Raw genomic sequence first — 56,145 nt, 5'->3', positions numbered from 1 at the left:
CGCTCCGGCCAGCGCTCCATCTCCGCCGCCATCGCCGCGACGCAGGCCGGCTTCACCTCCTACAACGTCCTGGAGGGGTTCGAAGGCGACCCGGACCGCTACGGCGAACGGACCGTCAATGGCTGGAAGAACCGCGGCCTGCCGACCAACCTGGGAAAGAACTAAGTGACCTTCAATAATGACGCCGCCGGCTGGAGCCCCGACACCCAGGCCGTCCGCGGCGGGCTGGACCGCACCAACTTCCAGGAAACGTCCGAAGCGGTGTTCCTGAACTCGGGTTTCGTCTACGAATCCGCCGCTGCTGCGGAACGCGCCTTCACCGGCGAGGATGAGCGCTTCGTCTACTCCCGGTACGGCAACCCCTCCGTGGCGACCTTCCAGGAGCGGCTCCGGCTGCTCGAAGGAACGGAGGCGTGCTTTGCCACCGCGTCCGGCATGTCCGCCGTGTTCACCGCCCTGGGCGCCCTGCTCGCTGCCGGGGACCGCGTGGTGGCCGCCCGTTCGCTCTTTGGTTCCTGCTTCGTCATCCTCAACGAAATCCTGCCGCGGTGGGGCGTGGAGACCGTCTTTGTGGACGGTCCGGACCTGGAGCAGTGGCGCGCCGCCCTGTCCCAGCCCACAACCGCCGTCTTCTTCGAGTCTCCGTCCAACCCGATGCAGGAGATCGTGGACATCGCCGCGGTCAGCGAACTTGCGCACGCTGCCGGGGCCACCGTCGTCGTCGACAACGTCTTTGCCACTCCCCTGCTCCAACGCTGCGGCCAGCTGGGCGCGGACGTCATCGTCTACTCCGGCACCAAGCACATTGACGGCCAGGGCCGGGTGATGGGCGGTGCCATCCTGGGCACCAAGGAGTACATCGAGGGTCCGGTCAAGCAGCTGATGCGCCACACCGGCCCGTCGCTTTCGCCGTTCAACGCGTGGGTGTTGACCAAAGGCCTGGAGACCATGGCGCTGCGTGTCAACCACTCCTCCACAACAGCCCTCCGGCTCGCCGAATGGCTGGAGCAGCAGCCTGCCGTGAGCTGGGTGAAGTACCCGCTGCTGAAGTCGCACCCGCAGTACGAACTTGCTGCCAGGCAGATGCGCGCCGGCGGCACGGTGCTCACCCTGGAGCTCGCTCCGTCCGGCGGCCGCTCGGGCAAGGAAGCCGCTTTCGCCCTGCTGGACGGGCTGCGGATCATCGATATCTCCAACAACCTGGGCGATTCGAAATCCCTGATTACGCACCCAGCCACCACCACGCACCGTGCGATGGGGCCGGAGGGACGGGCTGCCATCGGCCTCAGCGACGGCGTGGTGCGCCTGTCCGTTGGGCTCGAGGACGCCGACGACCTGATCCGCGACCTCGAACAGGCGCTGAAGCAGATCTAGCTTTCTCCCGGCGAAGCATTGTCCGGCTGGAGCTCCAGCCGGACGTCCACGCTATCGCCCGCCTTGATGCGCGCCTTTTCCCGTACAGCTTTCTTGACGGGAAGCAGGTACGACCCCATTTTGTTGTCCGGAAAGATGGACGTCAGCCAGCGGTGGCCGCTAATTTCCACCGCGACCTTGACCGAGCCGAAGGCCTTGTTGCCGGCCTCGCTTTGCTCTGCAATGTCGTCCGCCACGTCCGGCGGCAGGGTGAGGAAGTGCCAGCCCGCTTCGCCGGGATAGAGCCAAAGCTCGGCATGAAAAGAGTACGACGGCGCCACGCGCCGAGTATGGCACGTGGCCTTCCCTAACGCCACGGTTACCAACTGGCTAGGCCTGCCGCACCCGCAGCAGGTCGGGAACGGCGTCGACTTCCGAGAGGTCCAAGTCGCCGCGCATGGTGACGTTCACGGCATGCCGCACGACGGCGCCGAAGCCCATGTCCTTGGTCGATGGCCCCGACAGCAACCGGTCACGGACCCGGCGCTGCTCGGCTGCCCCTGTGCCGCGGGCGATGATCGCTTCCACGCCTTGCCGCGCCAGGTCGAGCTCACCCTGTTCCTCCAGCACCGGCGCGAGGTACTCCACCAGGGAACGCACAACCTCGGGCGCGGGGGCTGGCCGGAAGCTTCCAAAGTCCAGCAGCTCCCCTCCGAGGCCCCCGCTGCTGGCCTGCCAGGAAGCCATCCTCAGCAGGACAGTCGGTACCGGTACAGGTTCCACGCCTTCCCGCCACTCCCGGCTGGCGGTCTCCACGAGGGCACGGACCAGGACCGCGAGGAGGGCCGCATCCTCGGCCCGCAGGCAGACGTCGGCCACCCGCACCTCCACGGTGGGATGGTTGCGGGACAGCCGGGCGTCGAAATAGATCATCCCTTCGTCCAGCATCACGCCCGTGTCCAGCAGCCTGGTGACCAGCCGACGGTAGGCCGCGTAGGTGCCGTAGATGCCCGCCGGCCCCGCCGTCGGCCATCGGTTCCACGCCTGGGTCCGGTAGCTTTCAAAACCGGTCTCCAGCCCGTTCCAGAACGGCGAGTTGGCGCTGAGCGCCGTCAGCACGGCCAGTTTGTCGCGGATGCGGTCGAGCACCGCCACGCCTTCTTCGGGTGATTCCACAAAGGTGTGGACATGGAAGCCGCACGTCAGCTGCTCCTGGGCGGTCAGCCCGAAGCGTTCCAGCATCCTGGCGTAGCGCGGATCAGGAGTGGTGTGGCTGTTCAGGCCCAGCGGCGAGGTGGCCAGCGCGGCGACGCGGGCGTTGTGTTTCTTCGCGGCCTGGTCTGCGAGCAACCGTCCGGCCCTGATCTGGTCCAACAGGCTGCCGGATTCAAGGCAGGGCCGGGTCTGGGTCTCAATCTGCTCAAGCTTCAGTTCGGCACTCAGGCCCGTCTCGTCGTCGTCATAGACCGTTTTGTCCTCGGTCACAAGCGCATGCGGATCCTGGGCGGAATCGTCGGCAGCCACCCGGCGGCCGGACAGCAGCGCGTCGGCCAGCGCCAGCGGCTCCCCGGTCTCCGGATCAACAATCAGGAGCTCTTCCTCCACGCCGAATGTACGCATATTGACATTCTGCGGCAGCGGGAACGTATTTGAAGCGGCCCTGCCGTTCATGACGAAGCGTTAATGCTCAGTCCTGGAAGTACTCCACCTTGGCGCCGATGGTGTTCAGCCGCTCCGCCAGGTCCTCATACCCGCGCTCGATGACGTAGATGTTCCGCAGTTCGGACACCCCGCGGGCCGCGAGCATGGCCAGCAGCAGGCACGCTGCCGGCCGCAGTGCCGGCGGGCACCCGACTTCGGCCGCGCGCCACTTGGTGGGCCCGTTGACATAGATGCGGTGCGGATCCAACAGCTGCACCTGGGCCCCCAGCCGGTTCAGCTCCGTCAGGTAGATGGCACGGTTTTCGTAGACCCAGTCGTGGATCATGGTCTGGCCTGTGGCATTGGCTGCTATCACGGCGAAGAACGGCAGATTGTCGATGTTGAGGCCGGGGAACGGCATGGGGTGGATTTTGTCTTCGGGTGCGTGCAGCTCCGACGGCTTGGTGGTGACGTCCACCAGGCGGGTCCGGCCGTTGCGCGCCATGTACTCGCCGGAAATTTCCAGCTGCTGCCCCATCTGGCCCAGCGTGGCAAGCTCAATCTCCATGAACTCGATGGGCACGCGGCGGACGGTGACCTCGGAATTTGTGACGATCCCGGCGGTGATGAGGCTCATGGCCTCAATGGGGTCCTCCGACGGGAAGTACTCGATGTCCGCATTGATAACGGGCTTGCCCGTGATGCTGAGGGTAGTGGTTCCCACGCCGTCGATGGTCACGCCAAGCATCTGCAGGTAGAAGCAGAGGTCCTGGACCATGTAGTTGGGGCTGGCGTTGCGGATGACCGTGGTTCCCTCGCGGTGCGCGGCGGCCATGATTGCATTTTCGGTGACGGTATCGCCGCGCTCGGTGAGGACGAAGGAACGGTCCCGGGCATCCGGCGGCGGTGCCTGGATGGCGTAGAAGCCCGCCGTGGCCTCCACCGAAAGCCCGAACTGGCGCAGGGCCTGCATGTGCGGCTCAACCGTGCGGGTCCCCAGATCGCAACCCCCGGCATACGGAAGCCGGTATTCCTCCGTCTCATCCAGCAGCGGACCCAGCAGCATGATCACACTGCGGGTCCGGCGCGCGGCATCCACGTCCATTGCCTCAAGGTCCAGGACGGCCGGCCGGCGGAGCCGCAGGTCGGTATCGTTCAGCCACGTGCACTCCACACCGATGCTGGTTAGGACCTCCACGATCCGGTTGACTTCCTCAATCCTGGCCAGGCGGCGGAGCACGGTGGTGCCGCGGTTGATCAGGCTGGCGCAGAGCAGGGCGACGCCGGCGTTCTTGCTGCTGTTCACGTCGACGGCGCCGGAGAGGGTCCGCCCGCCCTCCACGCGCAGGTGCGTCATCTGCGGCTTGCCCACGTTGACGATGCTCCGGTCGAAGATGCTTTCCAGGCGCTGGATCATCTTCAGGCTCAGGTTTTGCTTTCCCTGCTCCATCCGGGCCACTGCGCTCTGGCTGGTTCCCAGCTCGGCAGCCAACTGGCCCTGGGTCCAGCCCTTCTCGGTCCGGGCATCCCTCAGCATGGCGGCAACGTGCTCAGTGGTTTCCTGCGTCATGCCAGAAATATATCATAAATGAGTTATTCGGCGTCATCACGGCCGCATAACGGCCCTCCCAGACGACCCATACCCGCTTTATGCGATAGAGACCTTGCTGGAACACCCTCCGTTCTTGAGCATCAGCTGCTTGTTCCGCCGGCACCCCGGCGGGAGACTGGAAGTGCACGTCCCTTCCCCGACACCAAGGAAAGGCGCAATGCTCCGGCACCATGCCCGCCCGTTCCCGTTCAGGCTTGCCTGGCTGCTGGCGGCAGCCGTACTGCTGGCCGTAGCGGGTCCTGCTTCCGCGGCGCCCTCCCCGGGCGAGGGCGGCCAGTCCCTGCTCGGCAACGACGTGTCATGGCCGCAGTGCAACAAGGAGCTGCCGAGGGGGCAGGCTTTCGGGATCGTCGGCGTCAACAACGGACTGGCGAACACCACCAACCCCTGCCTGGACGAACAACTTGAGTGGGCAGCCGCTTCCCCCGGCCTGCCCGGCCAGCCGGCGGTTTCGCTGTACGTCAATACCGCGAATCCGGGAAGCTCCGGCTCCTGGTGGCCCGCCAACAACGAGTACCCCATCGGGCGGCAGGTCCACAACCCCTACGGCCCCTGCAGGGAGGGGGACTACGGCAAAGCCTGCGCCTACATGTACGGCTGGGCGAAGGCCTACGACGACGCCTACGTCCGGGGAATCACTAATCCCGCCGGCTATGTCTGGTGGCTCGACGTGGAGACCGAAAACAGCTGGTCCGGCGACAAGGACGCCAACCGCGCCGTCCTGGAGGGCATGACGGACTTCTTCCACAGCATCAACGTCAAGGGAGTGGGTATCTACTCCACGTCCCTGCAGTGGGGCCGGATCGTTGGCAACGTCAGCAGCACCAGCAACCTGTACCGATTGCCGAGCTGGCTGGCCGGCGCCCGCAACGCATACCGGGCGGCCGGCGCGTGCCTAAACGCACCGCTCACGGGCGGGGGCACCGTGGTCCTGACCCAGTTCGTGGCGCGGGGCTTCGACTACAACCATGCGTGCACGCAGGAACCCTAGCTTCCCAGCCACACCATGTTCCAGGTACCGGCAGACACGGCCGCCACCACTGCGAGTCCCGCCATGAGCAGGCCGCCCGCCAGCACCCACGCATCCAGCGCACTGTAGGTTGAGGCGCGGGCCCAGGTTCGGGTCCCGCCGCCAAATCCACGCGCTTCCATGGTGACTGCCAGCCTCGACGCCCGCCGGATGGCCTGAACCAGGAGGCCGAAGCTTTGCCCCAGGGTGGCTTTCGCCCGCTGCAGCACGTTGCCGCGCGACCCCACACCGCGCGCGCGCCGTGCCATGCCAATGGTTTGCCACTCCTCCGCCAGCAGGCCCACCAGGCGCATGGCGGCCAGGGTGCCCAGCACGAACCGGTGCGGCAGGCGGGCCTTCTGGGCCAGCGCGTCCGCGAGATCGGTGGGATCGGTGCAGCTCATCAGCAGCACCGCCGGCAGCGCAATCGCGAGCCCGCGGAGCATGAACCCGAGCCCCGTCTCCAGGGACCCTTCGCTCATGGTCCAGATGCCGACGTCGATCAGCGTCCTTCCGCTGTCCGGCGCGAGGATTGAGGTGCTCCAACCGCCCACGGCGGCGGCGAGGATCAGCGGCCATCCACGCTGCCAGAGCAGCGTGAACGTGAGCCCGGCAAGCGGGAACAGCAGGACCTCGAAGGCCAGCGCCACCGAAGCGGACACCCAGTCGATGGAAAGCGCCAGGACCACGGTGATCAGGAGGACGGCGGCCAGCTTGCTGAGCGGATTGGCGCGGGTCAGCAGGGCGTTGTTGCCGCGCAGGTGCAGTTCCTGCCTCACAGGGCCACCTTTTCCGCCGCGGCCAACTTCAGCTCGGTTCCGCCCAGGGCGGCGGTGAACTCGGCGTCGTGGGTCACGGACACCACGGCGGTGCCGGAGTCCAGGAGCTCGGAGAGGAAGGACGCCAGCTCAGCCCAGGTGTTGGCGTCCTGGCCGAATGTGGGCTCATCCAGTACCAGGACCTGCGGGCTGGCCGCCAGGACGGTTGCCACCGAGAGCCGCCGCTTCTCCCCGCCCGAGAGGGTGTAGGGATTGGCATCCACCAGCGGGGTGAGCCTCAGCCGCTCCAGCAGCTCGTCAACGCGGTCCTCGCCGTGGCCCAGATGGCGCGGGCCAAACAGCAGCTCATCACTCACCCTGCCGGTGACAAACTGGTGTTCCGGCTCCTGGAACACCGTGCCTATCCGCTCAATCAGTTGCTCTGCCTTCCACCTGAAGGGGTCGATTCCCGCGCCCCGGCTCAGGCGGGTTGTTGCGGAGATCTTGCCCGCAACGGGCTCCAGCAGCCCCGCGAGGGTCAGTGCAAAGGTGGACTTACCGGCACCGTTGGGCCCGGTGATGGCAAGCGCCTGCCCGGCCCGTACCCGCGCGGTGATGTCCTCCTGCACCGGAAGCGGCTGGATTTTCCGGAATCCGCTGCGGCGCGGGCGTTCCCGGGACACAGCCACTTTCTCGGCGGCCAGCATCAGGTCTCCCGCGCCTGGGCCGGTGCCGGCTGCGCGGGGACGGGTGGCCGGCACGTAGCCGGGCACCCACACCCCGGCGGCGGCCAGCATGGTGCGGGCCTCGTCCAGGACCCGGTCCGGCGGACCGTCCAGGAGGACGCCAGGATCGGCGGCCGAGCCCGGCTGCAGGACCACGATCCGGTCCACCAGGTCCTTCCACACCGACACCCGGTGCTCCACCACCACCAGCGTGGCACCGGTTTTATCCAGGCAGCGCGCCACGGCGTCACGGACCTCCAGCACACCGGCCGGATCAAGGTTGGCGGTGGGCTCGTCCAGCAGGATCAGCCCGGGCTGCATCGCCAGGATGCCTGCCAGCGCAAGCCGCTGTTTCTGCCCGCCGGACAGCGCCGACGTCGGATGGTCCAGCGGCAGGTGGGACAGCCCGACGTCGGCGAGCGCCTCGTGCACTCGGGTCCAGATGGCGTCGCGGGGGACGGCGAGGTTCTCGGCGCCGAACGCGACGTCGTCCCCGACCCTGGAGAGGACCACCTGGGTTTCGGGGTCCTGCTGCATCAGTCCAGCACGTCCGCGCTGCCCCCGGGGGGACCCGCCGTCGACGAGCAGTGAACCTGACTCGTCGGAGTCGCCGGCCTCGCCGTCGTCGTTCACATCGCCCAGGACCCCGGCGAGGGCGTGCAGCAGCGTGGACTTGCCGGCGCCCGAGGCCCCGAGCAGCAGGACGCGCTCCCCCGGTGAGATGTCCAGGTCAAGGGCGTGGACGGCGGGCCTGGCGCGCCCGGCATGCCGCCAGCCCCAGCCACGCGCCGTGACTGCGGCCGGCCGCACCGCCCCGGCCGTGCCGTGGTGGGTAGGTGCCTGCATCAGGAGAAGACGGGCTCCGTTGCCGCCTTGCGGGAAGCGAAGGAGCTCAGGACCCCGGTCCTGGCCAGGCCGCGGGTGGCGATCCAGGACAGGGCACCGGCGATGACCGCGCCGGAAATCGCGGTGAAGATGATGTAGGCAAGCTTGTCACCGCCGGAGTACGCGATGTTCCAGCCCCACGGCGCGAAGGAATCGTTCAGGCCGCAGAACAGGCCCGCGGCAGCACCGGCCAGCAGCGACACCGGCAGGTTGAACTTCTTGTAAACGAAGATCGCGAAGATAATTTCGGCGCCCAGGCCCTGGACCAAGCCTGAGAACAGCACGGAGGCGCCGTACTGCGAGCCCATCAGGAGCTCACCGGTGGCTGCCACGGTCTCGCAGAACAGCGCCGCGCCGGGCTTGCGGATGATCAGCATGCCCAGCACTGCCGGGATCATCCAGCCGCCGGCGATCAGGCCGGTCAGGGGCGGGTAGACCGCGTTCATGGGCGCGGAGACCGCGGCCGCGCCCTGGGACCAGGCCCAGAAAATCACGCCGCCGGCGATGGCGATCAGGGCCGCCACCACGATGTCCACGACGCGCCAGGACTTGCTGGTGGTCTTCTTGATTGCTGCAGTGCTCATGAAAAAAATCCTCCTGGGAAACAGGAGGGGAAAGCACGGCACGCGGCTACTGCCGTTGCCGGACTTCGAGAACTCGACTCCCTTGCGCCGGTACTAACCGGATCAGGTTCGAGGGTCTGCGGCTGTCCGCACTCTCAGCGCCCACCTGCGGTCCCCGGCCATGCGGGCCCGACGGCGGCGCTCCCCTGTCGTTAAGTGTTGCTTGCTTGAATAATGCATTGGATTGCCCTGTTGGGCGTGGTCCAGTTTACACCGGGAGAGGGGTAGATTGTGGGCCATGACTGCCAATCCGCCGCATATGACTGAGTTCGATCCGGACTCCGATTCCGCCCAGCCGGAGGGATCCCTGCAGGTCCTCATCGGCCGCGTCGAGGGTGAGATCCATGAACTCCAGTTTCCGGGCTTCTCCATGGATGATGCGCTCAACCTTGGCCTCCTCCTGGTGGAGCTGGGCAAGGAGCGCGGCCTGCCCATCGCTATCGACATCACCAAGGGCGAACAGGTCCTCTTCCATGTGGCATTGCCGGGCGCCACGCCGGACAACGAACACTGGATCCGCGCGAAGCAACGGACAGCTGCACGGTACGAAGTGCCTTCCCTGCTGGTGGGGCTGCGCGGGCGGCTGCGCGGAGGCAGGATCGAGGACGAGGGCTGGTTCGACCAGACCCGCTACGCGGCACATGGCGGGTCTTTCCCTGTCTATGTGACGGGCGTGGGTGCGGTGGCCACCGTCACCGTGTCCGGGCTGCCGCAGGTGCAGGATCACGACCTGGTGGTGGAGGCCATGCGTGAGGTGTTGCGGTCCACCGGGGCTGACGGGGCACCATGACCGGCACTCCCGCTGACAATCCCGTCCGGGCGGCGGTGGACAAGGCCGAAGACGAGATGATCTTCATCGGCCCGGACCATCCCTACTATCCCCTGCTGGCCGAGCTGGTGTCCGCCGTCGGCAAGGCCTGGCAGCAGGGGTATGAGCAGGGCCGCAGCGGCGGGCACTACCCGAACCCCTACACTTGGACCGGGCTGGCCTGACGGGTTTCCAGCTGCCGGCGGGGAAACAAAGCCTGCTTAGCTTTTATTAGTAATCATGCTTACTATGTTGTTTCCACCGCGTACGAGGAGTCCAGGACATGGCAGTCAGCACCCGCCCACCGGGCGTCCGAACCGCGCTGCAGTGGTCCACGCTGGCTGTTGCCGGCATTTTCCTGTTCGCCGGCATCCTTGGATTCGTTCCGGGCATCACCAGCAACTACGGCTCCCTGGACTTCGCCGGCCCCGGTTCAAAGGCCCTGTTGCTGGGTACGTTCCAAGTGTCCGTCCTCCACAATTTTGTCCACCTCCTCTTCGGCGCCGCCGGAGTGTTCATGGCACGCACCCACCGGCAGGCCCGGAACTTCCTCATATACGGCGGCGTCATCTACTTGGTCCTCTGGCTGTACGGACTGCTCATCGGGGACGACACCCCCGCGAACTTCATCCCGGAAAACTATGCGGACAACTGGCTGCACCTCATTTTGGGGCTGGCCATGATCACGCTTGCGGTCCTCCTCTCCCCGCGGGCCACGCCGGCGGACAGCCGGAAATCCTGACCACACCCACCGGCCGCCAGCGCAGACGGCACGGTCACAACCCGAGACCTAGGAGCAACCCATGCGAATCCCGGAACCCCGAGGCCCCATCAGCAGCACGCTGTTCAACGTCCTTGCAGGCGCGCCTGGAGGCTCCGCCGAATCACTGGCCGGGCTGCGGGAGCTCGCCTCGAACCGGCTGGCCGAAACCGTGGACATCATTGGCGACGACGATGCCCAGCTTGCCCTTTTCTGCCTGTACGAGCTGCACTACTCCGGGCTGGACGGCGTCACGGACCACTGGGAATGGGATGCCGGGCTGATCCAGGTCCGGCAGATCCTGGAAAAGCCTTTCGAAGCGGCCCTTCGGGCGGCGGCCGGCGAGGCTGCCGGAGAGCTGGAACTTCCGGGGGAGCTCACCAGCGACGCGGTGGCGGATGTGCTGTTCGGCCTGGCCGGCAGGGACACCGGCCCCAGCGTCTCCCGCTATGTGGCCAAGAAGGCCAGCCTGGACCAGCTCAAGGAGTTCCTGATCCACAAGTCCGTGTACCAGCTGAAGGAGGCGGATCCGCACACCTGGGCGATCCCCCGCCTCAGCGGCCGGGCGAAGGCTGCCTTGGTGGAAATCCAGGCCGACGAGTACGGCGGCGGCCGCCCGGACCGAATGCACAGTGCCCTGTTCGCCCGCACCATGCGGGGCCTGGGGATGGACGACTCCTACGGCGCGTACGTTGACGCCGTCCCGGCGGTTTCCCTGGCGGCCGTCAACCTGATGTCCCTGTGCGGGCTGAACCGGCGGCTCCGCGGCGCCATCACCGGACACCTGGCCATCTACGAGATGACGTCTTCGCAGCCCAACCGCTTTTACGGCAACGGCTTCCGCCGGCACGGCTTCGACGCCAGCGTCACCCACTACTTCGACGAACATGTGGAAGCCGATGCTGTCCACGAGCAGATCGCGGGCCGCGACCTTGCCGGCGGGCTGGTGGAAGCCGAGCCGGAGCTGCTGGACGACGTCCTGTTTGGGGCAACGGCAGCCATGGCCATCGACAGCAGGCTGTCCGCCCACCTTCTTGACTCCTGGGAAGGCGGCCGCTCCTCGCTCAGGGCGGCAGTACCGGCGGCAGCGTGACCTCCCCGGCCAGCGGAGAATCCGCCGCACGGCTCCCCGCGGAGTACATCCTTCCCCTGCGCTGGACAGACGACACCGGACTCGCCGACCTGGTGGACTACCTGCAGCGCCTGGTGGCCTGGATCCCGGTCACGGTGGTGGATGGCTCCGGCCAGGACCTGTTTGCGCACCACCGGGAGCAGTTTCCGCCGCAGGTGCGCCACATCCGCCCTGCGGGCTGGACGGAGTCGGGCAGCGGCACGCCGCAGGGTAACGGGAAGGTCGCGGGCGTCGTCACGGGCGTGCGCGCCGCCAGCGCAGAACTGCTGGTAGTAGCCGACGACGACGTCCGCTACACGCGCGGGTCCCTCGCCGCCGTCGTTGACCACCTCGGGTCGGCGGACGTGGTGCGACCGCAGAACTACTTTGACCCGCTGCCCTGGCATGCCTTGTGGGATACTTCCCGGTCACTCATTAACCGGGCATGGGCCGCGGACTTTCCCGGAACACTCGGGCTGCGCCGCAGTGCCCTCCTGGCCACGGACGGCTATGAGCCCGTCCTGTTCGAAAACCTGGAGCTGATCCGCACCGTCGAGGCCGCCGGCGGACGAGAGCGGATCGTTCCGGGCCTTTACATCGCCCGCAGGCCGCCCAAAGCCAGGCACTTCCTCAAGCAGCGCCTCCGCCAGGCCTACGACGATTTTGCCCAGCCCCGGCGCCTGGCCGCGGAACTCGCCCTGCTTCCGGCCATCATCGGGGCAGCCACCCTCCCCCGGCGGGCACGCACCGCGGTGTTTGCGGGACTGGCGGCCGCGGCGGTGGCCACAGCCGAGACCGGACGCCGGCGCCACGGCGGTACGGCCGTGTTTCCCTTGCCCGCGGTGTGCTTCGCGCCGCTGTGGGCGACGGAGCGGGCCGTTAGCATCTGGGGCGCCCTCGCGCTCCGGCTCATGGGAGGCGTCCCCTATGCCGGTGCCAGGATCCGCACGGCCGCCCATTCGAAAGCCGATCTCCAGCGCCGGCATCACGGGAAGCTGCAGGCCTTCCGGCAACAAGCGACGGCACCAACCCTGAAGGAGCAGCAATGAACCAGGACCAGCCCGATAGCTCCATCGTGGTATGCCCGGACGGGCCACTCATCGTCCGGGGGGATTTCGAGATCGTCACGCCCTCAGGCGAGCCGGTCCCGCGCGAACGGAAAACGGTGGCCCTGTGCCGGTGCGGGGCTTCGGCCATCAAGCCGTACTGCGACGGCACCCACAAGATGATCAAGTTCCGGACCGAGCCACGTGATTGACTCCTAGGCTGCGCAACACAAGGATGGGTTGTTGGAAAGCTGCCCGCGCTGCGCTGGTACGCCTCCGTACTGGAGCCCGCCCGGCAGACGGCGAAGGCCCAGGGGTTCGACGGCGTCCGCTGGCCCAAGCAGGTGGGGCCGGACGGGCGCGAGAGCCCCAGCCCCATCGGCACCTTCCTCATTTGGCAGCAGCCGCATCCCATCCACCTCGCGGAACTGGCCTACCGGGCAGAGCCATCGCGGGACCTGCTGGAGGAGTTCGCGGAAATTGTGTTCGACAGCGCCGAGTTCATGGCCGGCTTCGCGCATCCTACCGCCCGTGGCTACGGGCTGGGCCCGCCACTGGTTCCTGCCCAGGAGAGCTACGAATCCACCAGGACCACTGCCAGCAACCCCACGTTCGAGCTCGCCTACTGGCAGTGGGCCCTGCGCATAGCCAACATGTGGCGGAAGCGGCTGGGGCTGCCGCCCCGGGAGAAGTGGGCGGCCGTGGCGGACGGGATGGCCAGCCCCACAGTGGTGGACGGTGTGTACGCGGCCATCGGCGTGGAGCCGTACACCATCCGTACCGACCACCCCTCCATGCTCTGCGCGCTGGGTGTGCTGCCGCAGACGGACATCATCGATCCCGCCATCATGCGCAAAACCCTGGCCAGTGTCCTGGCCGACTGGGACTGGGACAGCACCTGGGGCTGGGACTATCCGGTGATGGCCATGACCGCCGCCAGGCTGGAGGACCCGGAGACCGCCGTCGACGCCCTCCTGCTGGACGCTGCGAAGAACGTGGTGCTGCCCAACGGCCACAACCGGCAGACGGAGTCGCTGCCGCTGTACCTGCCGGGCAACGGCGGGTTGCTGTCGGCCGTTGCGTTGATGGCTGCGGGCTGGGACGGGGGCCCGGCCCGGGATGCGCCCGGTTTTCCGCCGCACTGGACCGTCAGCTGGGAAGGCCTGGTCCGGGCGCCCTGACGTTAGGCTGCTGCCCGGACGTTAGGCTAGGGGAAGTCCTGATTTCACGACGCTAGGAGGCACCGAATGAACTTCTTCATCAAGCTGCTGGGCACGGGCATCAGCCTGCTGGCCGGATTCGCCGGAACCAAGGCAGTGGACGTGATCTGGGAAAAGGCCACCGGCCGGAAACCGCCCAAGGGCGAGAAGGACGATGTCCCCACCACCCTCCGCACCGCGCTCACATTCGCCCTCGTGTCCGCATCGGTGAGTGCCGTGATCCAGGTGCTGACCAACCGCGGCACGCAGCGGGCCATCACCCGGTTCGCGAAGAGCCAGGACGTCGTCTAGCTTCCGGGGCTAGCGCTCAGGGCCGTCGCCGGAGCCGTCGTCGCGGGCGGCCTTGGCGGCGGCTTTTTGCACCACGGCCTCCAGCTCGTCGGAGGTGAGCAGCTCGCGGTGCAGGTGCTTGGTCCGGTAGCCTGCGCGGCCCACCATGTGCGCCGAGACGGGCACCGTGAGGAGTTGGAAGATCCAGGCCACCAGCAGCACCGGCCACACCCACCAGGTCCGCAGCTGCAGCCCGATGGCCGCCAGCAGCAGGAAGAGTCCCAGCACCTGCGGCTTGGTGGCGGCGTGCATGCGGCTCAGCAGGTCCGGAAAGCGCAGCAGTCCAATGGCTGCGCCGAGGGACATCACGGCGCCCACCACCATGAAGACGGCGGACAGCAAGTTGATCCAGCCGTCACCGCTTGCAAGGTCGAAGTTCCACGTATCAGGGCTCATTCGGTTGCTCCCTCCGGTCGGCCACGAACCGGGCCACCGTCACGGACCCGATGAAGCCAATGACGGAGGTGGCCACCACCAGCATCAGGTTGTTCAGGTGCCGGTTCACTGCCATATCAACGCACAACGCCCCAGCCAGGATGGCAAGCAGCACGTCGGCGGCGAGGACGCGGTCCAGCAGCGAAGGTCCGCGCGCTATACGGATGATGGCCCCGGCGGCGGCGAGGGAGAAGATGACGGCCGTGACGGCCAGGACTGCCTGCATCATGCGGCCGCCTCCATCCGGACAGCTTCCAGTTCTTCGCGCGTGCCCATGATCCGGATCAGTCCGGCCTCAATGGACCTCACTTCTTGGCGCAGGTTTTCCAGGTCCTCCGGGGTGCTGATATTGATGGCGTGCAGGTAGAGGGTGGACGTGGACCGGTCCACCTCCACCACCAGGGAACCGGGAATCAGGGATATGACGTGTCCGGTGGCGGTGACCATCAGGTCCTGGTGGCTGCGCAGCGTCACCGCGACGACGGCGTTGGTCACCTTGGGTCCCCGCACAACGGCCAGGTGCAGGATCTGGGCACTCGCCACCACAACCTTGGCCAGGAACATCAGGGCGAACGGGACGGCGTAGAGGATGTTGAAGCGGCCGCTGAGCTCCACCGGCGGAAGGTAGAACAGCCGGGCGACGGCGACTGCCAGCAGCGCCCCGAACAGTAGGTTGCCGGGGCTGAAGTCCTGCCACAGGGCACCCCAGACGATCACCAGCCACACCAGGAGCGGCAGTTCCTGGCGCAGTGAGATGCGTTGGCGGCTCATTGTCCTCCTCCCGCGGTAGTGATGGGCGGCACCACGGTGTCCCCGCCCATGACGGCCTGGATGTACGGGGTCCGGTCCAGCATGTCCTCGGCGGCCCGGTCGGACAGTCCAAAGAGCGGCCCGGCGAAAATAGTGAGGGCCACGCCCAGCGCCACCAGCCCCAGCGTGGAACCCACCATGGTCCGCGGCAGCAGCGTGGCGGAGCGGGCGGCACTGGTGCGGGAGGTAAGCAGCATGCCGGTCCGGCGGGCACCGCCGTCCTCGTGTGCTTCCCCCTGGACCTGCCCATCCGCTTGGGCGTCTTCGTCCGGCTCGGCCAGCAGAACCGGGTCCGGATGCTCGGCGTCGGAAGGCCGGCGCCAGAAGGCGCGGTTCCAGACCCTGGCCACCGCCAGCAGCGTCAGCAGGCTGGTGAGGACGCCGCCGATCACAAGCGCGTAGGCGAGGGGCGTTCCCAGTTCGATGCCGGCCTGCAGAAGCCCCACCTTGCCCAGGAACCCGGAGAACGGCGGGATGCCGGCAAGGTTCATGCCGGGGATGAAGAACAGCAGCGCCAGGAGCGGCGACAGCTTGGCCAGTCCGCCCAGGCGGTCCACGGATGAGCTCCCGCCGCGGCGTTCGATAAGTCCGGTCACCAGGAACAGGCTGGTCTGGATGGTGATGTGGTGGGCAACGTAGAAGACCGCCGCACCAAGTCCCGCTACCGAGGACATTGCCAGCCCGAACACCATGTAGCCGATGTGGCTGACCAGGGTGAAGGAGAGGAGACGCTTGATGTCGCTCTGCGCCAGGGCACCCAGGATGCCCACCACCATGGTCAGCAGCGCCGCCACCATCAGGGGCGTGTTCAGCGAGTCCCCGGGGAACAACAAAGTCTCCGTCCGGACCATCGCGTAGACGCCCACTTTGGTCAGCAGGCCGGCGAACACCGCGGTGACGGGGGCCGGGGCCGTGGGGTAGGAGTCGGGCAGCCAGAAGGACAGCGGGAAAACGGCCGCCTTGATGCCGAATGCCACCAGCAGCATCACGTGCAGGAGGGTCCTGGTGCCCTGGTCCAGTTCACCGAGCTTGAGCGCGAGGTCCGCCATGGTCACGGTTCCGGTGGCCCCGTACACCATGGCGATGGAGATCAGGAACAGCACCGAGGACACCACTGACACCACCACGTAGGTGACGCCTGCCCGGATTCGGGGGCCCGTGCCGCCGAGCGTCATCAGCACGTAACTCGCGGTCAGCAGGATCTCGAAGCCGACGTACAGGTTGAAGAGGTCGCCGGAGAGGAAGGCGTTGGACACTCCGGCCACCAGGATCAGGTAGGTGGGGTGGAAGATCGAGACCGGCGCGTCATGGTCGCCGTCGGCCATGCCCTGGCCGGTGGCGTACACCAGCACCGCCAGGCTCACCGCGGACGAGACCACCAGCATCAGCGACGAGAACTGGTCCACCACCATCACAATGCCCCAGGGCGGCAGCCAGCCTCCGATGGTCACCGCAACCGTCCCGCTGTCCCAGACGTGGGCCAGCAGGAGGCATTCGAGCAGCAGGGTCAGGGACAGCAGGCCGATGCTGACGGCCTGCTGAGCCCGGGAATGCCGGATCAGCATGAAGGTCAGGGCAGCGCCCAAAATGGGAAGTACGACGGCGAGCGGGGCGAAGCTTGCGATGTTCACTTTCCGCCTCCTTCCGGGCCGGGGCTGAAGTTCGGGGAGCCGGGTTTTTCTTCCGCGGCGGCGTGCTCGGCGAGCATTTCACGGCCGCCCGCCAGGAGGGTTGCCACCGGAAACTCGGAGGTTTCCGCCGGGATTTCGGCGTCGTCCTCGGCATCGAAGCTGGGGGTTTCGGCGACGCGGAGGTCTTCCACGTCATCCTGGATCTCATCCCGCCGGGCAAGCACCCAGGTCCGGTAGATGATGCCGAGCATGAAGGCGGTCACCGCGAAGGAGATGACGATGGAGGTCAGGATCAGCGCCTGGGGCAGGGGGTCGTTGTAGTCTTCGGCCGCGATGTCCTTGGAGTACAGCGGAGCCAGTCCTGCGTATCCGCCGGTGGCGAGGAGGAGCAGGTTGGTGGCATTGGCCAGCAGCATCAGCCCCAGCAGCACGCGGGTGAGGCTGCGTTCGAGGATGAGGTAGATTCCGCAGGCGTACAGGGCGCCCATGATGATCAGCAGGGTCAGGTTGACGTTCATGCCTTGCCCTTCGCTGTGGTTTCCGCCGGGATGCCGTCCGGCTCCTGGTCCTCGGCGGGAGCGGCGGCACGCTCCTCGAAGTGCTCGTCGATTTCGGCGCCGAGGCTGCGCAGGACGTCAAGCACCAGCCCCACCACCACGATGTAGACGCCGATATCGAAGATGGTGGAGGTGACGAACTTGATGTCACCGAACACGGGCAGCCAGAACTGGATGATGGCAGTCTGGAATACCTGGCCGCCCAGCAGGAGCGGCACCGCGCCCGAGGCCGCGGCAACGGCCAGCCCGATGCCCAGCAGCGCCCCTGCACTGACGGGGGTTGCCTCCCGCAGTTCGAACCGGCCGCCTGCAAGGTAGCGGATGGTGAGGGCCAGTCCGGCCGTCAGGCCGCCCGCGAATCCGCCGCCAGGAAGGTTATGGCCTGCCAGCAGCAGGTACAGCGAGAAGATCACCAGGGAGTGGAAGACCAGGCGGGTGACCACCTCGAAGATGATGGACCGGCGCTCCGGCGCGAGGGTCCGCCCGGCCACCAGCCAGGCGTCCCGGGTGGCGGAAGCGAATTTCCTGCTGATGGCCAGGGCGGCGCCGTCACGGCTCCCGGGGTCGACGCCATGGTGGCGCCCGACGGATCCTTCGGCCACAGATGCGGACGAAAGAATCCTGTCGCCCCGGCCGCGGATGAAGATCAGGCTTGCCACACCGGTGGCCGCGAGCGCCAGCACGGTGATCTCGCCGAAGGTGTCCCACGCCCTGATGTCCACGAGCGTGACATTCACAATGTTCATCCCGCCGCCGCCCTCATAGGCCAGTTGCGGGAACTGCAGCGAGACGGGGGTGGCGATGCGCGCTCCCATGGCGAAGATGGCGGCGAACACCATGGTGGTGCCGAATCCCAGGCCGATGAGGACGCGGACCACCCGGTACTTTCCGCCCGTGCGGTCACGGAGTTCGGCCGGCAGGCTGCGCATGGCCAGCACGAAGGCCACCAGGATGATGGTTTCCACCAGCATCTGGGTGAGGGCCAAGTCCGGAGCGCCCTGCAGGGCGAACATCAGGGCAATGCCATAGCCGGTGACGGACACCATCAGGACGGCCAGGAAGCGCTTGTTCGCCTTGACCGCGGCCAGGGCGCCGATCACGATGCCGGCTCCCACGACGAGCTGGAGGGGCGATCCGGGATCCACGAGGTAGAGGCCCTCGGGAAGCGGTTTGCGGGCGGCGAGTATGGCGGCCAGGGGCAGCACGAACGCCACACTGAGGATGACGGCCAGGTAGTAGTAGAGCGAACCGCGCTGGGTGCGGCCGGTGACCCAGACGGCGATGTCGTCGAGGGCGCCAATGGTCAGCTGGTACGCGCGGTCTGCATCCACCCAGGCCGGTACCCGGGACTGCAGCCGCGCGACGGCGTTCCGGCCGAAGAACATGGCCACGCCCAGCGCGAAGGTGAGCGCCGTCAGGCCAAGTGCGGGGGTGAAGCCATGCCACAGCGCCAAGTGCCCAGCCTGCTCAGCCGGGGTGCCGGCGTCGGGCGCGGTGGATGCGAAGAGTGCGGCGTAGGGCTGGAGCCAGGCGTCCACGGGGACGGGCCAGAGCCCGTACACAATAGTGAGGAGGCTGAGGATGGCGGGCGCGGCAAGGAAGGACGGCCGGACGGCCTTGAACGGGGTGGGCTCCACGCCCGGCTTCATGGCGAACGCCCCCCACATGAAGCGTGCGCTATAAGCGAACGTGAGGATGGATCCCAGGACGATCCCAGCCAGGACCACCGCTCCCCACGGTCCCGCGGCGGGGTCTTCGGCATGGTGCACAAAGGCCTCCAGCACCGATTCCTTCGCAACAAAACCGGCCAGCAGTGGAACGCCTGCCATCGACGCGGCACCGATGCCAGCCACGATGCCCAGGGCGCGGGACGACCGGAAGACGCCGGAAAGCTTCCCGACGTCGCGGGTGCCGGACTGGTGGTCGATGATGCCCACCACCAGGAACAGGGTGGCCTTGAACAGGCCGTGGGCCAGCAGCATAGCCAGGCCGGCCAGGGCGGCGTCGGGGGTGCCGAGCCCCACCACCATGGTGAGGAACCCCAGCTGGCTGACGGTCCCGTACGCGAGGATGAGCTTGATGTCTGCCTGGCGGAGCGCGCGGTAGCCGCCCACCAGCATGGTGGCCAGGCCCAGGCCCAGCACCACTGGCTGCCAGTGCGCCGCTTCGGCGAAGCCCGGCGCGAGCCGCGCCACCAGGTAGATGCCGGCTTTCACCATCGCTGCGGCATGCAGGTATGCGCTGACGGGAGTGGGGGCCGCCATGGCTCCGGGAAGCCAGAAGTGGAAGGGCACCAGCGCCGACTTGGTGATCGCACCGACCAGGATGAGCACGACGGCGGCGCCCACCATGGAGCCGGACGCTCCGCCCGCCAGGGCGGGAGCCTGGTCCAGGACCGCGGAGATGCGGTACGTGCCGGCGGCGTGGCCCAGAATGATCAGGCCCACCAGCATGGCCAGGCCGCCTGCCGTGGTGACCATCAGGGCCTGCAGGGCGGACCGGCGGGCTGCCAGCCTTGTCCGGGCGAAGCCGATCAGGAGGTAGGACAGGATGGTGGTGAGCTCCCAGAAGATGAACAGCAGCAGGAGGTCATCCGCCACCACCAGGCCGAACATGGCACCGGCGAAGGCCAGGAGCTGGGCCCCGAACGCTCCGAGATCCTGGTCCTTCCGCTTGAAGTACCGCCCGCAGTAGGCCAGAACCAGGGAACCGACGCCCAGCACCAGCAGCGACATCACCCAGGCCAGGGCATCCATACGGAACGCAAATTCGAGGTGCAGGCCGGGAATCCACGGAAAGACCTCTGCCACGGCACCGGCTGCCGAGTAGACGGCGGCGTGCTGGAAAAGGAGCCAGGCGAAGGAAACTGCGGGAACAACAGCCAGGGCGTAGAACGCGTTGCGGCCCCAGGCCCGGAAGAGAAGCGGCGCCAGGACAGCCACCGAAAAGTGCACGGCAAGGACTGTAATCACTGGATTCTCCGCAACGTCAGGAATTCGATTGTCAAAAGTTAAAGCAGGCGGCAAAAAGTAGGGTTCGGGAACAGGCAGTTTATCAAGCCTCTTTTGCCCGCCGTCCCGCGTCGGGTACCATGGCCGCCGCCTCCCGCGGCATTCCGGGGCAGGGTCCGCGTCCTGTTCGCCCTCGGCGGATACGATGCATCGTATGAACAGCGCCAGCGCTCCGGGGGCCATGCAGCCGGCCTCGGACCTTGAATCCGGCCAGCACGCCTCCAACAAGGGCAGGATCCTGGCCTGGGCTTCCTGGGACTGGGGCTCGGCGGCCTTCAACGCCGTGATGACAACCTTCGTCTTTACCGTGTACCTGACCTCCAGCGCGTTTGGCGGGGAAGACCAGGCGTCCGCCGTACTCGGCGGCGCCCTTACCGTGGCGGGTCTGGCCATCGCCCTGCTGGCCCCGGTGACCGGGCAGCGTTCCGATGCCGGCGGCCGGCGGAAGCTGTGGCTCGGCGTGAACACCGCGGCCGTCGCCGTCCTGACCGCCCTGTGTTTCTTCGTGTTTCCGCGGCCCGAATTCCTGCTCCTGGGTGTATCCCTGATCGCCCTGGGAAACATCTTCTTCGAGTTCGCCGGCGTCAACTACAACGCCATGCTCGCCCAGATTTCCACGCCCCGGAACATTGGCAGGGTCAGCGGCTTTGGCTGGGGGGCGGGCTACCTCGGCGGGATCGTGGCGCTGCTGGCCGTCCTGCAGTTGTTCGTCCAGCCCAGTTTCGAGTGGTTCGGCGCGTCCACCGAGGACAGCCTGAATATCCGGCTGGTGGCTGTCTTCTCCGCCCTGTGGTTCTTCATTTTCGCCCTGCCCGTGCTGTTCGCCGTCCCCGAACTGCCCCGCACAGGCGAGGCCAGCAAACTCGGTTTCCTGGCCAGCTACGGGCTGCTGGTCCGGCGGATCAAGGCCATCTATGCCACCAGCCCGCACACCATCTACTTCCTGCTGGCCAGCGCCGTGTTCCGCGACGGGCTTGCCGCCGTCTTTACGTTCGGCGGGATCATCGCGGCGGGCACCTTCGGTTTCGAACTCTCCCAGGTCATCTTCTTCGCGATCTTCGGGAATGTGGTGGCGGCGGTCGGGGCCGTGATCGGCGGATTCCTGGATGACCGGGTGGGCCCGAAAGCCGTCATCATCGGTTCCCTGCTCGGCCTGCTGGCTGCGGGCACCGTGATCCTGGTCCTTGGCAACGGCGAGTATGTCTTCTTTGGCATGCCCTGGCCCGGCAGCACCACGTTCTGGGTGTTCGGCCTCTTCCTCTGCCTGTTCGTGGGCCCCGCCCAGTCCTCGTCTCGGGCATACCTGGCGCGCCTGGCACCGCACGGCGAGTCGGGCGAGCTGTTCGGCCTGTACGCCACCACCGGCCGCGCCGTCAGCTTCCTGGCTCCAGCCCTGTTCACCCTCTGCATCGCCATTGCCACACCCCTGGTTCCCGCCGGGGAAGCCCAGCGCTGGGGAATCCTGGGCATCATGGTGGTCCTCCTGGCCGGACTGCTGGTCCTGCTGCCGGTGAAATCACCGGACAAGGCGCCCATCGCGGTTGTTCCGGCGGCCTGACCCCGTATTTCGCGGCCTCTCTTTGCCTACTTGAGCAAACCTCTTGACGTACCCCTGTTATCGTTCACATAATTTAGTGATCGATAACTTACCTCCAAACCTTTCTCAACGAGGAGACCGTCCTGTGGGACCATCCCCTTCCCGCCCCCGTGCCGGCATCATCGGCACCGGCGGCATTGCCAATGCGCACGCCGAAGCCCTGCAGCTGGCAGGAGCGGAGCTGGCGGTAGCAGTCGATATCGACCCGGGCCGTGTTGCCGCCTTCGCGGACAAATGGCATGTACCCGCCACGGCGCCGAGCCTGGCTGTGGCGGCCGACGCCGGACTGGACCTGGTGGCGGTCTGTACCCCGCCGTCGTCGCATGCCTGCCTGGCCCTGGAGGCACTGGCGCTAGGCCTGAATGTGGTGCTGGAAAAGCCGCCGGCCCTGTCGCTCCGGCAGATGCGTGAACTGCAGGACGCCGAGTCTGCATCGGGCAAGCATGTCAGCTGCATCTTCCAGCACCGTTTCGGCAGCGGCGCGCGCAAGCTGGCTGCGCTTCAGGAATCGGGCGCCCTGGGGAATGCCCTCACCGGGTTCTGCAACACGCTCTGGTTCCGCAACCAGGAATACTTCGACGTGCCCTGGCGCGGCCTGTGGGACGTGGAAGGCGGCGGACCCACCATGGGCCACGGCATCCACCAGTTCGACCTGCTGCTTCACCTTTGGGGCCCCTGGCAGGAAGTCACTGCGTTCGCCGGGCGCCTTGCCCGCCGGACGGAAACCGAAGACGTGTCCACCGCCATCGTCCGATTTGAATCCGGTGCATTGAGCACGGTCATCAACTCCGTGATCTCGCCCCGGGAAACGTCCCAGCTCCGGTTCGACTACGATCATGCCACCGTGGAACTCGAGCACCTCTACGGCTATGACAATGCGCACTGGCGCTTCACGCCCGCGCCAGGCCAGGAGCACCTGGCCGCCCAATGGGCGGACGGTTCCCCGGGCACTCCGAGCGGGCATCCCGCACAGTACGAGCACATCATCGACGCCGTCAGGGCCGGGAAAGTTCCCCCGGTCACCCTCGCCGAGGCCTATCCCACCATGGAGCTGGCCGCCGCGATCTACGCCTCAGCCATCACCGGCCAGACCGTGCGCAGGGGCGACATCACCGATGGAAACCCGTTCTTCGACCGCGCCGACGGCCGGCTGCAACCCTGGAAACTGGAAAAGAGCACCGCATGAGCACCACTGCAGAACCCGCGGCCGGCACACCCTCCGCGTCTACCGGCACCCGGTTCAGTTGGACCGACGACGGCGCCGCGGTAGCGGTCTCCCTGGACGGCGCGGACGTCCTCACGTATACCTACGTGGCCGATGACCCGCAGGAAGAGTCCCCCAGGCCGTATTTCCATCCGGTCCGGACACGCAGCGGGGACCTGGTGAGCATTTACCGGCCGCACGACCATGCATGGCACAAAGGCATCGCCTGGTCCCTGCCGCACCTTGGCGCCGACAATTTCTGGGGCGGGCCAAGCTACCGGCGGGGGCAGGAGTACCAGTGGCTGCCCAACAACGGCGCCATGCGGCACCGTGAGCTGCGGCAGGCAACGGACGACGGCGGGACGTTCCGTTTCGCCCATGACCTTCGCTGGATCAGCCAGCAAGGCTCCCTGGTGGTGGAGGAGGAGAGGTCTTTCAGCGTGGTGCCAGGGGCGGACAGCAGCTACGCCCTCATCTTCGAAACGGCCATGACCAACGTTTCCGGCGACGCAATCCACATTGGCTCCCCCACCACGGAAGGGCGGGAAAATGCCGGCTATGGCGGCCTGTTCTGGCGCGGGCCCCGGTCCTTCACGGGGGGAACGGTCCTCGGACCCGGCGGTGCCACCGGGGAAGGGCTGCGCGGCCGGCGGGCACCCTGGCTCGCGTTCGTGGGGCAGCACGATGAAACCTGCCGTTTCTCCACGCTGGTCATGGTTGACGATCCCGCCAGCGGCCACCCGGAACCGGAGTGGTTTGCCCGGTCCGAGCCCTTCGCATGCATGGGTCCGGCGCCCTTCTTCAGCGAGGAAGTCCTGTTCGAGGCCGGCGCCACCCTCCGCTTCCGGTATGCCGTGGTGGTCGCCGACGGTGCATCCGATGCCCGCCGGGCCGAAGACCTGGCACTCGGGGCGCAGGAACTCCTCGCTCGCGGCACCGGGGGGATGCACCGGTGACCGGCGCCGGCGTGCCCGGTTTCCCGGGCGGAACGGCCGTCACCGGGCTCCGGGTCTATGACTGGGAGTCCGCTGACGGGCTGTGCGGAGGCTCGCCGCACCTCCACACGGTGTCCTCCGAGGCCTACATAGTCACCGGCGGCACGGGCCAGGTCCACACCATCTCGATGTCCGGGGCGGAGGAATATGACCTGGCGGCCGGATCATTGCTCTGGTTCAGTCCGGGCACCGTGCACCGGCTGGTCAACACGGACGGGCTCACCCTCACCGTCATCATGTCCAATGCGGGACTGCCGGAATCCGGCGACGCAGTCCTGACCTTCCCCGGCCATATCCTGGCGGATCCAGCGGAGTATGCGCAGCAGGCTGTCCTTCCGCGCGGGCTGGACCCCGCCGCCATGGCCGCGGCTGCCCGCGCCCGGCGGGACCTTGCGTTGGAAGGATACGCCGAACTGCATGTGGCGGTACTGCGCGACGGCCCGAAAGCCCTGGCCGATTTCCACCGCGCCGCGGCGGCGCTCGTCCGTCCGCGCGTCGGGCGCTGGCAGCAGATCTGGGAGGACACGGTCCGGAAGCAGGCGGATGCCACTGGGCGGGCGCTGGACCAGCTGGCGGAAGGGTCCGCCGCGCCCATGGCCCAGGCTGCAGTGGCCTCTGCGGTCCCGCGCCCGGGCGAGGGGTACGGCATGTGCGGCAGGCTCACAACCTGGGAGGACTCCCGGGTGGTCTGACCGCACCCCATGAGCCTCCCCGGAAGACTAGGCTTGGACCATGAACGTGGATGAGACCAACCTTCCGGGCCTGGGCCTGCGGAAGGATTTCATGACAGCCTCCGGCCGCCGGATCGGCGTGGTGGAGCTGCGCGAGGGTCAGACGGAACTGATCATCTCAACCTGGGACGATCCCGATACCTGCCAGGCGTCCATTCCGCTGACCAGTGATGAAGCCGCCACCCTGGGCAATCTCCTGGGCGGGCAGCATCTGGCCATGAAGCTGACCGAAGAGCACAAGGACGTCCCCGGAATTGTGACCCGGCAGTTCTCGATTGCTCCGGACTCCCCGTTCCAGAACCAGCCCATGGGGAAGGCGTGCATCCGTACGCGCTGCGGTGTCTCCATCGTTGCCATCATGCGTGAAGGTGAGGTGCTCCCTTCGCCGGGACCCGACGTCGTCCTCCACACCGGAGACCTGCTGATAGCAGTCGGAACCCAGGAAGGCCTCGACACGGCGGCCGATATCCTGCGCCACGGCTGAGTCCTGTGGACCCGCTGGCCCTGACCCTCATCGAACTGGGGGCCGTTGTGTTCTGCCTCGGCCTGTTGGCCAGGCTGGCCGGACGGATCGGAATGTCTCCCATCCCGCTGTACCTCCTGGGCGGGCTCGCCTTCGGCGCGGGCGGCATCGTCAAGCTCGAAGGCATGCAAGAATTTGCGCATGTCAGCAGCGAAATCGGCGTAATCCTGCTGCTGCTTATGCTCGGATTGGAATATACGGCGACGGAGCTCTTCACTGGCCTGCGCCGCTCCTGGCAGGGCGGTGTGCTCGATCTGGTCCTGAACTTCCTGCCCGGGGCCGCGCTGGCCTACCTGCTGGGCTGGGGCGGAGTGGGCGCCATGGTGCTGGGCGGCGTCACCTACATCTCTTCATCGGGAATCGCGGCCAAGGTCATCACCGATCTCGGCCGGCTGGGCAACCGCGAAACGCCCGTCGTGCTGTCCATCCTGGTGTTCGAAGACCTGGCCATGGCCGTCTACCTGCCTGTGCTGACCACCATCCTGGCCGGGGTCAGTTTCCTCGGCGGGCTCACCAGTGTGGGCATCGCACTTGCAGTCGTGAGCGTGGTTCTCATGGTTGCGCTGCGGCACGGGCATCACGTCTCCAGGGCCGTGCACAGCGAGAACTCGGAAGTGTTCCTCCTGAACCTCCTTGGCGCAGCACTGCTCGTGGCCGGCGTCGCTTCGGCCATGCAGGTATCCGCCGCGGTGGGAGCGTTCCTGCTCGGCATTGCTATTTCCGGCGCCACCGCCCATAACGCCACCCGCATCCTGGAACCGCTGCGAGACCTGTTCGCAGCGATTTTCTTTGTGGCGTTCGGGCTCAACACGGACCCGACATCCATCCCGCCCGTGCTGGGCTGGGCCCTGGTGCTGGCTGTCACCACCGCCGCCACCAAGATGGTCACGGGCGTCTGGGCCGCGAAGCGTGCGGGCATTGCGCGGCGCGGCCGCTTCCGCGCCGGAGCAGCGCTGATTGCCCGCGGCGAGTTCTCGATCGTGATCGCAGGCCTGGCGGTGGCTTCGGGAGCGGTACCGAATGAACTTGCGGCCCTGGCCACGGCCTACGTGCTGATCATGGCCGTGCTGGGGCCGCTGGCTGCGCGCTATGTCGAACCGCTTGTTGGTGCAGCAGGGGGCCAAAAAGGCGTTCCGGCGAAGGCCTAAGTGCGTTTCCCGCTAGATGGTGGTGCGGTGGAAGTTCAGGTGGCTGCGGCTGGCGGTGGGGCCTCGCTGGCCCTGGTAGCGGTTTCCGTACTCGCCCTGGCCGTAGGGATACTCCGCGGAAGATGTCAGCCGGAAAAAGCACAGCTGCCCGATCTTCATGCCCGGCCACAGCTTGATGGGCAGCGTGGCCATGTTGGACAGCTCAAGGGTGACGTGTCCTGAGAAGCCGGGGTCAATGAATCCGGCGGTGGAGTGCGTCAGCAGGCCCAGCCGGCCCAGCGAGGACTTGCCCTCCAGCCGGGCTGCAATATCGTCCGGCAGCGTGACGGTTTCGTAGGTGGAGCCCAGGACGAACTCGCCCGGGTGCAGGATGAAGGCTTCGTCCTCTTCAACTTCCACCAGCCGGGTCAACTCAGGCTGCTCCTGTGCGGGGTCGATGTGCGCGTACTTGTGGTTGTCGAACAGCCGGAAGAACTTGTCGATCCGCACGTCCACGGACGACGGCTGCACCATCGCCGAGTCGTAGGGTTCCAGCACGATCCGCTGGGAGTCAATTTCGGCACGAATATCGCGGTCAGAGATCAGCACCGTCCCAAATTACCGTATGGCTTATCCACACTAATATTTTTTCCGTTGTTGCTGTGGCCTCATGGGGCTAATGTTGCCTAAGGTACTCAGGCGCCGGATGGTCTCCCGGATGGCCCAACAGAGCTGGGGATGTTGTGAATAAATTGGTAGCGCCCTCTTTCATTGGCGTGCTCTGCGCCCTGGCGCTGGTCTCCTCGTCAGCAGGCACGCTCTCCGCGCCGCTTCGGACCAACGACTCTGCTGTCGCCGCCGGTCCGCGGAGTGTCTTGCTGGAGCCTGCACTGCACGACGGCGGAGCGGGCTCTGCTGGCGACCCCCCAGCAGGATCCCCGCTCACCCCTGCCGTGGAACCGGAGATCCGTCCGGCGTCTCCGGCCACCGCATCACCTGCCCCGGAGGCCCCCGCCCCCGCCCCCGCGGGGACGGTCCCGGTCCCAGAGCCCGTGACGTCCCAGGCCACTGCCGCCGGCACGTCGGAGACGGCCCCGGAAGTTCCGTGGATCCCGCCGCTGTGGGCACCGGATGAGGAACTGGGGAAGCCCGCACCGGTGCTGCCCGCCCCCGAATCCATGCTTGCCGCGCCGAGTCCTGAAGCCCTGGTGCGGGATGACAACTCAGCAGCGATCCTCACGGTCTTCAACCGGATCAACGAGTACCGCGTATCCAAAGGCCTGGCGCCGGTGAAGTACCACCCCACAGTGGCGGGACTGGCCCAGGAATGGTCGGACAACATTGCCTCACGCGAGGTCATTGAGCACCGTGCCAACTTCTGGACCGATCCCCGCGCCATGAATCCCAACAACGGCGCCGGTGAGGTCATCGCCATCCGCACGGACCGCGATGCCGCACTGCTGGTGGAGTGGTGGAAGGGCTCCCCCGGCCACAATGCCATGCTGCTCGACCCCCGGTTCAACGTGATGGGGGCCGGCATCTCCTACACCGACCGCACCTACAAGATCTGGGGCGTGGTGAACTTCTTCGGTTACACCACGCTTCCGGCAGGTACCGTCAACTCGCCCGGTGGTGCCACCGGCGGCGGTGGCGGCGCCGCCCTGCCGCCTCCCGCTCCCACCATGTGTGATGCCACGGTACGGCACATGCCGCCAACACTGGACCTGTCCGCCGCTGCCATCACGGGCCCCGGCGACCTTGTCACAGTCGACTCCGCGGGGCAACTCCTCCGCCGCGCCTCCCTGGGTGCCCGTGCCTACGCTGCCGCAAAGGTCATCGGCTCCGGCTTCTCCGGCGCCAAGGAAGTCTTCGTCACGGACTGGGACCGCGACGGCGCCTATGACCTGCTCACCCAATGGACCAACGGCAACCTGACTTTGCACCGGGGCATTGCCACCGGCGGGTTCCAAGCGCCGGCCACCCTCGGCTCCGGCGGGTGGGACACCCTGACCCTGGCCGTGGGCGGCTGGTGCGCCAATAACCGGATGCCCCAGATCCTGGCACGGGATGCCGCCGGAAACCTCTACCTGTATCCCAACAAGGGCACCGGCGACCTCGCCGCTCGGACCCTGGTGGCCAGCGGGCTTCCTGCCGGCAGGCTGGCCATGGTCGATTACGATGCCGACGGCTTCCAGGACCTGCTGGCCATCCGCACCGACGGAGCGGTCCTGCTGTACCGCGGCTGGGGAACCACTGCGCTGCGCGCCGAAGCACGGCCCACAGTTGCCACCGGCTGGCAGGACGCCACGGGGGTGAAAGCACTACGGGACGTGACCGGGCTCAACTCGGCAGGCGTGGCTCTGCGCCGAGCAGGCGACGTAGTGCAGTACTGGGACCTGACCGGCGGAAGCCTTGCCTCGGCGTCGAACATTGCCGGGCCTTGGACCGGCCAGCGGCTGGCCCAGTAGGCCGGGGCCTAGACGGCGGGCTGGAGCTCCAGGACGTCCTTGAGCCGCTCCAGCTGGGCTACTTCTGCCCGGACACTTCGCTGGACCATCTTGTTCAGCAGGCCCAGCCGGTCAAGGAACGCGAACCGGCCCTCGGCCTGCGCTTCGACCGCAAACCGCACCCGGGTTCCCGCCCCTTCCGTGCTGAGGTAGTAGCCGCCGCTGCGGTTTGCGGGGCCGGACAGGACGCGGAACTCGATTTCAGCGCCCGGCCGGGCCTGGGTGATTTCGAGGTCAGCCGGAATGCTCAGCCCGGACCGGCCCGCGACCATCTGCCGGTAGACGGCGCCCTTGGCCTCGGCCGGGCCCTGCAGCAGCTTCACGCTGCGGACGCCCTCGCGCCAGAGCGGAAGATTGGTGGCATCGAGCAGGTACAGGTACACAGCCATGGCGTCACGCCGGATGAGGACCTCGTGTTCTGCGAATGCCATGTAAATCTTCCCGTGGTTGACGTCGGCCTGCCGCGCTGACCGCCTCCCCCTGACGCCGCAGCCTTCCGGTTCAGGTTAACCAGCGCTCCGGACCCGCACCTAGCCAGGGCCTGCGACGTTATTGAAGAGTTACTGGATGACGCCGCTGCTTACGGGACACGGCCAACAGCACTCCGGGTTGGGCGGTTTGTGGCTCCATCTGCGCTAAGCTAAGTTCTGCCCCGCGCGAGTGGGGGCAGTGCGGCTGTAGCTCAATGGTAGAGCGCTAGCTTCCCAAGCTTGATACGCGGGTTCGATTCCCGTCAGCCGCTCCACTTTCTGCAGTATCGCGGACGCTGCACGGAGGGTATTTGGTGCCGCCGTGTAGGGTCTGTAGTCAGGAACCTTTCGGTTCCGCTACAGGAGCAATCATGGCTGATAAGTCCCCGCGTCAAACGGCATCAAAAAAGTCCGGCAAGTCCATCAAGGAAAAACGCGCAGACAAGAGGGCCGCTTCCGCGCCGGCCAGTTCCCTGGATACTCCGTCCGGCAAGAGCGCTGGCAAGAAGAAGTAGCCGGGAAACCGCCGGCTGAGGGCTGGACCGGCAGTTTGAAGCGGCTATCTGAAAAAGCTGGCGTTTGCTTCAGGCTGCCGCTGCCCGGTTCACGATCTGCAGCGGTCGGCGCCGGTCCTTCAGGTCCACCCGGAGCGTGAGGCCTGCTTTCCGTGCCAGCAGGACGGCCACCGTCAGGGCCGCGAGCGCCGGTACCCCGCCCGAGACCAGGAGCGCGACGTGCGGGTCCGCGTGTTCGGCGATCCAGCCCAGCATGGGTCCGCCCAAAGCCTGGCCGCCGATCAGCACCATGATGTAGAGGCTCATCACCCGCCCCCGAATTCCCATGTTCGAACTGACCTGGACCAGCTGGTTGGAGCCAGTGAGGAACATCAGGCACCAGAATCCGGACATGACCATCGCCACGCCGAACCAGGCCATGGACGGCGCCAGCGATGCCAGGCAGAGCATCGCACCATACATGCCGGCGCAGAACACCACGGACCGCAGCCGAAGCCGCCGGCGGCGGGTGGAAGCCACCGCACCGGCCAATGCACCGAGAGCCACCAGGGCGTTGAGCAGCCCGTAGCCGCCGGCACCCACCGCAAAGACGCGGTCGGCAAACGCTGCAAGCACCACCGGCAAACTCATGGCGAACACCGCAATGAAGCCTGCCATCAGCCATGGCCAGTAGATGGTGGGCTTGCTGAGCGCGTACCGCAGGCCTTCGCGAAGCATCCCCTTGCTCTTGGGTGCCGGCGCGCTGACGAACAGCTGGTCCTTACGCAGGATCAGCAGCATGGCAACAGTGCAGCAGCAGGCGAAGGCGTTGCCAGCGAAAGCCCAGCCTGCACCGACGGCGGTCAGGAGCAGTCCGGCCAAAGCGGGGCCAATCAGGCCGCCCAGTTGGAAGGTTGTGGAATTCACGCTGATGGCGTTCCGCAGATAGGCGGGCCCCACCAGCTCGTGCACAAACACCTGGCGGGCGGGCTGGTCAAGGACGGTGACCAGGCCCAGCACCAGTGCGATGACGTAGACATGCCACACCTCAACGGTTGCGGTGAGGGCGAGGACAGCCAACGCCCCGGCCAGGACCGCGGCCATGCCCTGGCACAGAATCAGGATCTTCCGCTTGGTGAACCGGTCGGCCACCATCCCACCCCAGGGTCCCAGCAGCAGGGACGGCAAGAATTGCAGTGCCACCGTGATGCCCACAGCTGTGACGGAACCGGACAGTTCCAGCACCATCCAATCCTGGGCAATCCGCTGCATCCAGAGTGCGATCACGGCAATGAAGTGTCCGGCGGCGAAAATCCGGAAGTTGGGCACTTTCAGGGAGATGAACGTGTGCCGCCAGGGAAGGTGTTCGGCCACAACCGGGAGCGGCTGGGTGTGGATGTCCTCCACCGGACGGTCAGGTGCAGAATCCGGCGCAGAACCTGCGGAGTCGATGACGGGCTGGGTGACGGTTGCCGATGACGGCGGTGGGGGTGCCACAGGTATGTCCTCACATTGATGGCGGCCTGGGATGCCCTTAACGCTAGGCTGGGCCCGAAGATTATGGAGACGTATCGTGCCTATAAGTCCCATTGCAGTCCGTAATGCCATCCCAAACCCTCAGAGGAGTCCGTCTTGTTTGACCCCACCCAGCTGCGCTCCTTCCTGGCGGTGGCCGAAACGCTGAGCTTCACCAAGGCTGCCGAGCGCCTGGGCCTGGCGCAGCCCACCATCAGCCAGCACGTCCGGAAGCTGGAAACGGCAGCCAAGCGGGTACTGATCACCAGGGACACCCGCGATGTCCGGCTTACGGACAACGGGGATGCGATGGCAGGGTTCGCGCGCAACATCCTGTCCGCCCATGACGCCGCGGCCCGCTATTTCTCCGGCTCGGCAATGCGCGGCCGCCTCCGATTCGGCACCGCGGACGATCTTGCCATCACCGGCCTGCCCCGGATCCTCCGTGAGTTCCGGCAGATCTATCCACAAATCAACCTTGAGCTGACGGTGGGCCAAAGCGACCAGCTGTACCGCAAACTCAACGCCGGCCAGCTGGATCTCGTTTTCGTGAAGTGGGTGGCCGGCGCCAAAGACGGCACCGTGGTGCAGCATGACTCGTTCTCCTGGGTGGGCCTGGAGCAGACCAGCCTGGAGCCGGGCACCCCGGTCCCGCTGATTGCCTACCCCTCGCCCAGCCTGAGCAGGAAACTGGCCATTGACGCCCTCGAGGCACACGGCAGGACCTGGCGCATCACCTGCACCACCCGCCAGATCAGCGGGGTGCTGGCCGCCGTCCGGGCTGGAATCGGCGTCGCGGTCATGCCGACGTCGCTGGTCCCGGAAGACCTGAAAATCATCACGCGGCGCTTCGACCTGCCCGCCGTAGGGGACGTCGACTTCACCCTGATCCGCAATCCCCTGGCCAACTCGGAGGTCATCGATGCCCTCACGCAGTCCATCGTGGGCAGGACCATCAACCGCCAGGCCTAGGAACGGGAACTCCGGCAGGCGTTACCTCCGGCAGAAGTCGGAGCAAAGCGCCACCCCGTGAAAGCTTTCCATTGATGTCAGAACGTTACCTAATCTATGCTGGTCTCCCATGGTCAAGCAGCTGGCCGGTTCTCTCACACGGGCGTGCCCTGCACAACAGAGCTCCCGCCCGGGACAGGCAGCCAATGAAGACAGCCAAGAACACCCATTTCAGTGCGGCCCATGCACACCCGCACACCTCTCCGCGGCCCGCAACCCGCCAATCGAACCTGGGCGCGGGAGTAGCAACCACAGATTCCGGCTACGTAGGCAAGCCAACCTGCGACAAGTGCCGTACCGACGAATTCATCTACCTCGAGTCCTATATACCGCCCACGTACCGGCGCGACGGCGCAGTAGCCACCCTTGGGGAAGTGGCCTACACCTGCACCCGCTGCGAGGACTTCTCAGCACACAGCGTTCCCGTGACATGGACGCCGCCCGGGTGGTACCTGGGCTGACAGCCGCAGGTCTCCTGCCGCGCAGCCAGCGCGGACACTGACAGCAAACAAGGCCGGGCGGCCACCCGAGAAGGTGGCCGCCCGGCCTTGTGTTGGCCTGCCCTGGTTAGATCAGGGCATCCGAGAGGTGGTTCGGTGTGCCGAAGCGGTGGGCCGTAATGCTGACTGCCTGCTCGTGCAGGAACGGCAGCAGTTCCACGCGGCCAGCCTCCGTGACCGGGTGGGCGTACACCGCCAGGTCGGGCCTGCCGCCGGTTGCCTCGGCGAGCGCGGCTGCGTCCCCGCCGATCAGCCGGACGCGCGCTCCGGACAGCTTGCCCGCGGATGCGAGGCGTCCTGCGGAAGCCAGCCAGCCGGCGTCGGACTCCACCGTCACATCGATGTCCAGCGCGGTAAGCACCGGGCGCAGCTGGGCGGGAAGTTCGACGGCGGTGGACACCGTGAGCTCCGATCCGGCCAGGACACCGGCTGCCACGGTCCGGACGAGGTCCGCGAGCGGCGCCCCTTCGGACAGGCGGATGGTGACGGGCAGGCTGCGGTAGCGGAAGATGTTGCGTTCCGCGCTCAGACCGGACACGTCCTTGGCGGTACCGAACTCCTCCGCCCAGGCCTCGGCGTCGGACGCCAAGGCACGCTGGACGGATTCCAGCTCGGCAGGCTCCAGGGCGGCGCCGGCGGCGTTGATGATGCGGCGGACACCCGGGTGGGCGACGGAGGCCGTCGCCGTGCTGCGGGCTGCGGTCCAGTCGCCCAGGCCGGCCAGGTAGTTGGGGCCGCCTGCCTTGGTGCCGGCGCCCACTGCGGACTTCTTCCAGCCGCCGAACGGCTGGCGCTGCACGATGGCGCCGGTGATGCCGCGGTTGACGTACAGGTTGCCGGCCTGGATGGAGTCCAGCCAGACGCCGAGTTCCTCGGAGTTGAGGGAGTGCAGGCCGGCGGTGAGGCCGTATTCGATCTGGTTCTGGATGGCGATGGCTTCCTCCAGGGTGTCCGCGGTCATCACGCCCAGGACCGGGCCGAAGAACTCGGTCAGGTGGAAGTAGGAACCGCGCTTGACGCCGTAGCGGACGCCCGGGCTCCACAGCTTTCCGCTCTCGTCCAGCTTCTTCGGCTCGACTGCCCAGTTCTCGCCTTCGCCCAGGGTGGTCAGGGCGTTAAGGAGCTTGCCGTTGGCCGGCTCGATGATGGGCCCCATCTGGCTGGTGGGATCCTGCGGGTAACCCACCTTCAGTGAGGTGACGGCATCGATCAGCTGGTTGTGGAAGCGCTTGGACCTGGCCACCGAACCCACCAGGATCACCAGGGACGCGGCGGAGCACTTCTGGCCGGCATGGCCGAACGCGGAGTAGGCCACGTCCTTGGCTGCCAGGTCCAGGTCCGCGCTGGGGGTGACGATGATGGCGTTCTTGCCACTGGTTTCGGCCAGGAGCGGCAGGTCCTTGCGGAAGGAGCGGAACAGCTCGGCGGTCTCGTAGCCGCCGGTGAGGATGACCCGGTCAACGGCCGGGTGGGAGATGAGCTGCTTGCCCAGCTCCCGCTCGCCCAGCTGCACCATGGTCAGCACGTCGCGGGGAACGCCTGCTTCCCAGAGGGCCTCGACCATCACGGCCCCGCTGCGGGCGGCCTGCTTGGCGGGCTTGATGACGACGGCGGAACCGGCGGCGAGTGCCGCCAAGGTGGACCCTGCCGGGATGGCGACCGGGAAGTTCCATGGCGGGGTCACCACGGTGAGCTTGGCAGGGACGAACGTGGCGCCGTCGACCTTGTCCAGCTTGCGTGCGGACTCGGCGTAGTAGTGGGCGAAGTCCACTGCCTCGCTGACCTCGGGGTCACCCTGGTCGATGGTCTTGCCGGTTTCGCTGGCCATGACCTCGAGCAGGTCGGCGCGGCGGGCCTCAAGGACGTCGCCGGCGCGGTTCAGGATCTCGGCGCGCTCGTCGCCGGAGAGCTCGCCCCAGGCCTTGCCCTGTTCGACGGCGGTGGCGATCACCGTGTTGAGGGTGGCTTCGTCCCTGATGGACGCGGCGGCCACGGAGGCGTTGCCCAGGGTGGAGGACGGGATGCGGTCCAGGATGGCCCGGCCCCAGTCACGGTTCGAGGGCAAGGACGGGTCGGTGTCCGGGGTGTTCCGGAAGCCGGTGTGCGGCATTGGGGTGGGCGGGAGGTTGCGGTTCTGCTGGCGGTTGGCCGGCGGCACGCTGTTGTCCAGGGCTTCCAGCGAGGACAGGAAGCGCTGCTTTTCCCGTTCGAACAGGGCCTCGTTCTCGCTCAGCTCGAACACCGCGGACATGAAGTTGTCCTGGCTGGCGCCTTCTTCGAGGCGGCGGATCAGGTAGGCGATGGCGACGTCGAACTCGGACGGGTGCACCACGGGGGTGTAGAGCAGCAGCGAACCGACGTCCTTCTTGACGGCCTCCGCCTGGCCCTGGGCCATGCCCAGGAGCATTTCGAATTCGATGCCCGATTCCACCCCGCGCTGCTTGGCCAGGAGCCAGGCGAAGGCGATGTCGAACAGGTTGTGGCCGGCGACGCCAATCCGGATGTTCTTGATCCGCTCGGGGTGCAGCGAGTAGTTGATGACGCTCTTGTAGCTGGTGTCAGAGTCCTGCTTGCTGCCCCAGGTGGCCAGCGGCCAGTCATGCAGGGAGGCCTCCACCTGCTCCATCGGCAGGTTGGCGCCCTTGACCACGCGGACCTTGATGGCGGCGCCACCGTTTGCGCGGCGTTCGGCTGCCCAGTCCTGCAGCCGGATCATCGCGGAAAGCGCGTCCGGCAGGTAGGCCTGGAGCACGATGCCGGCCTCGAGGTTCTTGAACTCTGGCTTGTCCAGGATCCGGGTGAAGACCGCGATGGTCATGTCCAGGTCCTTGTACTCCTCCATGTCCAGGTTGATGAACTTGGCCTTCCCGCCGCCCCCGGCAAAGGAGTTGGCCCGCTGGAACAGCGGAGTGAGCTTCTCGACGACGTGCTCCACGGCTTCGTCGAAGGCCCAGGCGGAGTGCGGGGCCACAGTGGAGGAAACCTTGATGGACACGTAGTCCACGTCGGGGCGGGCCAGCAGGGTATGGGTGCCTTCCAGCCGGCGCGATGCCTCGTGCTCGCCCAGCACTGCCTCGCCGAGGAGGTTGACGTTGAGCTTGATGCTTTCCTTCCTGATCTTGGCGATGGCCGGCCCCAGCTTGGCGTCAGTGGCGTCCACGATTAGGTGGCCCACCATCTCGCGGAGGACCTTGCGGGCAATGGGGATGACAACCTGCGGCAAGACGGGAGCAACGGTGCCGCCCAGCGCCACCGCGCTACGCATGTACCAGGGCAGGAATGCCGGAACCTTGGGGGCAAGCTTGGCCAGGTTGCGGGCGGCGACGTTCAAATCCTCGGGGCGGACCACGCCGTCCACGAAGCCCACCGTGAACTCCAGGCCGTTGGGGTCCTTGAGAACGCCGGCGAGCTGCTCTGCGGAAGCATCGACCGGAACCTTTGCGGCCTCGGTCAGCCAGCGGCGGACCAGGGCCACTGCGTCGTTCGCCAGGGCCTTGGCCTGCGGGACATCGACGTCGACAGTCTGCGGCGCAACACCGGCGGCAACAGCCGGCTCCATTGCTACGTGGGTCATGGCTTTCCTCGATCTTTCCTGGGGGTTCGGAGTGGTCTTATCCACCAGTATGCGCCTGTGTTCACATAAGATAAAGCGATGTTTTCTAAGCAATACAGGTTAGAAAAGCTGAAGTTTTGGGACCCCCTCCTACCCCCTCAAAACCCTCTCGCAACTCCTGCACTCAAACCCCAAACGCTCTCTCACCTTTCGCGGCAAAACGGCAAACCCTCCCGCACATGATGTGCAGGAGGGTTCATCGATAAGGCGCCGAAAGTGCGAGAGCGTTCCGGGATAAGGCGCGAAAAGTGAGAGAGGGTCAGCGGAGGGGGCGGTGCATCTCCACGAGTTCCTCGTGCCGCGGACTGTCCGGGTTCATCAGGGAGTGCCTGCGGCCATAGAAGAAGTAGATGGCCAGGCCGATGACCAGCCAGACGCCGAACCGCAGCCAGGTTTCCCAGTGCAGCTGGAACATCAGGAAGGCGGATGCCAGGACACCGAAGGCCGGGATGACCGGCATCAGCGGCAGGCGGAAGGTCCGCGGGGCATCGGGGCGCTTGTAGCGGAAGATGATCACCGAGAAGCAGACGACGACGAACGCGGCCAGGATGCCGATGTTGGTGAGGTCCGCGACCTCCTTGATCGGGAAGACGCCGGCCAGGAAGGCCGAAGCGATGCCGGCAATCCAGGTGACCCGCTGCGGCGTGCCGTGCCGGTCCGTCTTGGAAAACCAGCCGGGCAGCAGGCCGTCGCGGCTCATGGCGAACCACACGCGGGTGACACCCAGGAGGAAGGTGAGCATCACAGTGAGGATGGACAGCACCGCGAACACGGAGATGATGGTGGCGATGACCGGCAGGCCAACCCCGGTAAATGCCGAGGCGAAGCCGGCGGTGGGATCGATGTCCTTGTAGTTCTGCATGCCGGTCAGGACCAGGGTGGCGGCCACGTAGAGCAGCATGGCGATGACGAGGGACAGGATGATGGCCTTGGGCATGTGCTTCTTGCCGTCGGTGGCTTCCTCGGCGGCGGTGCTCATCGCGTCATAGCCGAAGACGGCGAAGAAGACCGTGGCCGCGCCGGCGAGGACCGGGCCGAAGCCACTGGGCATAAACGGGTTGTAGTTGTTGGTATCGATGTAGAAGACGCCCAGGCCGATGATGAAGAGGATCAGGATCACCTTGATGGCTACGGCGACGAGTTCGAACCGCCCGAAGGCCTTGGTGCCGCGGGAGAGGATCCAGGTGACCAGGAGGCAGACCAGGATGGCGGGGATGTTGACGATGCCGCCCTTGCCCTCGTCCGCCGTCGAGGTCATCCAGGCAGGCATGTTGATGCCGATGCCGGAGAGGAAGGCGTCAAAGTAGCCGGAGATGCCGATGGCCACCACGGCCACGATGGCAATGTATTCCAGCAGCAGGTCCCAGCCGATGAACCAGCCGACAATTTCGCCCAGCGCCACGTAGCCGTAGGTGTAGGCGGAGCCGGCGCGCGGGATCATGCCCGCGAACTCGGCGTAGGACAGCGCTGCGGCCGCGGAGGCCAGACCGGCAACCAGGAACGAGATCAGCACCGCGGGCCCCACCCCGGGTGTTCCTTCGCTGCCGGCAGCCACCAGGCCTGCCAGCGAGAAAATGCCGACGCCGATGATGCCACCTACGCCGATGGCGGTGAGCTGCCACAGCCCGAGTGACTTGAACAGGCCACTGTGCTTGTTTTCTTCCTCAATGTCGTCAATCGGCTTGCGCCGCATGATCGACTGGCTCATATCTCTAGTGCTCATCAGGAACTCCTGCTTGGGGTGCGACCCCGCCGCGGCACGCCAAGAAATGGCTGTGACGGGGGTAACTCGATCACAACAGTATGCAAGCCTGCTTGCATTAGATAAAGTGACTACTTCTAACCTATATTCGTTAGTTTCGGTAAGGATTGCATCATGCTCGACGTCCGCCGGCTCCGGCTGCTCCGTGAATTGAGCATCCGTGGGACACTGGCCGAGGTGGCGGATGCACTCCAGTACAGCCCGTCGTCGGTATCGCAGCAGCTGGCCCTCCTGGAGAAGGAGGTGGGCGTGGAACTGCTCCGCAAGACCGGCCGGCGGGTGCAGCTGACGCCGCAGGCGGAGGTGCTGGTGGCGCACACCGCGCAGCTGCTGGAAACCATGGAACAGGCGGAGGCCGACCTGGCGGCATCCCTGACCACCGTCACGGGAACCGTACGGATCGCAGTGTTCCAGTCCGCGGCACTGGCGCTGATGCCGGACACGCTGACCCGGATGTCCGCTGCCTATCCCGAGGTGCGGATCGAGATGATCCAGCGCGAGCCGGAAACCGCGCTCCATGAGACCTGGGCGCGGGACTTCGACCTTGTCATCGCCGAGCAATATCCCGGGCATGCCGCCCCGCGCTACCCGGAGCTCGACCGGATCAAGCTGACCACGGACGCCATCCGGCTTGCCGTCCCGCCGGAGTCCGACGGCGGCCCCGCCATCCGCGGGATCGAGGACACGGCGGAGCTCGCCTGGGTCATGGAGCCGCGGGGGGCAGCGTCGCGCCATTGGGCGGAGCAGGCCTGCCGCAGCGCCGGCTTTGAACCGGACGTGCGCTTTGAAACCGCCGACCTGCAGGCGCAGATCCGGCTCATTGAGTCCGGCAACGCCGTGGCCCTGATGCCGGACCTGGTATGGACGGGCCGGGGCACCACCGCCAAACTGCTGGAGCTGCCCGGCAAGCCGCACCGCACGGTGTTCACCTCGGTACGCCGTTCCAGCGCCAAGCGGCCCGCCATCCTCGCCGCGAGGGAGACCCTCGCCGCGGCCGCTGCCGCCATCGCGGCGGACGACGCCGGGTGACCCGCCGCCGTCGTAAGCTGCTGCCGGGAGTGTTCCCTGCGTCACTGCGACGGATCGGGGCCGGCGCTAGACTGGTGCCGTTATGAATCGAACAATGTTCAAGTCGAAAATCCACCGGGCCACCGTCACGCACGCTGACCTGCACTACGTGGGTTCAGTCACCGTTGACCTGGACCTGCTGGAGGCTGCCGACATCCTCCCCGGCGAGCTTGTCTCGATTGTGGACATCACTAACGGTTCACGCCTGGAGACGTACACCATCGCCGGCGAGCGCGGTTCCGGCGTCATCGGCATCAATGGCGCTGCGGCGCACCTGATGCACGAAAACGATCTCGTCATCCTGATTACCTACGCGCAGATGACCACCGAAGAAGCCAGGGCCTACGAGCCCAAGGTGGTCCACGTGGACGCCAACAACAAGGTGGTCCAGCTCGGCAACGATCCCGCCGAGGGCATCACCCCCGGCCTCCTGCGCCCGCCGTTCGCACTCAACAACGCCGACTTCTAACCGGAGCGTGGTCTCCGGTACGCTGCCCCGCCGCACTCCGCAGGTTCTTCATTGCTAGGAGTGCTGGCGGGCTTCTTTGTGGTGTGGTGCATCATCCTGGTGGGCTGGTTCGTGGGCCGGCAGAAGGTGCTGGGGGACAACGCCCGGCCGGTGCTGAGCTCCCTCACCTTCTTCGTGGCCAGCCCCGCCCTGCTCTTCGAAACGCTGAGCAAGGCCCGACTGCAGGAAGTGTTCGCCGCTCCCCTGCTGGTCACGGCCGTTGCTGCCATCACCACGGCGGCGCTCTTCTTCACGCTCGCCAAATTCTGGCTAAAACGTTCGCTGCCGGAGTCCCTGATGTCCTCCATGGCTGCCTCGCTGGTCAACTCCGCGAATCTCGGCATCCCCATCGCCGTCTACGTCCTGGGGGACGCGAGCTATGTGGCCCCGCTGCTGATCTTCCAGCTCGCCTTCTTCACGCCGCTGTTCCTGCTGATCCTGGACTCCAGCACCAGTTCGCACCGCACCACTCCCCTGAGCTTCATCTTCATGATCCTGCGGAACCCGATGATCGTGGGTTCCGCGCTTGGCCTGGTGGTTGCCGGCACGGGATTCAAGGTCCCGGAGCTGGTCATGGAACCGATCCACCTGATTGGCGGGGCTGCCATCCCGGCCATGCTGATCGCGTTCGGCATGAGCCTCAACGGGACCCGGCCGCTCCAGGCGTCATCGGCACGCCGAGTGGACACCCTGCTCGCCAGCGGTTTCAAGCTGGCCGTGCAACCGGCCCTGGCCTACCTCTTCGCCCGCTTCGCCATGGGGATGGAAGGGCACGCGCTGTTCGCCGTCGTCGTCATCTCGGCGCTGCCCACCGCCCAGAACGTCTTCGTGGCCGCCAGCCGGTACAAGACGGGACTTACAGTGGCAAAGGACACCGTGCTGATTACCACCGTGGTGGCTGTGCCTGCGATGATCGGCGTCGCGCTGCTGCTCACATGATGGGAGAAAACTGATGGGAACCATCCTTGACACCGTGGTGATCGGAGGCGGGGCCATGGGCTCAGCCGCCGCCTGGGCATTGTCCCGCCGCGGCCGCCAGGTGACGCTGGTGGAGCAGTTCGGGCCCGGGCACGCTGTCGGCGCATCGCACGGCAGCACCCGGAACCTCAACCCCGGCTACCACCGGCCCGAGTATGTGGCCATGCTGGCCGAAAGCCTCGCCCTGTGGGACGACCTTGAGCAGGAAAGCGGCGAACAGCTGCTGGCACGCACCGGCATCGTCGCCCACGGCCCCGAGCCGCTGCTGCCCGAGGTTGCCGGTGCCCTCACGCAGGCGGGCATCCGCGCCGAATTCCTCCCTCTCGGGGAAGCGGCAGAACGGTGGCGCGGCATTCGCTTCGACCAGCAGGTCCTGCACATGCCAGACGGCGGCCAGCTCAACCCGGAAGCCGCGCTTCCCGCCTTCCAGCGGCTGGCGGTTGCGCGGGGCGCCGACATCCGGCATCACACCAAGGTGGTGGACTTCCAGGTGATGGACGACGGCGTCCGACTGGTTCTTGAGTCGGCGTCCGGTAGCGAGACGGTCAGCGCCGCCCAGGCGGTAGTGACTGCGGGCGGGTGGACGGGGAAGCTGCTGGGCATTGCCGGCGGCGCACTTCGGATTCCGCGGCTCACCGTCACCCAGGAGCAGCCCCTGCACTTCCGGATTGCGGACGAGGGCGCTGCCTGGCCCGGCTTCAACCACTACCCCGGCACTGGCGCCGATTACCAGGGCTGGTACTCCCCCGTGTACGGGATGCTGACGCCCGGCGAGGGAGTCAAGGCCGGCTGGCACGGCACGGGGCCCGTAGTGGATCCGGACGGGCGGTCCTTCCAGCCCGAGCCCGTGCAGCTCGCAGCGCTGCAGGACTACGCCCGGACGTGGCTGCCGGGGGTGGACGCGGATTCCTTCGAGGCCGTCAGCTGCACCTACACCACCACCCCTGACGAGGACTTCATTCTGGACCGGATCGGACCCGTGGTCATCGGCGCCGGCTTTTCCGGGCACGGATTCAAGTTCACGCCCGTGATCGGCCGGATCCTCGCAGACCTGGCCACGGGAACCCGCCCCGCGCCGGAGATCTTCCGCGCGTCACGGTAGCAGGCTCTACTTCCCGCCTCCCACCGCGTCCAGCAGGGTTTCCTAAATGGGCGGCCGTCACACCCGCGCGAGCCCGGCCGCCTGGGCCAGCAGCTCGACGGACCGCAGCCGCTCTTCGGTGCCGGTGCTCTGGTGCGCCACGATGAGCTCATCGGCGTCGGCATGCCTGCCGAAGCTGTCCAGGTAGTCCAGGACGACGTCGGGCGTGCCCACCGCGGAGTAGGTCATCATCTGCGAGACGTGCTGGCCCTGGGGCGAGTCGAGGATCATGTCCGCCTCGTCATCGGTGAACTCGCGTCCGCCACCGAAGAACAGGGAAACCCTCGCGCGCTTGGTGGCCTGCAGCATTGCCTGCGCCTCGGATGCTGAATCAGCGGCGATAACGTTCACGCCGGCGATGACGTGGGGAGCATCCAGCTGGGCCGACGGCTTGAACTCCCGCCGGTACATGGCGACGGCGTCCTGCAACGCAGTCGGGGCGAAGTGCGAGGCGAAGGCGTAGGGCAGGCCGAGCTGTGCAGCCAGCCGGGCACCGAACAGGGAGGAGCCCAGGATGTAGAGCGGAACATTGGTGCCCTTGCCCGGGGTGGCCTCCACGCCCTGGATGCGGGTGGGTCCCGTGAGGTAGCCCTGCAGTTCCAGGACGTCCTGGGGGAAGCTGTCCGCAGACATCGGATCCCGGCGGAGGGCCCGCATGGTGTTCTGGTCGCTGCCGGGCGCCCGGCCCAGGCCAAGATCGATCCGGCCCGGGTGGAGGGTTTCCAGGGTCCCGAACTGCTCGGCGATGGTCAGCGGCGAGTGGTTGGGCAGCATGATGCCGCCGGCGCCGAGCCTGATGCTCTCGGTGTGGGCGGCCACGTGGGCGATCAGCACACTGGTGGCTGACGAGGCGATGGAGGACATGTTGTGGTGCTCGGCGTACCATACCCGCCGGTATCCCAGCCGTTCCGCGCTCTGCGCCATGGCCACGCTGCCCGCGAAACTCTCTGCCGCCGTCTGGCCTTTGCCGATTGTTGCCAGGTCGAGGATGGAGAGCGGGAGAGTCACGTGGGTGCCGGCCTTTCGAAGCATTGCGTAGTTTTGCCCGTCGGATCGCGGCGGGCACGTCTGGCATAACGACGGCGGGCCCCGGCTTATTTCTAGGATGTGCGGAATACCCAGCACACTGACGAGGTTGCCGCCACTAAGCAACCAAGTGGAACAGACAGGAGAAACACCATGGCAAACATCCTGATGGTTGTCTCGGCAGCCGACTCCCTCACCATGAAGGACGGCAGCGAGCACCCCACCGGCTTCTGGGCGGAGGAGCTGGTAGTGGCCCACCAGACCCTGCTCGACGCCGGGCACACCATCCATGTCGCCACGCCCGGTGGCCGCAAACCCACGGTGGACCAGGTCAGCCTGGCGGCGGAGTCGGCCGGCGGCGAGGACCGGGCGAAAGGCTTCCGGGACTACCTCGAGGCGATCGACGGCGAGCTGTCGCAGCCGCTGGCGCTGGCCGGCGTCGACCCTTCCGGCTATGACGCCGTGGTGATGCCCGGCGGGCACGGGCCCATGGCGGACCTGTACAAGGACCCTGACCTTGGCAGGCTACTGGCCGCCGCCGACAGTCACGGCAAGATCATCGCGCCGTTCTGCCATGGTCCGGCCGGGCTGCTGAGTGCGACGGACGACGACGGCGCCTTCACGTTCAAGGGCCGCCGCCTCACCGTGTTCAGCAATGAGGAGGAGCTGGGCGGCGGCACGGGCGAAAACACTCCATGGCTGGTGGAGGACGCGTTGAAGGAGAAGGGCGCCGTCGTTGAGAACGGTCCGGCCTGGAGCTCCAACGTGGTCCGCGACGGCAACCTCATCACCGGGCAGAACCCGCAGTCCAGCGAGGACGTGGCCAAGGAAGTCATCAAGGCCCTGGGCTAACGCCCGCTTCCGTACAAGGAGGGGACCAGCTCGCGGCGAACCGGTCCCCTCCTTGCGGCGCACGTCCTTGGGCGCCGGCACACACACCGCTTAGACGGCGCAGCCTCCCAGCGCGATCGTTCCGTCAATGGCTGCGATCTTCTTTTGAACGTCGCCCAGCCTGGTTGTCAGATCGTTCACCACCACTTTCTGTGCAGCGATGGCATCCTTGTTGGGCTTCTTCTGGGCATGCAGGTCTGCCAGCTTTTTCTGCTCTGCCGTGAGTTGAGTGTCCAGCCCCGTCAGTTGGGTCTGCAATGCGGCCAGGTTCGCTTCCGCCGCGGTGATCTCGCCGTTCAGCTTGTTGAGCTGATCCAACAGGGGCGCAACCCGGGACTGCAGCGCCAGAATTTCCCCTTCCTTGGCCGTGATCTGGGCGTTCAAGGCTTTTACGTCACCGGCCAACTGCTCCACAATCAGGTTGATGCTGTTAATCTGAGCAGTCTTGTCGGCCACAGCTGCGTTCGCTGCCGTGAGGGCTGACTCTAGCCCGGACAAGGCGCCCTGCAGGTCCAGGATCTCGTCTTCCTTGGACTCGACAGCCGCCTCGGCAGAGGTCAACGCGCCATTGGCGTCCATCAGTGCGTCCTGCTTGGCCGCGAGGACGTTCTTCTGGTCGGTAACGGCCTGTTGGGCTTCAACTACCCCGGATACCAGCGAGGGCAGGGCATCCTCAAGGTCGGTAACAACCTTCTGCTGGGCTACAACGGCCTCTGCTGCATCGGCGGCTGCCTCCTCGAGAGCAGGCAGCTCCGCCCGCAGGTCAGTGAGTTGGCCCTGCTTTTCGACAACATCGTTGTTCGCAGAGGCCACCGCGTCCTGGAGCCCGGGCAGTTGGGCATTCAACGCTTCGATCTCGGTCTGCTGTGCAGAGACGGCATCATTCGCAATGTCGAGCACCTCTTGCAGCGGTGCCACTTTCTGCTGCAGTGCGCTGCTCTCCTCTTGCTTGGTGGCAAGCTGGGCATTCAGCGAGTCCACTTGGGTTTGAAGTGCCTTAAGGTCGCCCTTAAGGCCAGAAATCTGCGCGTTCTTGTCGGTGATCTGGGCGTTCACGCTGTCGAGCTCGCCCTGCTTAGCGTCGCGGAGGGCGATCAGCTCCCGCTTGCGCTGCGAGTTGCCGTTGATTGCGTCGATCTGCCGGTTGAGGTCCGCGATTTCTGCCGTTAGCGCGTCCTTGGTGGTCGTCAGGGCCTTCAGCTCGTTTTGCGCCGTTGTCAGCTGGGACTGCTTGGCTGCAATGGTCGTGTTGAGCGCGTTGATCTGGCCCTGCAGCGTGGTGATCGCCGTTTTGGCCGCCGCAATCTTCGCCGCGTTGTCATCCACCGCTTTCGCCGCTGCCGCCGCATCAGCCCGCAAAGTGACCAGCTCTGCCTCGGCATCGACGATGTCGGCCTCTTGGCCGGCGAGAGCTTCCGTGGCATCAGCCGCGACGGACTGCAGCGCGACGAGCTCGCCCTCGGCGCCGGTGATCTGGCCCTTCTTGTCGGTTAGGGCCTCATCCGCGGCCGTCGCTGCCGACTCCAGTTCGGTCAGGGTCTGTTCCGCGGCCGCAAGCTGATCCCTCGCCGTCTGAAGCGTGTCGGCTGCTGTAGCGCTGTCCGCCTCAAGCGCCGTCAGTTTTTCTTGGGCGTCCGCGACACCCTGCTGTGCGGCGGTAACAGCGGACGCAGCTTCCTCCGCCTGGGCGGTCAGCGTCTGCAGTTCGCCCTGGGCCTGTTCAATCTGGGTCTCTTTGGCGCTCACGGCACCAGCGGCGTCGGCGGCAGCCAGCTGAAGTGTCTCCAGCTCGGCTTGTGCCGTGGCCAGCTTTTCGCTGTTGGCCTGCTCATCTGCAACAACTTGCGCCAACTGGCCTTCCAGGTGGTCCGCCGCTGCCTCAGCGGCCAGCAAGTCCTCCTGAAGCGGTGAAAGCTCACTTTCAACGTCGGCTTTCTGTTCCCGCAGCCCAGCAAGCGCTGCCTCCGCGTCCGCGATGGCCGCGGTTGTGCTCGCTAGCTCCTGGTTCAACCTTTCCCATTCTGCCTGCGTTGCAGCCTCGTCGTCTGCCAGTTGCTGTTCCTGGGCCTCGAGATCGGCGATCGCCTTGTCCGTCGCTTCAATGTCGGCTTTGAGCCCGGTTTCCTGGTTCTGGAGCAGGGCCTTCTCAGCTTCCAGCTTCGCGATGGCGTCTGCGTTCTTCTTCGCGGCTGCCTTGAGAAGGTTTGCCTGGACGGCTCCCCGGTGTGCCTGCTGGTTGACCACACCGTTGCAGATGTTGGTATTGGACGTGGTTCCTGCGGCAAAGGCCGGCTGGACCAGAACCAGGCTGCTGGTGAGCAGGCCGGGCAGGACAACTGCTGCTGCAAGGCGGCGGGAGAGGACAGATTTGCTGGGGGGTGTGCGCATGTGAGCTCCTGTTGAGACCATCGGGCGGCCCACTCTGGCCGCTGCCTGCACTAAAGGTAAGTTCCAACCCACGCGGAGAACACGCGTAATTGGCCACCTGACTTTGCCCTTCAAGTACTCGTTTTCTGGAGCCGCCGGGCGGCGCGACTACTTGCTCTCTCCCCCGTCGCATCAGCCCAGTCACCGAATCAGCGCGGATTTATGCTGATACCCGGAGCAGCTTTCAGGTTCAGCAGAGAAAGGGACATGCAGTGGCGGATGGGACATACGACATCGACAACCGCTTGGCGCAATTACTGGGGAGGACCGTTCGAGTCGACACCGATGCAACCCTTGAGCTCACTGTTGTAGTCGACGGCACCGTCATCTCGGGGTCCGTGGTGTCGGAGCAGGCCTGGGAGCGGCGGCAAAATGATCAGATCCGGGTTGGCAGCCCGAACATCGCCAGCGCCTTCGATTCGGAGGCTTCAAGCTTAAATGAACAGAGGCCTGAGCAGGACCCGTACCTTCACTTTCTTGGGCCGGTGCTCGTGACCGGGGGCCGGAAGGTTCGCCTGCAGGCAACAAGGGTCGATCTTCGGAAAGTCTCCGCCTGGAGTATCGGCAGGATGCCCGCCGGCCAGGAATGGCACCGGCCTTCCTACGAGTGATCCCCACCGGAGCTGCAGCCTGACGCTGCCGGCCTCCGCGGCGCCGGCAGCGGCCGCCGCTAAGCTTGCGCCATGGCCAAGAAAACCACAGCAGAGAAGCTTGCCACTATCCAGAAGGGCTACGCCCTGGAAGGGGCCACCATCGAACTGGGGGCCGCCATCGTCGACGGCGAGCTTCACAAGGACGCTCCGGTGCGGCTGCCGCTGGCCATGATGAATCGGCACGGGCTGGTGGCAGGGGCAACCGGCACCGGCAAGACCGTCACGCTGCACATGATGGCCGAGCAGCTGTCCACGGCCGGTGTTCCCGTGTTCCTGGCGGATATTAAAGGTGATCTTTCCGGGCTGGCTACGGCGGCAACGGGCAGCGAAAAGCTCAGCGCGCGCACCGAAAGCATCGGCCAGCCCTGGCAGGGCCGGGCGTTCCCTGTCGAATTCCTGGCACTCGGCGGTGACGGCAACGGCGTCCCGGTCCGCGCCACGGTCTCGTCCTTCGGCCCCATCTTGCTCTCCCGCATCATGGAACTGAACGACACGCAGGAGTCCAGCCTCCAGCTGGTGTTCTACTTTGCGGACAAGAACGGCCTGGAACTGATCGACCTCAAGGACCTGAGGGCCGTCATCCAGTTTCTCACCTCCGCCGAAGGCAAGGACCAGCTGGAGGAGCTCGGCGGGCTGTCCAAAGCCACCGCCGGCGTGATCCTGCGGGAATTGGTGAACCTCGAAGCGCAGGGGCTTGAAAAGTTCTTCGGCGAACCGGAGTTCGATACGGCCGAGCTGCTACGCACCGCCCCAGACGGCCGGGGCGTGATCACCTGCCTGGAACTGCCCACGCTACAGACCAAGCCCATGTTGTTCTCCACGTTCCTGATGTGGCTGCTGGCCGATCTCTTTGAGGACCTCCCCGAGGCCGGCGACCTGGACAAGCCCAAGCTCGTGTTCTTCCTTGACGAGGCCCACCTGCTGTTCAACGGGGCGTCCAAGGCCTTCCTGGAGGCAATCACCACCACCGTCCGGCTCATCCGGTCCAAGGGCGTAGGCATCTTCTTCGTCACCCAGACCCCCAAGGACGTTCCGGCCGACGTCCTGGGCCAGCTGGCCAACCGGGTGCAGCACGCCTTGCGGGCCTTCACCCCGGAGGACGCCAAGGCCCTGAAGGCCACCGTGTCCACGTTCCCGGTCAGCGACTACGACCTTGAGGAAACCCTGACGTCCGCCGGCATCGGCGAAGCCGTCATCACCGTCATGAATGACAAAGGCGCCCCCACGCCGGTGGCCCATACCCGCCTGCGCGCGCCGGAGTCCGTCATGGGCCCCAGCGATGAGGCCCTGGTCCGAAGCACGGTGGCCGGGTCCGCCCTGCTGCCGAAGTACGGGACGGCCGTGGACAACCCGTCCGCCTACGAGAAGCTGACCGGCAAGGCCGCCGCGCCCACGGGCCCGGCAGCGGAAGTTCCCGGCCCCTTGGACGTCGATGTAGAGGCCCGCCGCATCGAGGAGGAGATCCTGGGCAGGCCGAGCAGCAGGACCAGCAGCAAAACCGCGCCGCGCCGGGACGAGACCCGTGGTGAGGCTCCCCGCAGGCAGCCGCAGCCCCAGCCGGGAGGCGGGATGATGGACGACCTGGGCGCGGTCCTTGGCGGCGCACTCGGCGGTGGCCTGAAGAGCATGGCCAGGTCCGTCAGTACCCAGCTGGGCCGTGAACTGTTGAGGGGCGTCTTCGGCACGTCATCCCGGCGCCGCCGCCGCTGACCACAGCGCTTTCCACGGCGCCCTGACCGGCTGTGCCGCACGCCGTCGTCGGACGCTTTCCCCACGCTTCCGCCCCAAGTAGGGGAGACACCAACTTTAGTGTGCGTTCGCACTAACGTTACTGTAAGGAACGTGCAGATGAGTCAAGCGTTGGTGAGGATAGCGGCCGGATGGCTGCTGGGCCTCATGCTTGCCGTGGCCGGAGCCATCGTTGCCGTGAACCTGGTGAACAACACCGTGGCGAGCCCGCAGCAGCCGGTCCGCGAGTATCTGGACGCCCTGCAGGACGGCGACGGCGGCAAGGCGCTGGGACTGCTGCGCGCCACCGTGCCGCCAAGCAACGCCGCAATGCTGGACGGGACCGGGCTGCAGACCGCTGCGTCCCGGCTCGCCAACGTGGAGATCGGCGACCCGCAGGAACGCCCTGGCGACCAGGTGGTGGTGCCGATGGAATACACAATTGACGGCAGCCGGCTCAGCACCGAATTCCTGCTGGAGAAAACCGGCACGGAATGGATCTTCTTCAACACGTGGGCGTTCGTCCCCACCCGCCTGCCCACCCTGGACATCACCGTGGTCAACGGCAACCAGGCGAACGTCAACGGCGTCCCGGTGAACATGCCCAACGGCCGGAACTCGTTCGCCGTCTTCTACCCCGGCGAGTACGAGGCTGCCCTGAACGGCCAGTACTTCTCCGCCCCCGCCACGCGGGCCACCGTGACGGCCCGCGACGTTCCCGTGGCACCGCTCAACCTGCTGACCCAGGCAACGGGCAAGCTGAAGGAAGACGTGGCGGACAAAGTCAAGGAGTTCCTGGACGGTTGTGCTGCGGAAGCGGCCAAGGAACAAAAGCTGCAGCCGGACTGCCCGTTCTACTACGCCAGCGACAACAGGGTGCAGGACGGCAGCATCAAGTGGACCGTCACGGAGTATCCCAACGTCTCCATCGAACCCTTCGACGGACGCTGGGTGGTGGCCCCGCTGGACGGCAAGGCCAAGGTGGAAGCGCTCCAGCAGAACTCCTTCACCGGCATCTGGTATCCCCTGGAGGCAGAGGTGGACTTCAGCTTCACTACGCGCCTGGACGTCTCCGGCGACGCCGTCAAAGTCACCCCGATGCTGAGCTTCTAGTCGTTTGTTCTGCTCCTGCGCCACACTGGCCCAGTTATAGCCGGTTTACGGTGATTGCACCTGCTGCCTCAAGCCGCACTGACCTAATAAGTGGGCCGGTTTGGTTGCGGCCATCGCAGTGAACCCCGTGCCAGCACCTCCCGGACCTGTGACAGGACGCCTTCGGGCGCATGAACTACGTCATCGTAGATGAACCGAAGCACCGGCATGCCCTGCAATATTGCCGCGTTATCCCGGCGCCGGTCCTTCTTGAACTGCCGTGCCTCCAAGTGGAAGGCAAGCCCATCAATCTCCACGATCAGGAAACCCTCCAGCAGGAAATCAACCCGCCCTATCCCGGGAATCCATACTTGGGTTTCCGTAGTGATGCCGGCGTCACGAAACAGCACCCGGGCCAGGGTTTCCAGGAGGGAGTCGGCGCCATGTTCAACCTTGGACAATACACGCCGGGCCCTACCACAGCGCCTGCCGTTCAGGTGGCGGAAGAGGTTAGACAGGTCAATGTCTCCACGGTTGTAGGCACACTCCACCATCACCAATGACTCGAGTTCGGGCAGGCACAGCAGTGCGTGGAGCAGTACATCAGGAAGTGCCGCGAGCGTCCGATGGCGGGGCGCCTGTGTCAATGCCAGTCGGTGGCTCACGCACCGCACCGAGCTTCGGCCGTTGCTGTGCCAGTAATGGGGCATCGAAGGTGCCTTGAGTTGCCAAAGTCTGTACATCGGCGCCGCGGACACGCACGTCAACAGCCCCCGTGCACGCCCAGCCTCCACCAGATCCGACTCAGCATCGGCCACAGCCAGCAATCCGCGCTCCAGCCGCAGCACGCTGCCGTTCCGGACCGCCCGCCGCAAGTCCACATCCCTGGCACCGGCGGCCAGCACGTCACGCCTCAGCAGAACTCCCCCTGCGGCGCGAAGGATCTCTGTTGCATCCATCAGGCCACCATGCCTGCAGTTCCTGGCTTCGGGGAGGTACAGCCGCGGCTATGTGGATACCGGGGGCGCCCACTCTGGCCCGGTTTTTGCTGCAAAGCGCAATAAAAGTGGCCCGGTTTCCACTCTTTCGGAGCGAAAACCGGGCCGCTTTGGCGGCAGGACCCGTCAGTCCATGCCGCGGAGGTCCAGGACCAGCTCGGTGTCGCCGTCGGCCTGCAGGACCACCGGGATGCCCCAGTCCTGCTGGTACAGGTGGCAGGCGGCGTGGTCCGGGATCTCGCCGTCCTCGGTTTCGGGGCCGTCACAGGCGGCAGCGCGGGCGGTAATGTGCAGCACACCCTCCGGAACCTCGGATGAGAGCTCCACGGTGCGGAGCAGCCCCACGGATGTTCCGCCGCCGGACACCAGAAGCTCGGGCGGTGTGGAGGAGATCTTCAGCTGCGTGGGGTCGCCCCAGCGGTCGTCCAGCTTCTGCCCGGTGGGGGCGGTAAACCGGACAGTAAGCTCCAGCGGGCCCGGCGCTACCGGGCTCTTGGGCCGGTGCGTCTGGGACGCGCCCTCGTCCACCTGCTGCGCTTCCTTGGGGATGGGGACGTACACCAGCTGGTGCTGGTTGGCTTCCACCACTACAAGCAGCGGCTCGGAACCGGCGGACTGGGTGTGGTCCACAATGACATCGGAGGGTTCCAGGAGACCCCGCGCCAGGGTTGAGACCGTTCCCGCCGACGGGTCGTAGCGGCGCACGGCACCGTTGTACGTGTCGGCAATCGCCACGGAGCCGTCGGGGAGGACTGTCACGCCCAGCGGGTGCTGCAGGCGGGCGTCGGCGGCAGGACCGTCCCGGAAGCCGAAATCGAACAGGCCCTTGCCCACGGCGGACTCCACGGTGATGGTGCCGGCGTCATCAATCACCAGCTTCCGGAGCGCCGACGTCTCGGAGTCAGCTACCCAGATGTTGCCGTCGGCGTCCTCGGCCACGCCGGAGGGCTGCGCAAACCAGGCCTCGTGCGCGGGACCGTCCAGGAGCCCCTCCAGGCCGTTGCCGGCAATGATGTCCACTTCGCCGGATACGGGGTCGAAGCTGAAGATCTGGTGGGTGCCGGCCATAGCGATCACTACTGCATTCAGCTTGCGCGACCACACCAGGTCCCAAGGGGAGCTCAGCGACACCTCGAGGGGATGCTCGCTCAACCGGCCGGTGAATCCGGCCGCGTCCTCGTCCACGCGGGCCGGTCCGGCCTCCAGCAGGCGCTGGATGCCGTTGCCGGCCAGCGTGGAGGCCTTGCCGTCCGTGAGGGACAGCCCGCGCAGGCGGTGGTTGACGGAGTCGGCAATCACGACGTCGTAGCCAACCTTCGCTGCCACATCCTCCGGCAGCAGGACCAGGCCCTGGGGTTCGTTGAACTGCGCCGTGGCAGTGTCGCCGGCCGCCGGGCCATCAGCATAGCCCTTGGTGCCGGAACCGAAGGTGGCCAGGACCGTCTTGAAGTCGGTGCCGAGTTCCACCACCCGGTGGTGCCCGGTGTCGGTGACCAGCCAGGAACCCTTTTCAGCAGCATCCTTCACCGCGGCACCTGCTGCCGGGCCGCCGTCGGACGCCCCATCCGCACCGGAGCCGCGGCCGGCGGGAAGGAAGAGCGCCTTGCCGGGGAACCGCAGGGTGCCGGACGTCGGTTCGGGCGCCACGTAGGGGCCGGAGCCGCGGTGGAGGGTGCCCTTGGCGTCGTGCTCGGCGATGAGCTCGGGGATCAGCACGGCCAGGCCGTCCGCGTGGCCTTCACCCGAAAGGTGCGCCACGATGTAGCCCTCAGGGTCGATGACCACCAGGGTGGGCCAGGCGCGGGCGGTGTAGGCCTTCCAAGTGTCCAGCTCCGGATCGTCGAGGACCGGGTGGTGAATTTCGTAGCGCTCCACCGCCGCGGCAAGGGCCACAGGGTCTGCCTCGTGCTCGAACTTGGGTGAATGGACGCCGACGGTCACCAGGACGTCCGAGTACTCCTCCTCCAGCGGACGCAGCTCGTCCAGGACGTGCAGGCAGTTGATGCAGCAGAACGTCCAGAAGTCCAGCAGGACGATCTTGCCGCGGAGGGCCTCAAGGTCCAGCGTTTTGCCACCGGTGTTCAACCAGTTGCGGCCTACCAGTTCAGAGGCGCGGACCCGGGCGTGGGTGCGTACGGTTTCGCTCATCAGCGTCCTTCCAGCTTGTTGCGGTCAGCCAGCTTGGCGTCGCGTTCGGCCAATTTGGCAAACATATCGTTGTAAGCGGTGAGATCGGCGTCGTTATTCCTGTCCGCTGCCCGGTCCACCCGCTTGGTCTCCCGCGCGTCGGAACGGGACCACATGATGGCGACGCCGATCGCCACCAGGAGGGTGGGCACCTCGCCGATCCCCCAAGCCACTGCGCCGCCTTTCTGCTGATCCACCAGCGCGGAGTCTCCCCAGGCCCGGCCCAGGTTGCCGAAGTAGTCGGCGGCCAGGAGGTTGTCCCCGCCCATGATGGCGACGCCAAAGAAGGCATGGAAGCCCATGGTGGCCAGCAGGAGGAGCAGCCGCAGCGGATAGGGCGCACGGCGGGGCAGCGGGTCCGTGCCGATCATGGTCAGGATGAAAATGTAGCCGGTCAGCAGGAAGTGCACGATCATCAGCTCGTGGCCCACGTGCTCGCGCATCGCGAAGCCGAACAGGTCCGAGTAGTAGAACAGCACAATCGAGCCGGCGAAGTTGGCCGCCGCGAAGAGCGGGTGGGTGACCACCTGCGAGAACTTCGAGTGTATGAAGACCAGGATCCACTCACGGGCACCGCGAGTACCATCGCCGCGGGGCTGCAGGGCGCGGAGCGCGAGGGTAACCGGGGCGCCCAGCACCAGGAAGATGGGGGCCACCATGGTCAGTGCCATGTGGTCCACCATGTGCGCGGAGAACAGTATGCGGCCATAGACCGACGGCGGACCGGAGGTGATGTAGGTCAGCACCAGCAGGCCGATCACCCAGTTGACCGACCGGAACCACTGCCACGAGTCGCCGCGGCGGTGGATTTTGGCAACACCCAGGAAGTAGGACACCAGGCCAAACAGCGCGACGGCGATCCACAGCCAGTCCAGACGCCATTCCGTCAGCCAGCGCTCCGGCGTGAGCTCCGGGGGAAGTTCATAGCCGGTGAGGATGAAAGCGGGCGAGGCGTCCGGCGCGTACGTGGTGGGCTGCGGCGGAGCCGAACGGCCCAGTGCGACGGCGACGCCGGACGTTGCGCCCATCACCAGGAGCTCCGCGAGGACCAGCTGCCAGAGCACCCGCCGGGACGACATAGTGTTGCCCTTGCGGCCCAGCTGCGGGATAACCCACTGGCGGTGCATGAAGCCGATTCCGCCCAGCACCAGCGTGGCGGCGGTCTTGGCCAGGATCAGCTGGCCGTACGCGGAGCCGAAGAGGTCGGCCCAGTTGGTGATGCGGATGCTCGCGTTGATGACGCCGGAGGCGAGCACCAGCACGAAGGCGAACCCGGCGAGGCTGGAGAACCTCCTGAGCGTGGCCTCGGTGATGTCTCCGGCGGCCCCTGCCTTGGCGCCGGTCAGGATGCCGGAGAGCAGGGCCAGCATGATGATGCCGCCCACCCAGGTGCTGACGCCCACCAAGTGCAGGCCCAGGGAGTTGATGGCGCCCTCGTGGTCCGAAGAGCTGGAGGAGTGTCCGATCAGGGCTGTGGGCACGAGCCCTATCAGAGCCAGGATGAGCGTGAGCCCAAGTCCCCCAAGCGACCTGACGCCGAACAGGGCTGTGGTTACCACTGCCGCGATAATGGTGACCGCCAGCCAGGCGCGGCCGGTTTCGATGTCGGTCATGAAGTACACGAGGGCCTGGGTGAACTCTGCGTCACCTGACAGGCCCTGGCCAGCCACGTCCGCATAGGTGAGGACCAGGACGGCGATGGCCGAGAGCGTCCAGGCTGCGCCGGCGGCCGCCGCTGCCGCCAGGGCCCTGCTGAAGGCGGGGTGCTCCGGGCCTTCGTTGCCATCGGCCCTGCCCCTGCTATGGGGGGCCAGGTTCCTCGGCAGGATACCGACGGCGAAGACCAGGCCCCCGATGACCGTCGCCAGTGAAATGTTGTGGAGGGCCTTGCTGACGGGAAGTCCCCATCGGACCAAGGCGCCTGGATCCGCTACGCCGCGGGTGGCAGCGGCGCCGGAAAAGATGAGGGCCGCCGTCAGGCCCAGGAACAGGGTTGCCAGTCCCGCGAGCTGCCATGGGATGGAGACACCCAGGGCATCACCGCCCGGTGCCCGTCCGCCTTTGCCAGCGGGCAGGGGTGTGGTGAATTGGGATTTTGCGGCAGAAGACACCATTCCATTGTCCGCTACGCCCGCCCGGGCCGCGAATCTGCCGATCAGAGGGCAGGGCGCACGCAAAAGGGGCGGCAACCGTCCGGTTGCCGCCCCTTTTCTGTCCGGCCCGCCGCTAGGATGGCGGACCGAGAAGAAGTTGCCTACTTCTTGTTGGAGACCGCAGCCTTCAGCTTGGAGCCGGCGGTCAGCTTAACGCTGTGGCCTGCTGCGATCTGGATGGTTTCACCCGTCTGCGGGTTGCGGCCGGTGCGAGCTGCACGGTCGGTACGCTCGACGGCGAGCCAGCCCGGGATGGTGATCTTCTCGCCCGCGGCGACGGAAGTCTCGAAAACCTCGAACAGTGCGTCGAGGACGGAGTTGACGGCTGCCTGGCTGGTGCCGGCCTTGCCCGCTACCTCTGCAACAAGTTCACTACGGTTCTTAGCCATTTATGTCCTCCTGGACGATCATGATTCTGGAGCCTCTACGCGGCATGCGCACAAGCCACTGTTCGAAAACTTACCAGCTTGGGCGGTCGAGGGCCGCAAATTCCGCGTGTTTCCGCGACTTTTTGAGGTTAATCACCGGATTTTGGGGGGTTTGCGGCCCTTCCGGCGGGCCGGTGATCCTTTAGATTCCCCGCTGTGGAACCCCTCGCAGGCACGCTCTCTCAGTTCCTGCGGTGTTTACCCGGATGCTCTCCCACTTGTGGTGGTGTCTTCGCCGACGGGCGCTCACTTCTGGTGGTTCCGGGCCGGACGCGTGGGCGGTCGTTCCTGCGGAGGGTGGGCGGGGGTTGGTGCCAGAGCCGCCGCGGGTGGGCGCGGGGCGGTGGTTAAAGTGGTAGGGCCCTGACAGTGATTGTCAGGGCCCTACTAATGTTATGTCCGGCGGTGTCCTACTCTCCCACACCCTCCCGGGTGCAGTACCATCGGCGCTGTGGGTCTTAGCTTCCGGGTTCGGAATGGGACCGGGCGTTTC

The 56,145-nt window shown here is 66.5% G+C and carries 51 protein-coding genes, 1 tRNA gene, 1 rRNA gene, 1 pseudogene and 1 riboswitch (1 of these 55 only partly in view); of the genes and pseudogenes, 30 read left to right on the top strand and 24 right to left on the bottom strand.

Annotated elements, in window-relative coordinates; all coding sequences use genetic code 11:
* Both AC5RU7_RS15960 and AC5RU7_RS15955 read left to right on the top strand, forming a co-directional pair.
* Nucleotides 1-165: the final stretch of a rhodanese-like domain-containing protein gene (locus AC5RU7_RS15960; RefSeq protein WP_479772852.1), read on the top strand. It extends 246 nt beyond the left edge of the window; the window shows 165 of its 411 coding nt (coding positions 247-411); its start codon lies beyond the left edge, outside the window; its stop codon occupies nucleotides 163-165.
* Nucleotides 166-1,374, top strand: a complete 1,209-nt coding sequence (locus AC5RU7_RS15955) for an O-succinylhomoserine sulfhydrylase (protein WP_494053055.1) — start codon at nucleotides 166-168, stop codon at nucleotides 1,372-1,374.
* Here the strand turns inward: AC5RU7_RS15955 and AC5RU7_RS15950 are convergent.
* The 3 genes from AC5RU7_RS15950 to AC5RU7_RS15940 all read right to left on the bottom strand — a co-directional run bounded on the left by AC5RU7_RS15950 (nucleotide 1,371) and on the right by AC5RU7_RS15940 (nucleotide 4,564).
* Nucleotides 1,371-1,694 (bottom strand): DUF1905 domain-containing protein, encoded by a 324-nt coding sequence (locus AC5RU7_RS15950; RefSeq protein WP_494053054.1) that lies wholly within the window; start codon nucleotides 1,692-1,694, stop codon nucleotides 1,371-1,373. The two genes, AC5RU7_RS15955 and AC5RU7_RS15950, sit on opposite strands and share 4 nt — an antisense overlap.
* Nucleotides 1,695-1,743: 49 nt before the next feature.
* Nucleotides 1,744-2,973: a glutamate--cysteine ligase 2 gene (locus AC5RU7_RS15945; protein WP_494053053.1), complete on the bottom strand. Its 1,230-nt coding sequence runs from the start codon at nucleotides 2,971-2,973 to the stop codon at nucleotides 1,744-1,746.
* Between the two features lie 67 nt (nucleotides 2,974-3,040).
* The gene (locus AC5RU7_RS15940) at nucleotides 3,041-4,564 is read right to left on the bottom strand and encodes a UDP-N-acetylglucosamine 1-carboxyvinyltransferase (RefSeq protein ID WP_494053052.1); all 1,524 of its coding nucleotides are present in this window, start codon (nucleotides 4,562-4,564) and stop codon (nucleotides 3,041-3,043) included.
* A gap of 199 nt (nucleotides 4,565-4,763) precedes the next feature.
* On the opposite strand from AC5RU7_RS15940, the gene AC5RU7_RS15935 reads away from it, so the two are divergent.
* Nucleotides 4,764-5,597: a glycoside hydrolase family 25 domain-containing protein gene (locus AC5RU7_RS15935; RefSeq protein ID WP_494053051.1), complete on the top strand. Its 834-nt coding sequence runs from the start codon at nucleotides 4,764-4,766 to the stop codon at nucleotides 5,595-5,597.
* Here the strand turns inward: AC5RU7_RS15935 and AC5RU7_RS15930 are convergent.
* From AC5RU7_RS15930 to AC5RU7_RS15920, 3 genes are read right to left on the bottom strand one after another with little or no spacing between them, the layout of a single operon-like run.
* Complete coding sequence (locus AC5RU7_RS15930) at nucleotides 5,594-6,394, bottom strand: energy-coupling factor transporter transmembrane component T family protein (protein WP_494053050.1); 801 nt, start codon at nucleotides 6,392-6,394, stop codon at nucleotides 5,594-5,596. The genes AC5RU7_RS15935 and AC5RU7_RS15930 overlap by 4 nt on opposite strands.
* A complete protein-coding gene (locus AC5RU7_RS15925; protein ID WP_494053049.1) occupies nucleotides 6,391-7,944 on the bottom strand; it encodes an ABC transporter ATP-binding protein in 1,554 nt (517 codons plus the stop codon). Before AC5RU7_RS15925 ends, AC5RU7_RS15930 begins: the two co-directional genes overlap by 4 nt.
* Nucleotides 7,944-8,567: an ECF transporter S component gene (locus tag AC5RU7_RS15920; RefSeq protein ID WP_494053048.1), complete on the bottom strand. Its 624-nt coding sequence runs from the start codon at nucleotides 8,565-8,567 to the stop codon at nucleotides 7,944-7,946. Before AC5RU7_RS15920 ends, AC5RU7_RS15925 begins: the two co-directional genes overlap by 1 nt.
* A gap of 61 nt (nucleotides 8,568-8,628) precedes the next feature.
* Nucleotides 8,629-8,764: riboswitch (TPP riboswitch) on the bottom strand.
* An 80-nt stretch (nucleotides 8,765-8,844) separates the two neighbouring features.
* Here AC5RU7_RS15920 and AC5RU7_RS15915 point away from each other — a divergent pair.
* The 8 genes and pseudogenes from AC5RU7_RS15915 (at nucleotide 8,845) to AC5RU7_RS15880 (ending at nucleotide 13,842) form a co-directional block, all read left to right on the top strand.
* Nucleotides 8,845-9,396, top strand: a complete 552-nt coding sequence (locus AC5RU7_RS15915) for a heme-degrading domain-containing protein (RefSeq protein WP_494053047.1) — start codon at nucleotides 8,845-8,847, stop codon at nucleotides 9,394-9,396.
* The gene (locus tag AC5RU7_RS15910; protein ID WP_494053046.1) at nucleotides 9,393-9,599 is read left to right on the top strand and encodes a hypothetical protein; all 207 of its coding nucleotides are present in this window, start codon (nucleotides 9,393-9,395) and stop codon (nucleotides 9,597-9,599) included. Before AC5RU7_RS15915 ends, AC5RU7_RS15910 begins: the two co-directional genes overlap by 4 nt.
* A gap of 98 nt (nucleotides 9,600-9,697) precedes the next feature.
* Nucleotides 9,698-10,156, top strand: coding sequence for a DUF4383 domain-containing protein (locus tag AC5RU7_RS15905; RefSeq protein WP_494053045.1), 459 nt, complete (start codon nucleotides 9,698-9,700; stop codon nucleotides 10,154-10,156).
* Nucleotides 10,157-10,217: 61 nt separating this feature from the next.
* Nucleotides 10,218-11,267 carry an iron-containing redox enzyme family protein gene (locus AC5RU7_RS15900; protein WP_494053044.1) on the top strand — a complete coding sequence of 350 codons (1,050 nt, stop codon included), beginning with the start codon at nucleotides 10,218-10,220 and terminating at the stop codon, nucleotides 11,265-11,267.
* Complete coding sequence (locus AC5RU7_RS15895; RefSeq protein WP_494053043.1) at nucleotides 11,264-12,334, top strand: glycosyltransferase family 2 protein; 1,071 nt, start codon at nucleotides 11,264-11,266, stop codon at nucleotides 12,332-12,334. Before AC5RU7_RS15900 ends, AC5RU7_RS15895 begins: the two co-directional genes overlap by 4 nt.
* Nucleotides 12,331-12,543 carry a CDGSH iron-sulfur domain-containing protein gene (locus AC5RU7_RS15890; RefSeq protein WP_494009865.1) on the top strand — a complete coding sequence of 71 codons (213 nt, stop codon included), beginning with the start codon at nucleotides 12,331-12,333 and terminating at the stop codon, nucleotides 12,541-12,543. Before AC5RU7_RS15895 ends, AC5RU7_RS15890 begins: the two co-directional genes overlap by 4 nt.
* Nucleotides 12,544-12,582: 39 nt before the next feature.
* Nucleotides 12,583-13,512 (top strand): annotated as a pseudogene (locus tag AC5RU7_RS15885) (hypothetical protein); the annotation flags it as partial.
* A gap of 66 nt (nucleotides 13,513-13,578) precedes the next feature.
* Complete coding sequence (locus AC5RU7_RS15880; protein WP_494009867.1) at nucleotides 13,579-13,842, top strand: DUF4235 domain-containing protein; 264 nt, start codon at nucleotides 13,579-13,581, stop codon at nucleotides 13,840-13,842.
* 9 nt (nucleotides 13,843-13,851) lie between these two features.
* Here the strand turns inward: AC5RU7_RS15880 and mnhG are convergent, their stop codons facing one another.
* Genes mnhG through AC5RU7_RS15850 form a run of 6 tightly spaced genes read right to left on the bottom strand, consistent with a single transcriptional unit; the run spans nucleotide 13,852 to nucleotide 20,286 of the window.
* Complete coding sequence (gene mnhG / locus AC5RU7_RS15875; RefSeq protein WP_494053042.1) at nucleotides 13,852-14,277, bottom strand: monovalent cation/H(+) antiporter subunit G; 426 nt, start codon at nucleotides 14,275-14,277, stop codon at nucleotides 13,852-13,854.
* Nucleotides 14,267-14,545 carry an MrpF/PhaF family protein gene (locus AC5RU7_RS15870; protein WP_494053041.1) on the bottom strand — a complete coding sequence of 93 codons (279 nt, stop codon included), beginning with the start codon at nucleotides 14,543-14,545 and terminating at the stop codon, nucleotides 14,267-14,269. The genes mnhG and AC5RU7_RS15870 overlap by 11 nt, the downstream gene beginning before the upstream one ends.
* The gene (locus AC5RU7_RS15865; protein ID WP_494053040.1) at nucleotides 14,542-15,087 is read right to left on the bottom strand and encodes a Na+/H+ antiporter subunit E; all 546 of its coding nucleotides are present in this window, start codon (nucleotides 15,085-15,087) and stop codon (nucleotides 14,542-14,544) included. The genes AC5RU7_RS15870 and AC5RU7_RS15865 overlap by 4 nt, the downstream gene beginning before the upstream one ends.
* On the bottom strand, nucleotides 15,084-16,757 hold the full coding sequence (locus AC5RU7_RS15860) for a Na+/H+ antiporter subunit D (protein WP_494053039.1): 1,674 nt from the start codon (nucleotides 16,755-16,757) through the stop codon (nucleotides 15,084-15,086). Before AC5RU7_RS15860 ends, AC5RU7_RS15865 begins: the two co-directional genes overlap by 4 nt.
* Entirely contained in the window at nucleotides 16,754-17,275 is a 522-nt protein-coding gene (locus AC5RU7_RS15855) for a Na(+)/H(+) antiporter subunit C (protein WP_494053038.1), read from the bottom strand. Before AC5RU7_RS15855 ends, AC5RU7_RS15860 begins: the two co-directional genes overlap by 4 nt.
* Nucleotides 17,272-20,286, bottom strand: a complete 3,015-nt coding sequence (locus AC5RU7_RS15850; protein WP_494053037.1) for a Na+/H+ antiporter subunit A — start codon at nucleotides 20,284-20,286, stop codon at nucleotides 17,272-17,274. Before AC5RU7_RS15850 ends, AC5RU7_RS15855 begins: the two co-directional genes overlap by 4 nt.
* Nucleotides 20,287-20,479: 193 nt before the next feature.
* On the opposite strand from AC5RU7_RS15850, the gene AC5RU7_RS15845 reads away from it, so the two are divergent.
* The 6 genes from AC5RU7_RS15845 (at nucleotide 20,480) to AC5RU7_RS15820 (ending at nucleotide 26,523) form a co-directional block, all read left to right on the top strand.
* Nucleotides 20,480-21,883 (top strand): MFS transporter, encoded by a 1,404-nt coding sequence (locus AC5RU7_RS15845; RefSeq protein WP_494053036.1) that lies wholly within the window; start codon nucleotides 20,480-20,482, stop codon nucleotides 21,881-21,883.
* A 124-nt stretch (nucleotides 21,884-22,007) separates the two neighbouring features.
* On the top strand, nucleotides 22,008-23,108 hold the full coding sequence (locus tag AC5RU7_RS15840) for a Gfo/Idh/MocA family protein (RefSeq protein ID WP_494053035.1): 1,101 nt from the start codon (nucleotides 22,008-22,010) through the stop codon (nucleotides 23,106-23,108).
* The gene (locus AC5RU7_RS15835) at nucleotides 23,105-24,082 is read left to right on the top strand and encodes a DUF6807 domain-containing protein (protein ID WP_494053034.1); all 978 of its coding nucleotides are present in this window, start codon (nucleotides 23,105-23,107) and stop codon (nucleotides 24,080-24,082) included. Before AC5RU7_RS15840 ends, AC5RU7_RS15835 begins: the two co-directional genes overlap by 4 nt.
* A complete protein-coding gene (locus tag AC5RU7_RS15830; RefSeq protein WP_494053033.1) occupies nucleotides 24,079-24,813 on the top strand; it encodes a cupin domain-containing protein in 735 nt (244 codons plus the stop codon). Before AC5RU7_RS15835 ends, AC5RU7_RS15830 begins: the two co-directional genes overlap by 4 nt.
* A 40-nt stretch (nucleotides 24,814-24,853) precedes the next feature.
* The gene (locus AC5RU7_RS15825; RefSeq protein WP_494009878.1) at nucleotides 24,854-25,336 is read left to right on the top strand and encodes a cation:proton antiporter regulatory subunit; all 483 of its coding nucleotides are present in this window, start codon (nucleotides 24,854-24,856) and stop codon (nucleotides 25,334-25,336) included.
* Between the two features lie 5 nt (nucleotides 25,337-25,341).
* A complete protein-coding gene (locus AC5RU7_RS15820; RefSeq protein ID WP_494053032.1) occupies nucleotides 25,342-26,523 on the top strand; it encodes a cation:proton antiporter in 1,182 nt (393 codons plus the stop codon).
* A 12-nt stretch (nucleotides 26,524-26,535) separates the two neighbouring features.
* Here the strand turns inward: AC5RU7_RS15820 and dcd are convergent, their stop codons facing one another.
* A complete protein-coding gene (gene dcd, locus AC5RU7_RS15815) occupies nucleotides 26,536-27,111 on the bottom strand; it encodes a dCTP deaminase (RefSeq protein ID WP_494053031.1) in 576 nt (191 codons plus the stop codon).
* 134 nt (nucleotides 27,112-27,245) lie between these two features.
* Between dcd and AC5RU7_RS15810 the strand changes: the two genes are divergently transcribed.
* A complete protein-coding gene (locus AC5RU7_RS15810; protein ID WP_494053030.1) occupies nucleotides 27,246-28,970 on the top strand; it encodes a CAP domain-containing protein in 1,725 nt (574 codons plus the stop codon).
* An 8-nt stretch (nucleotides 28,971-28,978) separates the two neighbouring features.
* On the opposite strand, the gene AC5RU7_RS15805 is transcribed toward AC5RU7_RS15810, so the two are convergent.
* Nucleotides 28,979-29,440, bottom strand: coding sequence for an SRPBCC family protein (locus AC5RU7_RS15805; RefSeq protein ID WP_494009882.1), 462 nt, complete (start codon nucleotides 29,438-29,440; stop codon nucleotides 28,979-28,981).
* A 240-nt stretch (nucleotides 29,441-29,680) separates the two neighbouring features.
* On the opposite strand from AC5RU7_RS15805, the gene AC5RU7_RS15800 reads away from it, so the two are divergent.
* A tRNA-Gly gene (locus AC5RU7_RS15800) sits at nucleotides 29,681-29,754 on the top strand.
* A 96-nt stretch (nucleotides 29,755-29,850) separates the two neighbouring features.
* A complete protein-coding gene (locus AC5RU7_RS15795; protein WP_494053029.1) occupies nucleotides 29,851-29,994 on the top strand; it encodes a hypothetical protein in 144 nt (47 codons plus the stop codon).
* A gap of 69 nt (nucleotides 29,995-30,063) precedes the next feature.
* On the opposite strand, the gene AC5RU7_RS15790 is transcribed toward AC5RU7_RS15795, so the two are convergent.
* A complete protein-coding gene (locus AC5RU7_RS15790; RefSeq protein ID WP_494053028.1) occupies nucleotides 30,064-31,470 on the bottom strand; it encodes an MFS transporter in 1,407 nt (468 codons plus the stop codon).
* Between the two features lie 135 nt (nucleotides 31,471-31,605).
* Here AC5RU7_RS15790 and AC5RU7_RS15785 point away from each other — a divergent pair, with 135 nt between their 5' ends.
* Both AC5RU7_RS15785 and AC5RU7_RS15780 read left to right on the top strand, forming a co-directional pair.
* Nucleotides 31,606-32,460: a LysR substrate-binding domain-containing protein gene (locus AC5RU7_RS15785; RefSeq protein ID WP_494053027.1), complete on the top strand. Its 855-nt coding sequence runs from the start codon at nucleotides 31,606-31,608 to the stop codon at nucleotides 32,458-32,460.
* Nucleotides 32,461-32,645: 185 nt separating this feature from the next.
* A complete protein-coding gene (locus AC5RU7_RS15780; RefSeq protein WP_494053026.1) occupies nucleotides 32,646-32,960 on the top strand; it encodes a hypothetical protein in 315 nt (104 codons plus the stop codon).
* Nucleotides 32,961-33,066: 106 nt separating this feature from the next.
* On the opposite strand, the gene AC5RU7_RS15775 is transcribed toward AC5RU7_RS15780, so the two are convergent.
* Together AC5RU7_RS15775 and AC5RU7_RS15770 are read right to left on the bottom strand one after the other, a co-directional pair.
* Nucleotides 33,067-36,573 (bottom strand): bifunctional proline dehydrogenase/L-glutamate gamma-semialdehyde dehydrogenase, encoded by a 3,507-nt coding sequence (locus AC5RU7_RS15775; protein WP_494053025.1) that lies wholly within the window; start codon nucleotides 36,571-36,573, stop codon nucleotides 33,067-33,069.
* 298 nt (nucleotides 36,574-36,871) lie between these two features.
* Nucleotides 36,872-38,335 (bottom strand): amino acid permease, encoded by a 1,464-nt coding sequence (locus tag AC5RU7_RS15770; protein WP_494009888.1) that lies wholly within the window; start codon nucleotides 38,333-38,335, stop codon nucleotides 36,872-36,874.
* A gap of 153 nt (nucleotides 38,336-38,488) precedes the next feature.
* On the opposite strand from AC5RU7_RS15770, the gene AC5RU7_RS15765 reads away from it, so the two are divergent.
* The 4 genes from AC5RU7_RS15765 to AC5RU7_RS15750 all read left to right on the top strand — a co-directional run bounded on the left by AC5RU7_RS15765 (nucleotide 38,489) and on the right by AC5RU7_RS15750 (nucleotide 42,030).
* Nucleotides 38,489-39,403: a LysR substrate-binding domain-containing protein gene (locus AC5RU7_RS15765; protein WP_494009889.1), complete on the top strand. Its 915-nt coding sequence runs from the start codon at nucleotides 38,489-38,491 to the stop codon at nucleotides 39,401-39,403.
* A gap of 82 nt (nucleotides 39,404-39,485) precedes the next feature.
* The gene (gene panD / locus AC5RU7_RS15760) at nucleotides 39,486-39,911 is read left to right on the top strand and encodes an aspartate 1-decarboxylase (protein ID WP_494009890.1); all 426 of its coding nucleotides are present in this window, start codon (nucleotides 39,486-39,488) and stop codon (nucleotides 39,909-39,911) included.
* 51 nt (nucleotides 39,912-39,962) lie between these two features.
* Nucleotides 39,963-40,889: an AEC family transporter gene (locus AC5RU7_RS15755; protein ID WP_494009891.1), complete on the top strand. Its 927-nt coding sequence runs from the start codon at nucleotides 39,963-39,965 to the stop codon at nucleotides 40,887-40,889.
* Between the two features lie 13 nt (nucleotides 40,890-40,902).
* Nucleotides 40,903-42,030 (top strand): FAD-dependent oxidoreductase, encoded by a 1,128-nt coding sequence (locus tag AC5RU7_RS15750; RefSeq protein WP_494053024.1) that lies wholly within the window; start codon nucleotides 40,903-40,905, stop codon nucleotides 42,028-42,030.
* 57 nt (nucleotides 42,031-42,087) lie between these two features.
* On the opposite strand, the gene AC5RU7_RS15745 is transcribed toward AC5RU7_RS15750, so the two are convergent.
* Entirely contained in the window at nucleotides 42,088-43,077 is a 990-nt protein-coding gene (locus AC5RU7_RS15745) for an LLM class flavin-dependent oxidoreductase (protein WP_494053023.1), read from the bottom strand.
* A gap of 171 nt (nucleotides 43,078-43,248) precedes the next feature.
* On the opposite strand from AC5RU7_RS15745, the gene AC5RU7_RS15740 reads away from it, so the two are divergent.
* Nucleotides 43,249-43,947: a type 1 glutamine amidotransferase domain-containing protein gene (locus tag AC5RU7_RS15740; protein WP_494053022.1), complete on the top strand. Its 699-nt coding sequence runs from the start codon at nucleotides 43,249-43,251 to the stop codon at nucleotides 43,945-43,947.
* Nucleotides 43,948-44,037: 90 nt separating this feature from the next.
* Here AC5RU7_RS15740 and AC5RU7_RS15735 read toward each other — a convergent pair whose 3' ends face one another.
* Nucleotides 44,038-46,374 (bottom strand): coiled-coil domain-containing protein, encoded by a 2,337-nt coding sequence (locus AC5RU7_RS15735; RefSeq protein WP_494053021.1) that lies wholly within the window; start codon nucleotides 46,372-46,374, stop codon nucleotides 44,038-44,040.
* A gap of 251 nt (nucleotides 46,375-46,625) precedes the next feature.
* On the opposite strand from AC5RU7_RS15735, the gene AC5RU7_RS15730 reads away from it, so the two are divergent.
* The 3 genes from AC5RU7_RS15730 to AC5RU7_RS15720 all read left to right on the top strand — a co-directional run bounded on the left by AC5RU7_RS15730 (nucleotide 46,626) and on the right by AC5RU7_RS15720 (nucleotide 49,907).
* Nucleotides 46,626-47,024, top strand: a complete 399-nt coding sequence (locus AC5RU7_RS15730) for a GvpU-like protein (RefSeq protein ID WP_494053020.1) — start codon at nucleotides 46,626-46,628, stop codon at nucleotides 47,022-47,024.
* 72 nt (nucleotides 47,025-47,096) lie between these two features.
* On the top strand, nucleotides 47,097-48,776 hold the full coding sequence (locus AC5RU7_RS15725; RefSeq protein WP_494053019.1) for a helicase HerA-like domain-containing protein: 1,680 nt from the start codon (nucleotides 47,097-47,099) through the stop codon (nucleotides 48,774-48,776).
* A 138-nt stretch (nucleotides 48,777-48,914) separates the two neighbouring features.
* A complete protein-coding gene (locus AC5RU7_RS15720; protein ID WP_494053018.1) occupies nucleotides 48,915-49,907 on the top strand; it encodes a hypothetical protein in 993 nt (330 codons plus the stop codon).
* An 83-nt stretch (nucleotides 49,908-49,990) separates the two neighbouring features.
* Here AC5RU7_RS15720 and AC5RU7_RS15715 read toward each other — a convergent pair whose 3' ends face one another.
* The 5 genes from AC5RU7_RS15715 to rrf form a co-directional block, all read right to left on the bottom strand.
* Entirely contained in the window at nucleotides 49,991-50,845 is an 855-nt protein-coding gene (locus AC5RU7_RS15715; protein ID WP_494053017.1) for an endonuclease domain-containing protein, read from the bottom strand.
* Between the two features lie 165 nt (nucleotides 50,846-51,010).
* Nucleotides 51,011-53,032 carry an NHL domain-containing thioredoxin family protein gene (locus AC5RU7_RS15710; RefSeq protein ID WP_494053016.1) on the bottom strand — a complete coding sequence of 674 codons (2,022 nt, stop codon included), beginning with the start codon at nucleotides 53,030-53,032 and terminating at the stop codon, nucleotides 51,011-51,013.
* Entirely contained in the window at nucleotides 53,032-55,185 is a 2,154-nt protein-coding gene (locus AC5RU7_RS15705; RefSeq protein WP_494053015.1) for a bifunctional copper resistance protein CopD/cytochrome c oxidase assembly protein, read from the bottom strand. The genes AC5RU7_RS15710 and AC5RU7_RS15705 overlap by 1 nt, the downstream gene beginning before the upstream one ends.
* A gap of 140 nt (nucleotides 55,186-55,325) precedes the next feature.
* The gene (locus AC5RU7_RS15700) at nucleotides 55,326-55,613 is read right to left on the bottom strand and encodes an HU family DNA-binding protein (RefSeq protein ID WP_009358243.1); all 288 of its coding nucleotides are present in this window, start codon (nucleotides 55,611-55,613) and stop codon (nucleotides 55,326-55,328) included.
* A gap of 436 nt (nucleotides 55,614-56,049) precedes the next feature.
* Nucleotides 56,050-56,145: ribosomal RNA gene (gene rrf, locus AC5RU7_RS15695) — 5S ribosomal RNA — on the bottom strand; the annotation flags it as partial.

It is taken from the genome of Arthrobacter sp. K410C (genome assembly GCF_059090105.1).
The sequence above is the reverse complement of the archived record's forward strand: the minus strand, read 5'-3'. Positions and strand labels throughout refer to the sequence as shown.

Coding starts and splice junctions, on each gene's coding strand:
- AC5RU7_RS15705 (WP_494053015.1), bottom strand. CDS start 55,185: ATGGTGTCTTCTGCCGCAAAATCCCAATTCACCACACCCCTGCCCGCT.
- AC5RU7_RS15795 (WP_494053029.1), top strand. CDS start 29,851: ATGGCTGATAAGTCCCCGCGTCAAACGGCATCAAAAAAGTCCGGCAAG.
- AC5RU7_RS15765 (WP_494009889.1), top strand. CDS start 38,489: ATGCTCGACGTCCGCCGGCTCCGGCTGCTCCGTGAATTGAGCATCCGT.
- AC5RU7_RS15865 (WP_494053040.1), bottom strand. CDS start 15,087: ATGAGCCGCCAACGCATCTCACTGCGCCAGGAACTGCCGCTCCTGGTG.
- AC5RU7_RS15715 (WP_494053017.1), bottom strand. CDS start 50,845: ATGGATGCAACAGAGATCCTTCGCGCCGCAGGGGGAGTTCTGCTGAGG.
- AC5RU7_RS15770 (WP_494009888.1), bottom strand. CDS start 38,335: ATGAGCACTAGAGATATGAGCCAGTCGATCATGCGGCGCAAGCCGATT.
- AC5RU7_RS15910 (WP_494053046.1), top strand. CDS start 9,393: ATGACCGGCACTCCCGCTGACAATCCCGTCCGGGCGGCGGTGGACAAG.
- AC5RU7_RS15940 (WP_494053052.1), bottom strand. CDS start 4,564: ATGACGCAGGAAACCACTGAGCACGTTGCCGCCATGCTGAGGGATGCC.
- AC5RU7_RS15835 (WP_494053034.1), top strand. CDS start 23,105: ATGAGCACCACTGCAGAACCCGCGGCCGGCACACCCTCCGCGTCTACC.
- AC5RU7_RS15750 (WP_494053024.1), top strand. CDS start 40,903: ATGGGAACCATCCTTGACACCGTGGTGATCGGAGGCGGGGCCATGGGC.
- AC5RU7_RS15780 (WP_494053026.1), top strand. CDS start 32,646: ATGAAGACAGCCAAGAACACCCATTTCAGTGCGGCCCATGCACACCCG.
- AC5RU7_RS15720 (WP_494053018.1), top strand. CDS start 48,915: ATGAGTCAAGCGTTGGTGAGGATAGCGGCCGGATGGCTGCTGGGCCTC.
- AC5RU7_RS15845 (WP_494053036.1), top strand. CDS start 20,480: ATGAACAGCGCCAGCGCTCCGGGGGCCATGCAGCCGGCCTCGGACCTT.
- AC5RU7_RS15915 (WP_494053047.1), top strand. CDS start 8,845: ATGACTGCCAATCCGCCGCATATGACTGAGTTCGATCCGGACTCCGAT.
- AC5RU7_RS15700 (WP_009358243.1), bottom strand. CDS start 55,613: ATGGCTAAGAACCGTAGTGAACTTGTTGCAGAGGTAGCGGGCAAGGCC.
- AC5RU7_RS15890 (WP_494009865.1), top strand. CDS start 12,331: ATGAACCAGGACCAGCCCGATAGCTCCATCGTGGTATGCCCGGACGGG.
- AC5RU7_RS15710 (WP_494053016.1), bottom strand. CDS start 53,032: ATGAGCGAAACCGTACGCACCCACGCCCGGGTCCGCGCCTCTGAACTG.
- AC5RU7_RS15900 (WP_494053044.1), top strand. CDS start 10,218: ATGCGAATCCCGGAACCCCGAGGCCCCATCAGCAGCACGCTGTTCAAC.
- AC5RU7_RS15775 (WP_494053025.1), bottom strand. CDS start 36,573: ATGACCCACGTAGCAATGGAGCCGGCTGTTGCCGCCGGTGTTGCGCCG.
- AC5RU7_RS15855 (WP_494053038.1), bottom strand. CDS start 17,275: ATGAACGTCAACCTGACCCTGCTGATCATCATGGGCGCCCTGTACGCC.
- AC5RU7_RS15735 (WP_494053021.1), bottom strand. CDS start 46,374: ATGCGCACACCCCCCAGCAAATCTGTCCTCTCCCGCCGCCTTGCAGCA.
- AC5RU7_RS15725 (WP_494053019.1), top strand. CDS start 47,097: ATGGCCAAGAAAACCACAGCAGAGAAGCTTGCCACTATCCAGAAGGGC.
- mnhG (WP_494053042.1), bottom strand. CDS start 14,277: ATGAGCCCTGATACGTGGAACTTCGACCTTGCAAGCGGTGACGGCTGG.
- AC5RU7_RS15905 (WP_494053045.1), top strand. CDS start 9,698: ATGGCAGTCAGCACCCGCCCACCGGGCGTCCGAACCGCGCTGCAGTGG.
- AC5RU7_RS15880 (WP_494009867.1), top strand. CDS start 13,579: ATGAACTTCTTCATCAAGCTGCTGGGCACGGGCATCAGCCTGCTGGCC.
- AC5RU7_RS15920 (WP_494053048.1), bottom strand. CDS start 8,567: ATGAGCACTGCAGCAATCAAGAAGACCACCAGCAAGTCCTGGCGCGTC.
- AC5RU7_RS15925 (WP_494053049.1), bottom strand. CDS start 7,944: ATGCAGGCACCTACCCACCACGGCACGGCCGGGGCGGTGCGGCCGGCC.
- AC5RU7_RS15935 (WP_494053051.1), top strand. CDS start 4,764: ATGCTCCGGCACCATGCCCGCCCGTTCCCGTTCAGGCTTGCCTGGCTG.
- panD (WP_494009890.1), top strand. CDS start 39,486: ATGAATCGAACAATGTTCAAGTCGAAAATCCACCGGGCCACCGTCACG.
- AC5RU7_RS15945 (WP_494053053.1), bottom strand. CDS start 2,973: ATGCGTACATTCGGCGTGGAGGAAGAGCTCCTGATTGTTGATCCGGAG.
- AC5RU7_RS15805 (WP_494009882.1), bottom strand. CDS start 29,440: ATGGCATTCGCAGAACACGAGGTCCTCATCCGGCGTGACGCCATGGCT.
- AC5RU7_RS15740 (WP_494053022.1), top strand. CDS start 43,249: ATGGCAAACATCCTGATGGTTGTCTCGGCAGCCGACTCCCTCACCATG.
- AC5RU7_RS15870 (WP_494053041.1), bottom strand. CDS start 14,545: ATGATGCAGGCAGTCCTGGCCGTCACGGCCGTCATCTTCTCCCTCGCC.
- AC5RU7_RS15825 (WP_494009878.1), top strand. CDS start 24,854: ATGAACGTGGATGAGACCAACCTTCCGGGCCTGGGCCTGCGGAAGGAT.